The sequence below is a fragment of the Martinezella miluonensis genome, from assembly GCF_900094545.1.
Classification (GTDB): Bacteria; Pseudomonadota; Alphaproteobacteria; order Rhizobiales; family Rhizobiaceae; genus Rhizobium; species Rhizobium miluonense.
Genome location: NZ_FMAH01000006.1, coordinates 111056 through 166508 on the forward strand (window position 1 = coordinate 111056; position 55453 = coordinate 166508).

55 protein-coding genes and 1 tRNA gene are annotated in these 55453 nt (G+C 60.7%); 22 read left to right on the plus strand and 34 right to left on the minus strand.

Translation table 11 applies throughout. The features are described 5' to 3' along the window. Positions 1-196 precede the first annotated feature (196 nt). Entirely contained in the window at positions 197-922 is a 726-nt protein-coding gene (locus GA0061102_RS08515; protein ID WP_092845863.1) for a DUF899 domain-containing protein, read from the minus strand. A 71-nt stretch (positions 923-993) separates the two neighbouring features. Between GA0061102_RS08515 and GA0061102_RS08520 the strand changes: the two genes are divergently transcribed. Beyond that, positions 994-1440, plus strand: coding sequence for a MarR family winged helix-turn-helix transcriptional regulator (locus GA0061102_RS08520; RefSeq protein ID WP_092845865.1), 447 nt, complete (start codon positions 994-996; stop codon positions 1438-1440). Here the strand turns inward: GA0061102_RS08520 and GA0061102_RS08525 are convergent. The 3 genes from GA0061102_RS08525 to GA0061102_RS08535 all read right to left on the minus strand — a co-directional run bounded on the left by GA0061102_RS08525 (position 1427) and on the right by GA0061102_RS08535 (position 3086). Continuing rightward, entirely contained in the window at positions 1427-2197 is a 771-nt protein-coding gene (locus tag GA0061102_RS08525; protein ID WP_092845867.1) for an RES family NAD+ phosphorylase, read from the minus strand. The genes GA0061102_RS08520 and GA0061102_RS08525 overlap by 14 nt on opposite strands. Continuing rightward, on the minus strand, positions 2157-2540 hold the full coding sequence (locus tag GA0061102_RS08530; protein WP_092845869.1) for an MbcA/ParS/Xre antitoxin family protein: 384 nt from the start codon (positions 2538-2540) through the stop codon (positions 2157-2159). Before GA0061102_RS08530 ends, GA0061102_RS08525 begins: the two co-directional genes overlap by 41 nt. A gap of 123 nt (positions 2541-2663) precedes the next feature. Continuing rightward, entirely contained in the window at positions 2664-3086 is a 423-nt protein-coding gene (locus GA0061102_RS08535; protein ID WP_092845871.1) for an organic hydroperoxide resistance protein, read from the minus strand. Positions 3087-3220: 134 nt separating this feature from the next. Between GA0061102_RS08535 and GA0061102_RS08540 the strand changes: the two genes are divergently transcribed. Beyond that, positions 3221-3685, plus strand: coding sequence for a MarR family winged helix-turn-helix transcriptional regulator (locus tag GA0061102_RS08540; RefSeq protein WP_092845873.1), 465 nt, complete (start codon positions 3221-3223; stop codon positions 3683-3685). A gap of 113 nt (positions 3686-3798) precedes the next feature. On the opposite strand, the gene GA0061102_RS08545 is transcribed toward GA0061102_RS08540, so the two are convergent. Together GA0061102_RS08545 and GA0061102_RS08550 are read right to left on the minus strand one after the other, a co-directional pair. After that, a complete protein-coding gene (locus GA0061102_RS08545) occupies positions 3799-4530 on the minus strand; it encodes a L,D-transpeptidase family protein (RefSeq protein WP_092845875.1) in 732 nt (243 codons plus the stop codon). A gap of 162 nt (positions 4531-4692) precedes the next feature. Beyond that, positions 4693-5496, minus strand: a complete 804-nt coding sequence (locus GA0061102_RS08550; protein WP_167667937.1) for a L,D-transpeptidase — start codon at positions 5494-5496, stop codon at positions 4693-4695. A 132-nt stretch (positions 5497-5628) separates the two neighbouring features. Between GA0061102_RS08550 and GA0061102_RS08555 the strand changes: the two genes are divergently transcribed. Next, positions 5629-5814: a hypothetical protein gene (locus GA0061102_RS08555; protein WP_092845877.1), complete on the plus strand. Its 186-nt coding sequence runs from the start codon at positions 5629-5631 to the stop codon at positions 5812-5814. A 35-nt stretch (positions 5815-5849) separates the two neighbouring features. Here GA0061102_RS08555 and GA0061102_RS08560 read toward each other — a convergent pair whose 3' ends face one another. The 4 genes from GA0061102_RS08560 to GA0061102_RS08575 form a co-directional block, all read right to left on the minus strand. Then, positions 5850-6830 carry an alpha/beta hydrolase family protein gene (locus tag GA0061102_RS08560; RefSeq protein WP_092845880.1) on the minus strand — a complete coding sequence of 327 codons (981 nt, stop codon included), beginning with the start codon at positions 6828-6830 and terminating at the stop codon, positions 5850-5852. A gap of 87 nt (positions 6831-6917) precedes the next feature. Then, positions 6918-8555: a cisplatin damage response ATP-dependent DNA ligase gene (locus GA0061102_RS08565; RefSeq protein WP_092845882.1), complete on the minus strand. Its 1638-nt coding sequence runs from the start codon at positions 8553-8555 to the stop codon at positions 6918-6920. Next, entirely contained in the window at positions 8555-9565 is a 1011-nt protein-coding gene (locus GA0061102_RS08570; RefSeq protein ID WP_092845884.1) for a ligase-associated DNA damage response exonuclease, read from the minus strand. Before GA0061102_RS08570 ends, GA0061102_RS08565 begins: the two co-directional genes overlap by 1 nt. A gap of 29 nt (positions 9566-9594) precedes the next feature. After that, a complete protein-coding gene (locus tag GA0061102_RS08575) occupies positions 9595-10365 on the minus strand; it encodes a carbon-nitrogen hydrolase family protein (protein ID WP_092845886.1) in 771 nt (256 codons plus the stop codon). Positions 10366-10583: 218 nt separating this feature from the next. Between GA0061102_RS08575 and GA0061102_RS08580 the strand changes: the two genes are divergently transcribed. Next, the gene (locus tag GA0061102_RS08580; RefSeq protein ID WP_092845888.1) at positions 10584-11954 is read left to right on the plus strand and encodes a TIGR03808 family TAT-translocated repetitive protein; all 1371 of its coding nucleotides are present in this window, start codon (positions 10584-10586) and stop codon (positions 11952-11954) included. On the opposite strand, the gene GA0061102_RS08585 is transcribed toward GA0061102_RS08580, so the two are convergent. The 7 genes from GA0061102_RS08585 to GA0061102_RS08615 all read right to left on the minus strand — a co-directional run bounded on the left by GA0061102_RS08585 (position 11951) and on the right by GA0061102_RS08615 (position 22360). Further along, a complete protein-coding gene (locus GA0061102_RS08585; RefSeq protein WP_092845890.1) occupies positions 11951-12739 on the minus strand; it encodes a crotonase/enoyl-CoA hydratase family protein in 789 nt (262 codons plus the stop codon). The genes GA0061102_RS08580 and GA0061102_RS08585 overlap by 4 nt on opposite strands. Further along, the gene (locus GA0061102_RS08590) at positions 12736-13605 is read right to left on the minus strand and encodes a hydroxymethylglutaryl-CoA lyase (protein ID WP_092845892.1); all 870 of its coding nucleotides are present in this window, start codon (positions 13603-13605) and stop codon (positions 12736-12738) included. The genes GA0061102_RS08585 and GA0061102_RS08590 overlap by 4 nt, the downstream gene beginning before the upstream one ends. Beyond that, positions 13602-15590 (minus strand): acetyl/propionyl/methylcrotonyl-CoA carboxylase subunit alpha, encoded by a 1989-nt coding sequence (locus GA0061102_RS08595; RefSeq protein WP_092845894.1) that lies wholly within the window; start codon positions 15588-15590, stop codon positions 13602-13604. Before GA0061102_RS08595 ends, GA0061102_RS08590 begins: the two co-directional genes overlap by 4 nt. Before the next feature lie 9 nt (positions 15591-15599). Beyond that, the gene (locus GA0061102_RS08600; protein ID WP_092845896.1) at positions 15600-15983 is read right to left on the minus strand and encodes a RidA family protein; all 384 of its coding nucleotides are present in this window, start codon (positions 15981-15983) and stop codon (positions 15600-15602) included. 10 nt (positions 15984-15993) lie between these two features. Next, positions 15994-17601: a carboxyl transferase domain-containing protein gene (locus tag GA0061102_RS08605; RefSeq protein WP_092845898.1), complete on the minus strand. Its 1608-nt coding sequence runs from the start codon at positions 17599-17601 to the stop codon at positions 15994-15996. A 35-nt stretch (positions 17602-17636) separates the two neighbouring features. Next, positions 17637-18800 carry an isovaleryl-CoA dehydrogenase gene (locus GA0061102_RS08610; protein ID WP_092845900.1) on the minus strand — a complete coding sequence of 388 codons (1164 nt, stop codon included), beginning with the start codon at positions 18798-18800 and terminating at the stop codon, positions 17637-17639. A gap of 86 nt (positions 18801-18886) precedes the next feature. After that, complete coding sequence (locus GA0061102_RS08615; RefSeq protein ID WP_092845902.1) at positions 18887-22360, minus strand: indolepyruvate ferredoxin oxidoreductase family protein; 3474 nt, start codon at positions 22358-22360, stop codon at positions 18887-18889. A gap of 304 nt (positions 22361-22664) precedes the next feature. On the opposite strand from GA0061102_RS08615, the gene GA0061102_RS08620 reads away from it, so the two are divergent. Beyond that, positions 22665-23324: a glutathione S-transferase family protein gene (locus GA0061102_RS08620; protein WP_092845904.1), complete on the plus strand. Its 660-nt coding sequence runs from the start codon at positions 22665-22667 to the stop codon at positions 23322-23324. Between the two features lie 6 nt (positions 23325-23330). Here the strand turns inward: GA0061102_RS08620 and GA0061102_RS08625 are convergent, their stop codons facing one another. Then, positions 23331-24227, minus strand: coding sequence for a LysR substrate-binding domain-containing protein (locus tag GA0061102_RS08625; RefSeq protein WP_092845906.1), 897 nt, complete (start codon positions 24225-24227; stop codon positions 23331-23333). A 150-nt stretch (positions 24228-24377) separates the two neighbouring features. Here GA0061102_RS08625 and GA0061102_RS08630 point away from each other — a divergent pair, with 150 nt between their 5' ends. Both GA0061102_RS08630 and GA0061102_RS08635 read left to right on the plus strand, forming a co-directional pair. Further along, positions 24378-24563 (plus strand): hypothetical protein, encoded by a 186-nt coding sequence (locus GA0061102_RS08630; protein ID WP_092845908.1) that lies wholly within the window; start codon positions 24378-24380, stop codon positions 24561-24563. 27 nt (positions 24564-24590) lie between these two features. Beyond that, a complete protein-coding gene (locus tag GA0061102_RS08635) occupies positions 24591-24947 on the plus strand; it encodes an MmcQ/YjbR family DNA-binding protein (protein WP_092845910.1) in 357 nt (118 codons plus the stop codon). A gap of 5 nt (positions 24948-24952) precedes the next feature. On the opposite strand, the gene GA0061102_RS08640 is transcribed toward GA0061102_RS08635, so the two are convergent. Both GA0061102_RS08640 and GA0061102_RS08645 read right to left on the minus strand, forming a co-directional pair. After that, positions 24953-25573 carry a glutathione S-transferase family protein gene (locus tag GA0061102_RS08640; RefSeq protein ID WP_092845912.1) on the minus strand — a complete coding sequence of 207 codons (621 nt, stop codon included), beginning with the start codon at positions 25571-25573 and terminating at the stop codon, positions 24953-24955. 147 nt (positions 25574-25720) lie between these two features. Next, on the minus strand, positions 25721-26077 hold the full coding sequence (locus tag GA0061102_RS08645) for a DUF4406 domain-containing protein (protein ID WP_092845914.1): 357 nt from the start codon (positions 26075-26077) through the stop codon (positions 25721-25723). A gap of 125 nt (positions 26078-26202) precedes the next feature. On the opposite strand from GA0061102_RS08645, the gene GA0061102_RS08650 reads away from it, so the two are divergent. Together GA0061102_RS08650 and GA0061102_RS08655 are read left to right on the plus strand one after the other, a co-directional pair. Then, on the plus strand, positions 26203-26958 hold the full coding sequence (locus tag GA0061102_RS08650) for a DeoR/GlpR family DNA-binding transcription regulator (protein WP_092845916.1): 756 nt from the start codon (positions 26203-26205) through the stop codon (positions 26956-26958). A 167-nt stretch (positions 26959-27125) separates the two neighbouring features. Continuing rightward, complete coding sequence (locus GA0061102_RS08655) at positions 27126-27626, plus strand: DUF2127 domain-containing protein (protein WP_092845918.1); 501 nt, start codon at positions 27126-27128, stop codon at positions 27624-27626. Positions 27627-27629: 3 nt separating this feature from the next. Here GA0061102_RS08655 and GA0061102_RS08660 read toward each other — a convergent pair whose 3' ends face one another. Together GA0061102_RS08660 and GA0061102_RS08665 are read right to left on the minus strand one after the other, a co-directional pair. Further along, complete coding sequence (locus tag GA0061102_RS08660) at positions 27630-28637, minus strand: asparaginase (RefSeq protein ID WP_092845920.1); 1008 nt, start codon at positions 28635-28637, stop codon at positions 27630-27632. A 101-nt stretch (positions 28638-28738) separates the two neighbouring features. Beyond that, positions 28739-29365 (minus strand): helix-turn-helix transcriptional regulator, encoded by a 627-nt coding sequence (locus GA0061102_RS08665; protein ID WP_092845922.1) that lies wholly within the window; start codon positions 29363-29365, stop codon positions 28739-28741. A 101-nt stretch (positions 29366-29466) separates the two neighbouring features. Here GA0061102_RS08665 and GA0061102_RS08670 point away from each other — a divergent pair, with 101 nt between their 5' ends. Further along, positions 29467-30891: an MFS transporter gene (locus GA0061102_RS08670; protein ID WP_092845924.1), complete on the plus strand. Its 1425-nt coding sequence runs from the start codon at positions 29467-29469 to the stop codon at positions 30889-30891. Here GA0061102_RS08670 and GA0061102_RS08675 read toward each other — a convergent pair. From GA0061102_RS08675 to GA0061102_RS08690, 4 genes are all read right to left on the minus strand, one after another. Further along, entirely contained in the window at positions 30872-31870 is a 999-nt protein-coding gene (locus GA0061102_RS08675) for an NAD(P)H-quinone oxidoreductase (protein ID WP_092845926.1), read from the minus strand. The two genes, GA0061102_RS08670 and GA0061102_RS08675, sit on opposite strands and share 20 nt — an antisense overlap. Before the next feature lie 79 nt (positions 31871-31949). Further along, positions 31950-33755 carry a GGDEF domain-containing protein gene (locus GA0061102_RS08680; RefSeq protein ID WP_092845928.1) on the minus strand — a complete coding sequence of 602 codons (1806 nt, stop codon included), beginning with the start codon at positions 33753-33755 and terminating at the stop codon, positions 31950-31952. A gap of 208 nt (positions 33756-33963) precedes the next feature. After that, on the minus strand, positions 33964-34209 hold the full coding sequence (locus GA0061102_RS08685; protein ID WP_092845930.1) for a ribbon-helix-helix domain-containing protein: 246 nt from the start codon (positions 34207-34209) through the stop codon (positions 33964-33966). Between the two features lie 225 nt (positions 34210-34434). Next, on the minus strand, positions 34435-34983 hold the full coding sequence (locus GA0061102_RS08690) for an HdeD family acid-resistance protein (RefSeq protein ID WP_092845932.1): 549 nt from the start codon (positions 34981-34983) through the stop codon (positions 34435-34437). 152 nt (positions 34984-35135) lie between these two features. On the opposite strand from GA0061102_RS08690, the gene betI reads away from it, so the two are divergent. The 5 genes from betI to GA0061102_RS08715 all read left to right on the plus strand — a co-directional run bounded on the left by betI (position 35136) and on the right by GA0061102_RS08715 (position 41245). Then, the gene (gene betI / locus GA0061102_RS08695; RefSeq protein ID WP_092845934.1) at positions 35136-35723 is read left to right on the plus strand and encodes a transcriptional regulator BetI; all 588 of its coding nucleotides are present in this window, start codon (positions 35136-35138) and stop codon (positions 35721-35723) included. Positions 35724-35728: 5 nt separating this feature from the next. Beyond that, positions 35729-36370, plus strand: a complete 642-nt coding sequence (locus GA0061102_RS08700; RefSeq protein WP_092845936.1) for a glutathione S-transferase family protein — start codon at positions 35729-35731, stop codon at positions 36368-36370. Next, positions 36370-37833, plus strand: a complete 1464-nt coding sequence (gene betB, locus GA0061102_RS08705) for a betaine-aldehyde dehydrogenase (RefSeq protein WP_092846023.1) — start codon at positions 36370-36372, stop codon at positions 37831-37833. The genes GA0061102_RS08700 and betB overlap by 1 nt, the downstream gene beginning before the upstream one ends. Positions 37834-38052: 219 nt before the next feature. Then, positions 38053-39702 (plus strand): choline dehydrogenase, encoded by a 1650-nt coding sequence (gene betA, locus GA0061102_RS08710; protein WP_092845938.1) that lies wholly within the window; start codon positions 38053-38055, stop codon positions 39700-39702. 181 nt (positions 39703-39883) lie between these two features. After that, positions 39884-41245, plus strand: a complete 1362-nt coding sequence (locus tag GA0061102_RS08715; protein WP_092845940.1) for a chloride channel protein — start codon at positions 39884-39886, stop codon at positions 41243-41245. Between the two features lie 2 nt (positions 41246-41247). Here the strand turns inward: GA0061102_RS08715 and GA0061102_RS08720 are convergent, their stop codons facing one another. Then, positions 41248-41694, minus strand: coding sequence for an RrF2 family transcriptional regulator (locus GA0061102_RS08720; protein ID WP_092845942.1), 447 nt, complete (start codon positions 41692-41694; stop codon positions 41248-41250). Positions 41695-42181: 487 nt separating this feature from the next. Between GA0061102_RS08720 and GA0061102_RS08725 the strand changes: the two genes are divergently transcribed. The 3 genes from GA0061102_RS08725 (at position 42182) to cysN (ending at position 45491) form a co-directional block, all read left to right on the plus strand. Beyond that, positions 42182-42919 (plus strand): phosphoadenylyl-sulfate reductase, encoded by a 738-nt coding sequence (locus tag GA0061102_RS08725; protein WP_092845944.1) that lies wholly within the window; start codon positions 42182-42184, stop codon positions 42917-42919. Positions 42920-43045: 126 nt separating this feature from the next. Next, entirely contained in the window at positions 43046-43999 is a 954-nt protein-coding gene (gene cysD / locus GA0061102_RS08730) for a sulfate adenylyltransferase subunit CysD (protein ID WP_092845946.1), read from the plus strand. Between the two features lies 1 nt (position 44000). Further along, entirely contained in the window at positions 44001-45491 is a 1491-nt protein-coding gene (gene cysN, locus GA0061102_RS08735) for a sulfate adenylyltransferase subunit CysN (RefSeq protein WP_092845948.1), read from the plus strand. Between the two features lie 136 nt (positions 45492-45627). Here cysN and GA0061102_RS08740 read toward each other — a convergent pair whose 3' ends face one another. Further along, a complete protein-coding gene (locus GA0061102_RS08740) occupies positions 45628-46551 on the minus strand; it encodes a LysR family transcriptional regulator (RefSeq protein WP_092845950.1) in 924 nt (307 codons plus the stop codon). Positions 46552-46733: 182 nt separating this feature from the next. Between GA0061102_RS08740 and GA0061102_RS08745 the strand changes: the two genes are divergently transcribed. The 4 genes from GA0061102_RS08745 to GA0061102_RS08760 all read left to right on the plus strand — a co-directional run bounded on the left by GA0061102_RS08745 (position 46734) and on the right by GA0061102_RS08760 (position 51866). Further along, positions 46734-48296 (plus strand): MFS transporter, encoded by a 1563-nt coding sequence (locus tag GA0061102_RS08745; protein WP_092845952.1) that lies wholly within the window; start codon positions 46734-46736, stop codon positions 48294-48296. A gap of 241 nt (positions 48297-48537) precedes the next feature. After that, positions 48538-48879: a hypothetical protein gene (locus tag GA0061102_RS08750; protein WP_092845954.1), complete on the plus strand. Its 342-nt coding sequence runs from the start codon at positions 48538-48540 to the stop codon at positions 48877-48879. A gap of 427 nt (positions 48880-49306) precedes the next feature. Beyond that, a complete protein-coding gene (locus tag GA0061102_RS08755; protein WP_092845956.1) occupies positions 49307-50368 on the plus strand; it encodes a porin in 1062 nt (353 codons plus the stop codon). A 412-nt stretch (positions 50369-50780) separates the two neighbouring features. Further along, a complete protein-coding gene (locus tag GA0061102_RS08760; protein WP_167667935.1) occupies positions 50781-51866 on the plus strand; it encodes a 3-deoxy-7-phosphoheptulonate synthase in 1086 nt (361 codons plus the stop codon). Positions 51867-51895: 29 nt separating this feature from the next. Here GA0061102_RS08760 and GA0061102_RS34030 read toward each other — a convergent pair whose 3' ends face one another. The 6 genes from GA0061102_RS34030 to GA0061102_RS08790 form a co-directional block, all read right to left on the minus strand. Beyond that, complete coding sequence (locus GA0061102_RS34030; protein ID WP_092845958.1) at positions 51896-52324, minus strand: DUF6314 family protein; 429 nt, start codon at positions 52322-52324, stop codon at positions 51896-51898. Between the two features lie 87 nt (positions 52325-52411). Next, complete coding sequence (gene msrA, locus GA0061102_RS08770) at positions 52412-52939, minus strand: peptide-methionine (S)-S-oxide reductase MsrA (protein WP_092845960.1); 528 nt, start codon at positions 52937-52939, stop codon at positions 52412-52414. Continuing rightward, complete coding sequence (gene msrB, locus GA0061102_RS08775) at positions 52936-53385, minus strand: peptide-methionine (R)-S-oxide reductase MsrB (RefSeq protein ID WP_092845962.1); 450 nt, start codon at positions 53383-53385, stop codon at positions 52936-52938. Before msrB ends, msrA begins: the two co-directional genes overlap by 4 nt. A 147-nt stretch (positions 53386-53532) precedes the next feature. After that, positions 53533-54060, minus strand: a complete 528-nt coding sequence (locus GA0061102_RS08780) for a GAF domain-containing protein (RefSeq protein WP_092845964.1) — start codon at positions 54058-54060, stop codon at positions 53533-53535. 43 nt (positions 54061-54103) lie between these two features. Continuing rightward, positions 54104-54877: a pentapeptide repeat-containing protein gene (locus GA0061102_RS08785; protein ID WP_092845966.1), complete on the minus strand. Its 774-nt coding sequence runs from the start codon at positions 54875-54877 to the stop codon at positions 54104-54106. Positions 54878-55268: 391 nt separating this feature from the next. Further along, a tRNA-Pro gene (locus tag GA0061102_RS08790) sits at positions 55269-55345 on the minus strand. Positions 55346-55453: the final 108 nt, after the last annotated feature.

The window sequence follows — 55453 nt, forward strand, 5'->3', positions numbered from 1 at the left end:
TTGTTGCACTGTCCGTCTCGTCCCGAGCCGGCTTTCGGCGCGAGCGCATCATGGCCAATGAAAGTGACGGCCAAACGATGGTCGATCGATTGATCCGTCCGTCTCCGGCAAACACGCGCTAGGTACTATCTAGGCAGCAAGGGCAATGTTTCGACCCCCACCCCCTACAGCTTGAACCAAGCCACCTCATTATACCTCAATGGCAGCAGGAATGTGCCTGCTGCGTATCCTCATATTCGTCGTGGCGACGAACAAAATTCATCGTGCTGCTTTCGTTGCGTCCCTTGGGGGCTCGATCGAGGATCATCAGCGTGCCGATCAATTCCTCGGGGCCGCGGGCATAGCTCGAATAAGTGTGGAAGAGATTGCCAGCTTCGTCCTTGTAGAAGGCGCTGAGACCGGGAAGCTCATCATACCCTTCGGCCGAATCCATAGGCGTGAAGTTGTAGAAAACGGTCTCGCCGGCAAGCTGCTCCTTCGAGAAGGAGACATGATAATCGAAATTGAAGTCGTTGGCGTAGGACGACACCCAGGGGAAACCCCAGCCCATGCGTTTCTTGTAGGCTTCCACCTTCTCCAGCGGCGCGCGGGAAACGGCAACCAGGGTAACGTCGTGGTGATTGAGGTGCGGCAGCGCCCCATCGAAATGATCGGCAAGGAACGAACAGCCGGTGCATCCGGCATCCCAATCCGGGCCGAGCATAAAATGATAGATGATCAGCTGGCTGCGGCCACCGAAGAGATCCGCAAGCGTCCTCTTGCCGTCCGGCGTGTCGAAAACATAGTCTTTATCGACCTTTACCCAGGGCAAGGCCAAGCGTTCCGCATTGACGCGATCGCGAAGATGCGTTGCCTCTTTTTCGCTGGCAAGCAGTTGGCGGCGGGCCTCCAGCCACACCTCCCTGGAAACGACCTGGTTCATTGTCAGCGCCCTCCTCCGGCGTTTTCATCCCCAAATCTTGACAAATACATTGATATCAATATTAATGAATCATGTCAAACGCAGTCGAAATCCCCTTTGAAACCACGCTGTTAGTGCGCGACACATGCCTTTGCCTGCACGTGCAGCGAGCGGCACGCGCCTTGGCCCGCCGCTTTGATGAGGCGCTGCGGCCCTTCGGGCTCACCAACGGCCAATTCTCTCTGATGATGTCGTTGAACAGGCCGGCGCCGGCATCCATGGGGTCGATCACGGCACTCCTGGCAATAGATCAGACGACGCTGACGGCGGCGTTGAAGCCGCTGGAACGGCGGGGATGGGTTAGCATCATGCCCAATCCGAAAGATCGGCGCGCGCGCCTGCTCAGCCTCACGCCATCGGGAAAGGCAGCGCTTGCCGCCGCCGTACCGATCTGGAAGACGACACATGCGGTACTCGAGGAACGGCTGCCCGACGGCGATGGCAACCGCCTGCGCAGCGATCTTGCTACTCTGCTCTGAACTGCCGTTCCGACAGCCGGGGATCGCCGTCGAAATCCAGCCTTTCGAAACCGATCCGGCGCCGGGGAAATTCGCATAGCGCCTGGACACCGACGCGTGACAGCCGGATGCGCCATGTCTGGCGCTCCACAGGTTCGCGCGCCGAGAAGGCTTTAGCCGTGAGCAGTGCGATATTCCTGCCACCCTGAGGATCGCGGACGGAGCGATAGAGGATTGCCTCGATGCCGCCTGTCCGCGCCGCCTCCGCAAGTGACTGGCAGGCTTCATAATTGACGGGATCCGCCCAGTGCTGCCGATCGCGATCCAAAGGAGACGCGGTCAGATCGATCGCCGCATTCGTGGTGATCGCCGCGGCAAAGGCGGTGTATTCAGCGGCATTGGCGGGCAACGGCGTGTCAGGGGAATCGCGGAAGAAAAGCAGCCTGTAGAAGCTCATCTCCGCCAAGGCCGTCTCCACCTGCTCCGAGGCGTAGAAAACGCCGAGCGTGCGACCTGCACGACGGAAGCGGGAACCATGGGGATAGATCGCTCCGTAGCGAAAGGGTGTGGCAAGCAGATAGTCGAGCCCGGCACATTCCGGCGGCAGGACCGGCTTACTTTCCTCCAGGATGCTTTCAAGGAGAGCCTGTTCCTCCAGCGTATCCACAAGCTTCAGCGTCGAAACCTGATGCTGCGATTCCACCAGTCGCCAATATTGGCCGGAAATGGCCCTCGCCTCAGATGAGAGCGCGGCGGGCGTCCAGATAGGCAATGACATCGGTCAAACCGGAAATCGAGGTGATCTTGTCGATGGGTGCTGCGCCGAAGGCGATATTGCCGTTGCGCAGCCATTGGCGCGCCACAGCCTCATCGCCGCCAACGATGGCATCGAGCGAACGGAAGAGACGAACGAGAAGCACGGCCAGCTCGAACGGCTTGCTTTCGCGCTCGAGCAGATGATCCTGCCGCTTCATGCGCGAAATGGTTGCTTCCGATACACCGATGACGGCCGCAAGTATGCGGGCGTTCAATCCCAACCGCTCGGCGGCATTGACAACGGCCTTGGTGATGACGAGCGCTTCGCCGGGCCTCGCATGATCTATTACCTGGGCATTTATCATGACTACTTCCTTTCCCAAGAAAAGATATAGCACTTTTCTTGCAAAAGAAAAGGAGCGGCCGATGAAACCTGCCGCTCCTTTTCAATATATCCGGCCTTAGATTGGCAGGCCGTTCATTCCGGCTCAGACAACCGCGAATGCCACTTCGGTCGAGGTGCGCATGGCGTGGCTATAGGGGCACACGATATGCGCAGCGGCGGCGAGCTTTTCGGCCTCGGCTTTGTCCATGCCGGGGATGTGAACAGCCAGGGACACTTCGATGCCGAAGCCGGTACCGTCTGCGCGCGGGCCGATGCCGACAGTCGCCGTGACCTTTGCGTCTTCCGGAATCTTGACCTTCTGCTGGCCTGCGACAAATTTCAGAGCACCCAGGAAGCAGGCGGAATAGCCGGCCGCGAAGAGCTGCTCCGGATTGGTGCCGGTGGCGCCATCGCCGCCGAGTTCCTTCGGCACGGTCAAGGTGACGTCAAGGACGCCATTTTCGGAAACTGCATGGCCGGCGCGGCCACCGGTGGCGGAAGCTTTGGTCGTATAGAGAATAGGCATGTCATGTCTCCTTCGGTTTGGATGGTGATCATATCACAGCACGATTTAATCGTGCGCAATATGTATTTTTTGCAATTTGATTTTGCAAGGTGAATTTGTGACAATGGCTCCAACAAGAAAATGGCGGAGCAGCAATGACGGACAAGGCAGATGGGCGCACCATGATCCCGGATGAGGAAACGCGGCTTGAAAGGCAGCTTTGCTTTGCCGTTTACAGCGCCGCGCATGCTTTCAACCGCGCCTACAAACCAATCCTCGATCGCGTCGGCCTCACCTATCCGCAATATCTCGTGATGCTCGTGCTGTGGGAAAAGGGCAGTCTTTCGGTCAAGATCATCGGCGAAAAGCTGGATCTCGATTCCGGGACGCTGTCGCCTCTTTTGAAGCGATTGGAGCAGGCCGGACTGATCGGCCGTGCACGCGACCCGAGGGACGAGCGTCAGGTGATCGTTTCGTTGACGGAGAAGGGTACCGACATGCAATGCCAGGTCGGCAGCATTATGGATGCCATCGGCCAAGCCACCGGCTGCGACATGACCGAGATAGCCCATTTGCGCAACCAGTTGCAGCGGTTGAAGGCCAATCTGGCCGCCGAGTGAAACCAAGCCTGAGCGCCCTGCTCGGTGCGTCGACGCGGTCAGCAAAAATAAGTCAGCAAAAATAAAAAGGGCGCCACATCCGGGCGCCCTGCTACTTCTTCGGTGATGCGCTCCTACGACGTCACCAGGATCGGCGCACGCTCCGGCACGCGATCGTAGAGATCGATGACATCCTGATTCAGCAGGCGGACGCAGCCGGAAGAAACGGCCTTGCCGATGGAACGCCAGTCCGGATTGCCGTGCAGGCGGTAAAGCGAGTCCTGCTTGTCCTCGAAAATATATAGAGCGCGCGCGCCAAGCGGGTTCTTCAGGCCCGGTTCCATGCCGCCATTGGCGATGGAGAACTTGACGAGTTCCGGCTGACGGGCAACCATTTCATCCGGCGGGTTCCAGCGCGGCCACTTCTTGCGCCACTGGATAACGCCACGGCCCTGCCAGGCAAAGCCCTCGCGACCGACGCCGATGCCATAGCGCATGGCGGTGCCGCCCTGCTCGGTGACGTAAAGCATGCGCTGCGTCGTGTTGACCACCACCGTACCCGGCGCTTCGCCCGTCGGATCAACGACGCGCTGACGATAGAAGCGCTGGTCGATCTGCTGATAGGGAACTGCCGGAACATGGAAGCCGCCATCATCGAGCGGCGCGTAGATTACCGCCGGATCCGGCTGTTCGCCATCATAGCTGGAGAACCAGGTCCGGAAGGGTCTGGGCGAACCGGAATATTGCACCGGGCTGACGACAGTACCGTTGTCGACAGCAGAAGCACAGCCGGCGAGCGTCGAGACAGCACCGATGCCGGCAAGGGCAAGGAAATTACGTCGGGATAGAGATGAAGGAAGGCTCATGTCGACAGCATAGTTCCTGTTGAAGAGGAAGCGAGAACCCGCAACACATAAGCTGATTCGGCTCCCCGAGAGGTTTGCAGAGACAGAGACAAAACTAAAGAGCGCAGTTGAACCCGGCTATCGCTCTTATGCAACATCACGAAAATTTGTGGTAAAATATCCCTACAAAACGACGATTTCCGTCCTCACAGGCACTCGGCTGTACAGATCCATCACGTCCTGGTTGAGCATGCGCACACAACCGGACGAAGCCGCTCTGCCGATCGACTGCCAATCCGGCGTGCCGTGGACGCGATAAAGCGTATCCTTGCCGTTTTGAAAGATGTAGAGCGCGCGGGCGCCGAGTGGATTGGTCGGCCCCGGATTCATGCCACCGCGCTCGGCCGACAATGGCTTCATCTGCGGTTCGCGAGCGACCATTTCCGCCGGCGGCGTCCAGCGCGGCCATTTCTGCTTCCATTGGATCACGCCCCTACCATGCCAGGCATAGCCGGCCGCGCCGAGACCGACGCCATAGCGCATGGCCTTGCCGCCCGGCTCGATGAAATAGAGAAAGTGCTCCCTGGTATCGACGATGATGGTGCCGGGCCGTTCATTGGTCTTGTAATCCACTTCCTGGCGCAGGAAGCGCGGATCGATGCGCTTGTAGGGGATGGCCGGCAGCGTGAAGTCGTCTTCGCTCTTCTGCGCATACATGGCCTGATGCACCGGATTGAAGGTCGGCAAGCCATAGGTCTGATGGAACTGGGTGCGGAAGAGATCACGCGATTTCGGCACGGGCTGCACCGGCAGACGCTGCACCCTCTGCGGATCGATACCTTCCGGGCGATAGAAGATCGGCGAGGTTTCCTGCACGAACCGATCCGGATCGGTCGCACCGGTATCGGGAATGATGCTGCAGGCGGACAAGGTCGCCAAAGCGGCAGCGGCAAGCAGGTGGCGGGAAACGGGCAGCAGATCGGCCATCATCGGAAACCAGTTGGAACACATGTCGGGTCGGCGACATGATGACCGGCGCGGCTGGAGCGAGGCTGGCGTCGATGGCGAAGATATTGCTCTGATTGACCAAACACCTGTTTTCCGTCGCGAAATTTGACCTTGCGAGCCAGAGGATGGCATGATTATCGCTCGCATCGACCAGGGCAGTTCGGTCGTGCCTATTATCACAAGACATGGCTGAAGCGGGCGGAGCGGGCACTGAAGGGCAAACATTTCCAGGAAAGGCTGGTACCGCGAACCAACGACGGCATTGCCTTCAAGCCGCTTTATGAGCGGCGGCACTGATCGATGAGATGGCGTAGCCGCCAGTCTGACGCCGACTAGACCGCCACGCTCTGGAAGAACCGGATGCTATCCTCGATCTCGCCCGGCAGGGCTGAATTATGGCTGCCTGCCACTGTCGCCACGTCCATCTTCACGCCGGCGGCGGTCGCCCGCTTGGCGAGCAGGGCGATGCGCGAGTCGAAATGAGCCTCCTCGGTGCCGTGAAACAGCTTCATCGGGCATCGGAAGCTATGTGCATAGCAAAGCGGCGAGCGCATCTGGAATTCGCGCGGGTTCCTGGTGTTGAAGCGGATATCCTGCGGATAGCGTCGGAAGAACGCATAGGCGTCTGGATTACCTGATATCGGTGCGGCTGCACGGAACCGCTTGGTCGACATGGCGGTCAGCATGGCCAGCGTGCCCCCGATGCTATGTCCGGCCAGGAACATGCGATGCGGATCGACGCCGGGCAGATGCCTCAGCCGGTTGGACGCCGCCAGAACATCGGCCACCTCATCATAGAAACCGGAGAAATTGCCCTTCTGGCCGTTTTCACCCCGCATCGAGGGGATCATCACGACATAACCAGCTTCGACATAGGGCTTCATCAACTGCCAATGACCCTGGCCGATGGCGTTGCCGCCGTGCAGGAAGATCACGGCCGGTTTCGGCGTGCGTCCGCGCGTGTATTTAGAAACCCAGGCGACCAGCTCCAGTTCGCCGCCAAGACCGCTGCGATAGAAAAGCTGATCGGCGGTGGGTGGCGTCACGAGCGGCTCGTAGATATCGGGAGCAGGCCCCTTGCTCACCAAGTCTGTCCGAAACAGTCGGCGCTCCTTGCTATAATTGCCCGACAGAAGCGGCGGCGCATCCTCGGCCTTTTCCGCAGCGGCGGCATTCTTGCTATCGGCGGGCTTGCCGCCGGACGTGCTGTCATCGGCCGATCTGCCGATGTTCGGCGCAAAAAGCGTAACGGCCAGACCAACAAGGACGCCGCGGCGATTGGCACGAAATGTGTTGTCGTCAGACGTGGTCATAGGCTCTGTCCAAATATCCCGGCGGCTCGAATCTGCACAGGTTGCAAGGCGAGGCCAACTCACATTGTGGTGAGGAATCGCCCTTCGCTATTCATCAACAACAGGAGCCTTCGCGTCAATCAGCGCGATCAAGCTTTCCAGCCGATCCGCCTCGTAAGGAGGCTTGTCGGGCCGAAGCCGGGCGATGCGGGGAAAACGCATAGCGACCCCGGATTTATGGCGGCTGGAGCGGTTGATACCCTCGAAGGCGACTTCAAGAACGAAGCCGAAATCGCGGTCGGCGCGCACCGCCCGCACGGGACCGAAACGATCGACCGTATTGTCGCGCACGAATTTGTCGAGCACCTCCAGCTCGGCATCGGTGAAGCCGAAATAGGCCTTGCCGACGGGCACGAGTTGTTCACCCTCCGGCGTCGTCGCCCATACGCCGAAGGTGAAATCGGAATAATAGCTGGATCGCTTGCCATGACCGCGCTGCGCATACATCAGCACCGCGTCGACATTGTAGGGATCGCGCTTCCACTTGAACCAGGGGCCTTTGGCCCGGCCGGCAAGATAGGCACTGTCCCTGCGCTTGATCATGACGCCTTCGATCACCGGATCGGGCGGCGATGAGCGCAGCCTGTCCAGTTCCTCCCATGAGGAGAAATCGACGAGCGGTGAGAGATCGAAGCGGTCGTGAGGCGCGGCCTCGACAATCTCCGTCAGCCGCTCGCGCCGATCGAGGAAGCCGCGTGCGCGCACATCCTTCGCACCATCGAACAGAAGATCGTAGGCGCGGATGAAGGCAGGGAATTCCTCCAGCATCTTTGCCGTCACGGTCTTGCGGTTGAGGCGCTGCTGCAGATCGGAAAAGCTGCGCGTCGGGCTGTTGGAGCGGACCGTGCCGCCGATCAGCAGCTCGCCATCCATGACGCCCTCGAAGCTCATCGCATCGACGATGTCGGGAAAGGCGCCGGAGATATCATCGCCCGAACGGGAATAGAGCTTGCTTGTGGCGCCGGAGCGCGAAAGCTGGACACGGATGCCATCCCACTTCCATTCGGCGGCAAAATCCGTTGGGTCGAGCCCATCGAGATCGCCTGGTTCGACGGGATTGGCGAGCATGACGGAATGGAAGATCGCCGGCGTCGCCAATATCGGCCGCTCGCCCTTCCCTTCCAGCCAGCGGAAAAGGCTTTCATAGGGCGGCTGCAGGCCATGCCACAGCGTTTCGATTTCGGTCACGTCCTTGTCGCTGAGCTCAGCCAGCGCCTGTTTGGCGAGGCGGGCCGAGACGCCGATGCGCATGGCGCCGGTCGCAAGCTTCAGGAAGGCGAAACGGCCCGACGTATCCAGCCGGTCCAGCAGATCGCGGACGAAGCTGCGCACCTCGGTACGACCCAGGGCATTCATGCGGCGTACGACCTCGCCAAGCTTCGGCTGTTCGCCGGGAGGGCGCTCGATGTCGCTTTCCTTGTCCCAGACCAGCGAGATCGTTTCGGCAAGATCGCCGACATAATCATAGGAATAACGGAACAGCACCTCGTCCATGCGTTCAAGGACTAGCTCACGCAGCATGGGCGGTTTGACGTTGCGCACCTCGAGCGTGCCGGCGATGGCGGCCAGGCCATAGCCGCGGTCTGGATCCGGCGTATCGCGAAAATAGTCGGTCAGCAGCTTCAGCTTGCCGTTGCGGCTCGGCGTCAGCACCAGGCGGTCGAGAAGGTCGGCAAAGGCTTTCATCAATCGCCCTCGTCTTCATAGCCGATGAGATGCAGCGGCTTGGCGGTGACACCCTGCAGCTCGCACCAGCGCACCAGCGCCTCTTCGCGCCCGTGGGTGACCCAGACCTCGCCCGGCTTCAAATCGGATATCGTCTCGGTCAGTTCCGGCCAGTCGCAATGGTCGGATATGACCAGCGGCAGCTCGACACCAAGCTGCTTGGCGCGCTGGCGCACCATCATCCAGCCGGAGGCGAAAGCCGGCAGCGGATCGTGGAACCGTCTCGCCCAGCGATCCTGGAAAGCGGAGGGCGGACCGACGACGACGGCGCCGTGGAAGATCGATTGATCCCGGCTTTCGATCGTGGCCGGCAGCAACTCGCCGAGCGCGATACCCTGGCTGACATAGTAATCACACAGCGTTTGCAGCGCGCCATGAATATAGATCGGCTTGTCATAGCCGGCATCGCGCAAGAGACGGATGACGCGCTGCGCCTTGCCGAGCGCATAGGCGCCGATCAGATGCGTTCGTTCCGGAAACTGGCGAAGCGAGGCCAAGAGCTTGCGTGTCTCGGCCATGGGATCGGGATGGTGGAACACTGGCAGACCAAACGTGGCCTCGGTGATGAAGACATCGCAGGGAACAGGGACGTAGGCTGCACAGGTCGGGTCCGGCCGGCGCTTGTAATCGCCGGAAACGACGATGCGCAGCCCATCCTTCTCCACCGCGATCTGCGCCGAGCCGAGCACATGGCCCGCGGGGTGGAACTGCACCTTGACGCCGTTGATCGTCACCACCTCGCCAAAGGCCGCCGCCTGTTCCGACCCTGCAAAGCCATCGCCATAGCGGATGCGCATGATGTCGAGCGTCTGGCGCGTGGCGAGCACATGGGTGTGGCCGGAGCGGGCGTGGTCGGAATGGCCATGCGTGACGAGCGCCCGCTCGACCGGGCGCACGGGATCGATATAGAAGCCGCCGATCGGACAGAACAATCCTTCAGGCGCGGGATAAAGCAGCTGGTCAGGTCTCATGACTTATGAGGATAGCGTGATTTGCACGATTAGGTAGCGATACGACCCGCTTTTTGAGCGAATCCGCGTTCGGGTTGTCGATCAGGCAGATCGAAGACAAGGACATCTTCGCTATGCGGCTTCGCCTTGGCCACGACGACACCGTTCGGATCGACGATCGCGCTGCTGCCATAGCTCACCCAGCCGTCATCGTTGCTGCCAACCACATCCGATGCCATCACCCAGCATCCCGTGTGCTTGGCGCATATTTGCAGGCTCGATATGCCTGGCTTGTGCCAGAGTTCAGCCTTGTGGGGCCGGAGCATCAGATTGATGGGATTGCAGATGAGGCCGACGCCCTTTCGGGCCAGACGCCTTGAGGTATAGGGATATCTCAGATCGGCGCAGATATTGATGCCGAAGCGCCAATGCCCTTCCTCCCAGACGGGAAAATCCTTTCCGGGCGTACGGCCCATTTCGAGCGGATGAGCCTTGGCATAGACCCCGACTATCCGGCCTGCCTTGGCGACCAAGGCACTATTGTAGAGCGCATCGTTTCTCCTCTCGAAAAAACCGATGATCGCGGTCGTCTTCCCGGAGGCGAAGCGGCCGACAAGGGCGTTCAACCTGATATCGCCGAGAGAAAGCGCGCGGCTCTTGGCTGTGGCCTTGTTATAGCTATGCCCCTGCAGGTAACATTCGGGAAAAAGGGCGAGATCGATGCCCTGCACTTCGGCCCAGGCCAGATCGCGCGCCAAGACCTCGGCCGTCTGCTCGACGGCGTCGAAAAGTGCCAGACGTTGAAAAGCCGCGATCCGCATGCGTCAGAACTAGCATAGGTGGTGAGTCGCCTCTAGCACCAACCGACTGGACTATGATCGCCGTCCGCGCCGGATTGGTTAAGGAAAGATGACAGCTATCGCTCGTCCGGTGGCGCCAAATGTCTGCGAGCCGTAGCCTGAGATTCCAGGCGTGCCAAAACGAGACAGATTTGGCTGGCACGATTTCTGCTTGGCCAATGTCGTTTCGGGAGTTCGTAATGATCCAGCGCCGTGCCTTCCTCGCTTCTCTGGCTGCTTCGGCCACCGCCGGCCTATTTGCGCCTGGCATCTTCGCTGCGCCGCTTGCCAGAAGCAACGGTGCCGAGCTGCGCGGGTCGATCGACGCTATCGCCTATAAGGCGACGCCGGGCACCAGCGACTTCAAAAGCGGCAAGCTGCAGGCGATGATCGACAATGCCGCGCGCAGCAACGTGCCGCTGTTCCTGCCGCCCGGCAATTACACCGTGTCCAACCTGACGCTGCCGGATAATACCCGCATCAGCGGCGTACCGGGCGCCACGCGCCTTATCTATGGCGGCGACGGCTATCTGATGAATGCGGACAAGGCCAAGCGCATCGAGCTTTCCGGGCTCGTTCTCGATGGTGGCAATCGATGGCTGGCCGACTATGTGGGAGCCCTCCTGCAATTTGCAGGCGTCGGCGATGTGCGGATCGACGATTGCGAGATTGCCGGCAGCCGCAAGCACGCCATGCAACTCGAACGCTGCGGCGGCCGGATCGAACGCAGCCGGATCTCCGGAGCTGCCGAGGCCGGCATCTACTCCGTCCAATCCACCGGATTGCAGGTGACAGGCAACAGCATCGAGGATTGCGGCAATGGCGGCGTCCTCATCCATCGCTGGGACAAGGCGGAGGACGGCAGCAACGTCACCGACAACCGCATAGCCCGCATCCGCGCCAATGGCGGCGGCACCGGCCAGAACGGCAACGGCATCAATGTCTTCCGCGCCGACGGCGTGCAGGTCTCCGGCAATCGCATCACCGATTGCGCCTTCACCGCAATTCGCGCCAATTCGGCATCGAATGTGCAGATCTCGGGCAACCAGTGCCTGCGTTCCGGCGAGACGGCGATCTATTGCGAATTCGAATTCGAAGGCGCTGTCATCAACAACAACCTGATCGATGTCGCCACAAACGGCATTGCCGTCACCAATTTCGACAAGGGTGGTCGGCTTGCCACGGTCACCGGCAACATCATCCGCAATCTGTCTATGACAGCCCCCTATGCCCAGGACGGTGGGTTCGGCATCGGCATATCAGCCGAAGCCGATACGCTGATTTCCGACAACGTCATCGAGAACGCGCCGCTCTGCGGCCTGAAACTCGGCTGGGGGCCTTACCTTCGCAATGTGGTCGCCACCGGCAACATCGTCAGACATGCCGGCATCGGCTGCGTCGTGTCGGTGGCGGATGGCGCCGGCTCGGCCGTCATTTCAAGCAATCTCTTCCAGGAGATGGAGAAAGGCGCGATTGTCGGCTTTCGCTGGGACAAGCCCGCCTCCGGCGATCTCTCCGCCGGAAGCTCGCAATTTCCGCAATTGACCGTCGCGAACAACAGAGTGGTTTAAGCCCGCCGCCAGTTCGGCTGACGCTTTTCGAAGAAGGCGGTAATGCCTTCTTTCGCCTCCTCGGTTTCCCAGGCATCGGCCAACTGTTCGACGACGTCGTCGATCATGCCATCGGTGATCGGCCGGCCGACCGAGCGGGCCAGCGCCTTGGCACGCGCCGCAGCCTGTGGAGATGCCGAAAGGAAATGGCGGATTTCGGCCTCGACGGCTTCATCCAGCGCTTCCTCGGCAACAACCCGGGACAGCAGGCCAGCGGCGTGCGCCTGCCAGGCATCGATGATCTTGCCGGAAAGGAAGAGCGGGCGGGCATTCGCCTCGCCGATACGGGCGACCACATAGGGGCTGATCGTAGCGGGAATGATGCCGAGGCGTACCTCCGTCAGGCCGAAACGGGCCGTCGACGCGGCGATGACCATATCGCAGACACTGAGGACGCCTATGCCGCCGCCGAACGCATTGCCTTGGACCCGGGCAATGAGGGGCTTTGGCAATTCGTTCAACGCCTTGAACAACATGGCGAGCCTGCGCGCCTCGACCATGCGCCCGGCACGCGTTGCATCAAACTGCGCACGCATCCAGCCGAGATCGCCGCCCGCACAAAAGCTTGTTCCCTCACCCGTGAGCACGACGACACGGACCGTCTTGTCATTGCCGAGATCGCGGACCGCTGTTGTCAAGGCATCGATCATCTCGGCCGAGAGGGCATTGTGCTTTTCCGGGCGCGCCAGCGTGAGACGGGCAACGCCGCGTTCATCGGTGGCGATATGGATCGTCGGCGACATCATGAGGCACTCCTGAGGCTACGGGCGAAGGCGGCGGCGCGGGCAAGCTTTTCCTCGTCGAGGCCGGTCTCGTAGCCATGCGCCGTCAAATAATCGTGGACTGCGACTGTATCGACATTGCCCTTTGCGCCGGGAGCGAAAGGGCAGCCGCCGAGGCCGCCAGCGGCGGCATCGAACACGCGCAAGCCGCGATCGAGAGCGACGGCAATGTTGTCGAGCGCTTGGCCTGACGTGTCATGAAAATGCCCGGCAAGTGCTGAGACGGGGAGTTCGCCCAGAACTGCAGCGAGCATCTGGTCGACCGCCTCGGGCGTGCCCTTGCCGATCGTGTCGCCAAGGCTGATCTCGTAGCAGCCGAGAGCTCGCAGCTGCCAGGCAACGTTCGCGGCACTCTCCGGCGGCACGGCGCCTTCATAGGGGCATTCGACGACGCAGCTGACATAGCCGCGCAACGGGACGCCGCGATCGCGGCTCGCGGCCGCCACCGGTCGGAACCGCTCGATGCTCTCGGCGATCGAGCAATTGATGTTGCGCATCGAGAATGTTTCGGAAGCCGACGCAAAGATCGCCACTTCATCGGCGCCGGCCGCAAGTGCCGCTTCGAAGCCCTGCATGTTGGGCGCCAGCGCCGCATAGCGCACGCCCGGCCTGCGTTCTATGCCGGCCATGACGGCGGCGGCATCGGCAAGCTGCGGCACCCATTTCGGGCTGACGAAGCTGGTGACTTCGATGCGGGCGAAGCCGCTGTCGGAGAGCAGATTGACCAGCTCGATCTTGCGCGCGGTATCAATCGGCTGCTTTTCGTTCTGCAGGCCATCACGCGGGGCCATCTCGACGATGGTGACCTGCTTGGAGCGTTCATCACTCATGCAGCATCCTCCGGGCGGAGCGCCAGAAGCACGGCGCTCTCGCTGGTCTGGTCTCCTTCGCCGACGTTCAGGCTCTCCACGATGCCATCGCGCATCGCCGTCAGCGTCAGCTCCATCTTCATGGCCTCCATGACGATCAGTGCCTGCCCCTTCGCCACCGCATCGCCCTCGCGAACGCGGACGATCTTGACGAGGCCGGGCATCGGGGCGATCAGCCTGTCACCGCCGGCGGCCGCCTCTTCTCCGCCATCGAGCGGATCGTGACGATGGAAGTAGTGCGTATGCCCATCCATGAACAGCGTCGTGCCATTCGATGCTTCGAAGATGGTGACGCTCGACTGACGGCCATCAATCTCTACGCGACGAGCCCCGTCTTCTGCCGGCAAAAGCCGCACCGGAATGGTACGATCCTCAAGCGCGACGCTGAAAAGCGCCCTTCCCTTCGCGGCTACGCGGCAATGTATGTGCCCACCGCCGAAATGCAGCGTGACGGGGCGGCTCAATTCGCCCCAAAGCTGCCAGGCGCCGAGCGAAAGCCAGGGATTGCTTGCATCGGGCCGAGCGAAACCGCCAGCCTCGACGATCGCAGCGATGGCCAGCGCCGCATCGTTAGGCTGTTGCGCCGAGGTCAGCGCCTCCACATCCCGGTCGATCAGTCCTGTATCCGGATGGCCGGCGGCAAAATCCGGCCGGCGGCTGAGACGGATGAGGAAATCGAGATTGGTGGTGGTCCCGGCAACCTGTATCTGCTCCAGGCCTTGCGTGAGCTTGGCAAGAGCGGCCTGGCGATCCGATGCATGCACCGTCAGCTTGGCGATCAGTGGATCGTAATGCGGGGTGATGGTATCGCCCTCGCGGACGCCGGCATCGATGCGGACGTCGCCCTCGGGAAAGCGCAGATGCGAGAGCGTGCCGGTTGCCGGCAGGAAGCCGCGCGACGGGTCTTCGGCATAGATACGCGCCTCGAAGGCCCAGCCATTTATAGTAAGCTCACCTTGAGTCTTCGGCAGAGGCTCGCCGCTCGCAACGCGCAATTGCCACTCGACAAGATCGACGCCGGCGATCGCCTCGGTGACGGGGTGTTCGACCTGCAGCCGCGTATTCATCTCCATGAAGAAGAAGCGATCCGGCGACAGGCCATCGGAAACATCGGCGATGAATTCGACGGTGCCGGCGCCGCGATAATCGATTGCACGAGCGGCGCGAACTGCCGCCTCGCCCATGGCGCTACGCATCTCCTGCGTCATGCCGGGTGCCGGCGCCTCCTCGATCACCTTTTGGTGCCGGCGCTGCAGCGAGCAATCGCGCTCGAAAAGATGCACGGCATTGCCTCGGGAATCCCCAAAGACCTGGATCTCGATGTGGCGCGGCTTGATCAGATATTTCTCGATCAACACGGCGTCGTCGCCGAAGGCGGATTTCGCCTCGCGCTTCGCCGCTTCCAGCGAGGCACCGAAATCCTCCGTCCGGTCGACGCGGCGCATGCCTTTGCCGCCGCCACCCGCCCGCGCCTTGATGAGAACGGGAAAGCCGATGCCATCAGCCTGTTCGGCAAGAAAGCCGGGCTCCTGCCCATCGCCGTGATAACCGGGAACGACAGGCACGCCGGCCCGCTCCATCAGTGCTTTGGCCGCATCCTTGAGCCCCATGGCCCGGATCGAAGCCGGCGACGGACCGATGAAGACCAGACCTGCAGCCTCGACCGCCTCGGCGAAATCGGCGTTTTCCGAGAGAAAACCGTAGCCGGGATGGATGGCTTCGGCGCCCGTCCGCTCAGCAGCCGCAATGATCTTTTCCTTCGAAAGATAGCTGTCGCTCGCCGCCGCCGGACCGATATGAACGGCCTCGTCGGCCAGCGCCACATGCAAGGCATCCCTGTCGGCGTCGGAATAGACGGCGACGGTGCGGATGCCCAGGCTCCTTGCTGTACGGACGACCCGGCAGGCGATTTCGCCGCGATTGGCGATCAATATCTTCGAGAACATCGGCAGACCCTATTGCGCGGCAATGACTTCGACTTCGAGCAGCCAGGCGGTATCGAAAATGCCGGCGATCACTACCGTCATGGCCGGCGTGAGCGAGCCTAAATATTCGCTGCGGATCTCGCGGTTCACCATCGTGTGGTGACGGTCGGCGAGAAAGGTGGTGACCTTGACGATATCGTCCTTGCTCATACCGGCCGCCTTCAGCTGGGCGTCGATGTTGTGCCAGACCTGACGAGCCTGTGCCTGAAAGCCCTCCGGCAAGGTGTCGTCGACATCGGTCGGAATCTGGCCGCTGACGAACAGCAATCGCTCGAAATTCTCGAGCTTCACGGCCTGTGCGTAGCCGCCGCGCGGCTGCGGCGCATTCTTGGCATTGATGGCATCGCGTTTCATTTCCATCTCCTCACATCCTGAATAGACCGAAGCGCGTGTCTTCGATCGGCGCGTTGAGTGCTGCTGAAAGCGACAGAGCCAGCACGTCGCGGCTCTTGCGCGGATCGATGATGCCATCGTCCCAGAGGCGGGCCGAGGCATAGAGTGGGTGGCTCTGGGTTTCGAACATCTTGAGGGTCGGCGCCTTGAAGGCGGCCTCCTCCTCCTTCGTCCAGGGCTTGCCGGCGCGGGCCAGCGCCTCTCCGCGCACCGTGGCGAGCACGCCCGCCGCCTGCTCCCCACCCATCACCGAGATACGGCTGTTGGGCCATGTCCAGAGGAAGCGCGGTGAATAGGCACGGCCGGCCATGCCGTAGTTGCCCGCACCGAAGGAGCCACCGATCAACATGGTGACCTTCGGAACCTTGGTGGTCGCAACGGCCGTCACCAGCTTCGCACCGTTCTTGGCGATGCCCTCGGTCTCGTATTTCCGGCCGACCATGAAGCCGGTGATGTTTTGCAGGAAGACCAGCGGGATCTTGCGCTGTGAGCAAAGCTCGACGAAATGCGCGCCCTTCAGCGCCGACTCCGAGAAGAGCACGCCGTTATTGGCGATGATGCCGACGGGAATGCCGTGGATATGGGCAAAGCCGCAGACCAGCGTTGTGCCGTAGCGCGCCTTGAACTCATCGAGGCGGGAGCCGTCCACCATACGGGCGATGACCTCGCGCACGTCATAGGGCGTGCGCAGGTCGGAGGGGACGATGCCCAGAATGTCCTCGGGATCGTAGAGCGGCGCCTCCGGCGTGCGAAGCTCGACACTCTCAGGCTTGCGGCGATTGAGATTGGCGACCGCCTGCCGGGCGAGTGCGAGCGCATGGGCATCGTCGCGGGCGAGATGATCGGCTACGCCGGAGAGGCGCGTATGCACATCGCCGCCGCCGAGATCCTCGGCCGAGACCACTTCCCCTGTCGCCGCCTTGACCAGCGGCGGACCGGCAAGGAAGATCGTCCCCTGCTTCTCGACGATGATGGTTTCGTCCGACATAGCAGGCACATAGGCGCCGCCCGCCGTGCAGGAGCCCATGACGACGGCAATCTGCGGGATGCCGGCCGCCGACATATTGGCCTGATTGTAGAAGATGCGGCCGAAATGATCACGATCCGGAAAGACCTCGTCCTGGTTCGGCAGGTTGGCGCCGCCGGAATCGACGAGATAGATGCACGGAAGATTGTTTTCTGCGGCGATTTCCTGAGCCCGCAGGTGCTTCTTCACCGTGATCGGATAGTAGGTGCCGCCTTTGACCGTGGCATCGTTGCAGACGATCATGCAATCGCGGCCGGAGACACGACCGATGCCGGCGATCAGACCGGCGCCTGGGGCCTCATCGCCGTGCATTCCATGAGCTGCCGTCGCGCCGATCTCCAGAAACGGCGTGGCGGGATCGATCAAGCCGGCAACGCGATCGCGCGGCAACATCTTGCCGCGGCTCACATGCCGCTCGCGCGCCTGCGCTCCGCCGCCTTCCGCCGCCTTCGACGCCGCAGCCTCGGCGACACCGATCGCCTCCAGCAACGCAGCGCGATTGTCGCGGAAGCGATCCGAATGCGTCGATATCTCTGATTTCAGGACGGTCATACGGCCTCACCGGTCGAGTAAGATGGAATTCGAAATCAGGCCGTTTCGCCGAACAACTCGCGGCCGATCAGCATGCGCCGGATTTCGGACGTGCCGGCGCCGATCTCGTAGAGCTTGGCGTCGCGCAGCAGCCGTCCGGCGGGATAATCATTGGTATAGCCATTGCCGCCGAGCGCCTGGATGCATTCGAGCGCCAGCGCCGTCGCCTTCTCGGCGGAGTAGAGAATACAGCCGGCGGCATCCTTGCGGGTCGTCTCGCCGCGATCGCAGGCGGCTGCGACCGCATAGACATAGGCGCGCGCGGCATTCATGGTGACATACATGTCGGCAAGCTTGCCCTGCATGAGCTGGAACTCGCCGATCGACTGGCCGAACTGCTTGCGCTCATGCATGTAGGGCAGCACCACATCCATGCAGGCGGCCATGATGCCGACGGGGCCGCCCGACAGCACAACGCGCTCATAATCGAGACCCGACATCAGCACGCGAACGCCACCATCGACTTGGCCCAGAACATTTTCCTCCGGCACTTCGCAATCGACGAAGATCAGTTCCGACGTGTGGGAGCCGCGCATGCCGAGCTTGTCGAGCTTCTGTCCGACGGAAAACCCCTTGAAGCCTTTTTCGACGAGGAAGGCGGTGATGCCGCGCTGGCCGGCATCCGGGGAGGTCTTTGCATAGACGACGAGGACATCGGCATCGGGACCGTTGGTGATCCACATCTTGCTGCCGTTCAGCACATAGTGATGGCCATGCTTTTCGGCTTGGAGTTTCATGGAGACGACATCGGAGCCGGCGCCCGGTTCCGACATGGCCAAGGCGCCCACATGCTCGCCGGAGATCAGCTTCGGAAGATAGCGCTCCTTCTGCGCCGTCGTGCCGTTACGATGGATCTGGTTGACGCAAAGGTTGGAATGGGCGCCATAGCTCAGGCCGACGGAAGCCGAAGCGCGGCTGATCTCTTCCATGACAACCGTGTGGGCGAGATAGCCGAGGCCGGCGCCGCCAAAGGCCTCATCGACGGTGACCCCGAGCAAGCCGAGATCGCCCATCTCCTTCCAGAGATGCATCGGGAAGCCGTTGTTACGATCGATCTCATCAGCGATCGGCGCGATTCGGTGGTTGGCAAAACGGCGCACCTGCTCGCGCAGTGCCTCGATGTCCTCCCCGAGCGCGAAGTTCAATCCCCCTGCAAACATCCGGCTTCTCCTCCCGACCGTCGCAAACGTCCGATCCTTGTGAACGTATATCTCTTTATGCCCGCTTCAAGCGCCTGCCTTAACCGTCATGCGGCATTGGCCGGCACTTGCTGCTTCTCCTGCGGCGTCTCATAGGCCTTCATCTTGTCCGCGATCTTCGCCATGATCTTCCGGACCGCCTCTTCCTTGACCGGGCCGAAGCCTCTTATCTCGTCAAACAACGAGAGGAGGACAAGAGCCTCGGCTTCGTTGTCGTGGCGCAGACCTGCAAGTACACGCCCGGCAATCCCTTCGTATTCGGCAATCAGGCGGCGTTCCGCCCGACGCTCTTCCATATAGCCGAAGGGATCGAAGACGGTGCCGCGCAGCCGCTTCATCGGCGCAAGGGCGCGCAGCAACGGCAGGATCCAGGCGCCGAATTCGCGCTTTTTCGGCCGGCCGTTCGGATCCTTTCCGCCAAGGATCGGCGGAGCTAGATTGAAGGCCAGCTTGAAATCGCCTTCCATCTCCTCCCGCAGTTGTGCCTCGAACGCAGGATCCGTCAGAAGACGGGCGACCTCGTATTCATCCTTATACGCCAGAACCCGCGCATAGGTGACAGCAACGGCAAAAGGCACCTTGTCCGAAAGCCGCTCCCTGATTGCCAAGGCATTGGCATGAGCCACGAAACGGGCATAGCGCTCGGCAAGCGCGCTGTCCTGATAGGCAGTCAGATGTGCCTTGCGATGCTTGATGAGTTCATCGAGGCTCATGCCCGCCAGCGTCTTGCCGGCATCCGGCTCGGCGATCATGGCCTCCACGGCCTGCGGATCATGCGCGAGAAGCCGGCCCCAATGGAAAGCGGAAAGGCTGGCTTTGACCGCGACGCCGTTGAGCTCGATCGCCTTTTCGATCGCCTCCAGCGACAGCGGCAGCAAGCCACGCTGCCAGGCAAAGCCGGTGAGCAGGATGTTGGTCGACATGGCATCACCGGTGACTTCGGTTGCCACGTGGTTGAAATCGAGGAAGACGGATCTGTCGCTGACCGTCTTGGCAATTGCTTGCTGAACCGAGCCGGCCTTGAAATCGAAATCGCGATTACGCACGAAATCGGCAACCGGCATCAGGCCCGTGTTGACGATGGCAGTGGTCCGCATCGATGAACAGAGCGTAATCGCATCCTTGGAGGCGCCCACAACCTCATCCGCTGATAACAGCAGATCAGCACCGCCGTTGACGATGCGCGACGAGGTGACATCAGCCTCATTGTGACCGATGCGCAGATGGCTCATGACGGAGCCGCCCTTCTGGGCGAGGCCGGCCATATCGAGGATCATTGGCACCTTGCCGTCGAGATGCGCGGCCATGCCGAGGATGGCACCGATGGTCAAGATACCAGTGCCGCCGATGCCGGCAATTGCGATGTTCCAGGGCCGCTCGCCGATGGCGGGGATTTCGGGCATCGGCACTTCGATATCCGCATGCTCCAGAGCCTTTCGTTTGCGGCGCTTGCCGCCATGAACGGTCACGAAGGACGGGCAGAAGCCTTTGACGCAGGAGAAATCCTTGTTGCAGCTCGACTGGTTGATCTGGCGCTTGCGGCCGAATTCCGTCTCAAGCGGCTCCACTGAGATGCAATTGGATTGCACCGAGCAATCGCCGCAGCCCTCGCAAACGGCCGAGTTGATGAAGACGCGCTTGGCCGGATCCTCCATCAGCCCACGGCTCCGGCGGCGGCGCTTCTCGGCCGCGCAGGTCTGGACGTAGACGATCGCCGAACAGCCCTCGGTCTCGCGCAGCGTCAGCATCACCTGATCGATATGGTCGCGATGCAGTATCTTGACACCAGGCGCCAGCTCGGCAGCGCGATAGGCGTCGGGATTGTCCGACAACAGGTAGATCGGCTTGACGCCCTCGTCATGCAGCTGCTTGGTCACCAGTTGCGGCGTCAAATGGCCGTCGATCTGCTGGCCACCCGTCATGGCGACGGCATCGTTGTAGAGCAGCTTGTAGGTGACGTTGACCTTCGCGGCGACTGACTGGCGGATGGCGAGAATGCCGGAGTGGAAATAGGTGCCGTCGCCGAGATTGACAAACATGTGCTTTTCGTCGGTATAGCGGGCGATCGCCGTCCACGGCACGCCTTCGCCGCCCATCTGGGTGAAGGTCTCGGTGCTGCGATCCATCCAGGTGACCATATAGTGGCAGCCGATGCCGGCGATGGCGCGGCTGCCTTCTGGAACGCGGGTGGACGTATTGTGCGGACAGCCGGAGCAGAAGAACGGCGTGCGGTTCAGCGGCGCCACATGGCTGCGGCTGATCTGGCCGCGCTCGGCGAGATAGGTAAGCTTGGCCGCGATGCGATCATGCAGGCCCTGATCGAGGTCGAGCTTGACGATGCGCCCGGCGATGGCTCTGGCAACGGCGCCGACGGTCAATGCCGAAGACAGGCTGAGATAGGGTTTGTCGTGCTCGTCGAACTTGCCGACGATGCGCGGGCGGACATCGGCGCGCCAGTTGAACAGCTGCTGCTTGATCTGGTTTTCGATGATCTCGCGCCGCTCTTCGACGACGAGAACTTCGTCCAGCCCTTCCGAGAAATGCCGGACAGCTTCCGGCTCCAGCGGCCAGGGCATACGCACCTTCAGGATACGCAGGCCGATCGCCGCCATTTCCCTCGGGCCGATCTCGAGCTCGCGCAACGCCTGCAGCACATCTTCATAGGCCTTGCCGGAGGAGATGATGCCGAAGCGGGCATTGGGCACGTCATGCGTGACTTCGTCGACGCGATTGGCGCGGGCAAAGGCGATAGCGGCATAGGCCTTGTAGTTTTGCAGGCGATCGTCCTGGATCAGCGGCGGATCGGGCCAGCGCAGATTGAGGCCGCCGGACGGCAATTCGAAATCGGTCGGCAGGACGAACTGCCGCTTTTCGCCCGAGAGATCCACGGCTGCGGTCGTTTCGACCGTGTCGGCAATGAATTTCATGCCGACCCAGCAACCGGAATAGCGCGACATGGCGATGCCGAGCAGGCCATATTCCAGGAATTCGTGGATGGATGAGGGATAGAGAACCGGAATGAGCGCCGACATGAAATCATGGTCGGTCTGATGCGGGATGGTCGAGGATTTGGCAGAATGATCGTCGCCGGCAAAACAGAGGACACCGCCATGCCTCGAAGTGCCGGCCGCATTGCCGTGCTTCAGCACATCGCCGGAGCGATCGACGCCAGGGCCTTTGCCGTACCAGATGCCGAGCACGCCATCCTTGCGGGCGCCTGGCGAAAGGCCGACCTGCTGCGAGCCCCAGACGGCCGTTGCAGCAAGGTCCTCGTTGATCCCAGGCTGGAAGGTGACGTCATGCGCGTCGAGGTAAGTTTGCGCTTTCAAAAGCTGCTGGTCGTAACCGCCAAGTGGTGAGCCGCGGTAACCGGAAATGAAGGCGGCCGTGTTGAGGCCGGCGACGCGGTCCCGCCGCATCTGGGTCATGGGCAGCCGCACCAGCGCCTGCAGGCCTGTCATGAAAACGCGGCCGTCCTCTGCCTTATATTTGTCGTCTAGCGAAACGCCGGTCGCAAGCATCTGCTCTCCTCCCGAGATCGCAGTCACCGATTGCCCATATGCATTTCACCGGATGCCTCCTACCGCATCCGACGAAAGCCGTGATCGAACGGTAACATGCACCGACGCTAATTTCCGAACGAAGGCTAGGCCTCCGCAGCATGATTTGCAAAGATTTCGGCCGGTTGGCAGATGTTTTCGTGCTTACGGAACAAGCGGTACTGCCATCCATCACAAGCTTTCATCGGAGATATCAGCGCCAAGGCCTTTTACTCCCGCAACTCGCCCAATAATGTCGCGCCAACTCGAATCTGGGAGACCTCACATGCTGACGATCTACGGTGTCTATCGCTCGCGCGCCGCGCGCAATTACTGGATGGCTAGGGAGATCGGCATCGAGTTCAAATCCGTGCCGGTCATCCAGGGGAGCCGGCTTGCCAATCCGCTCGCCGCCGATGCGCCTATCAACACGCTGTCGCCGGAATTTCTGGCGGTCAATCCGATGGGCATGATCCCCTGCATCAAGGATGGTGATCTCATGATGCATGAATCGCTTGCCATCAACCTCTACCTCGCCCGCAAATATGGCGGCCCGCTGGCCGGCAAGACGGTCGAAGAGGAAGGGCTGATGTCGATGTGGACCATGTGGGCCGCGACGGAAGTCGAGCCCTACAGCGTCGCGCTTGTGCGCATCTATGACAATGCCCAGGAAAACAGCGAGCCTGGCAAGGCCGGCATCGCAGTCGCCTGCCGCTCGCTGAAAAGGCCGCTCGATGTCTTGGAAAAGCACCTCCAGAATCACGAGCATCTTGTCGGAGGCCGCTTCACCGTCGCCGACCTCAATCTCGCGGAAGTGCTGCGCTACGCCCAGACAGAACAGGAGCTCTTCGACGCCCATCCTGCGGTGAAGACGTGGATCGAGCGCTGCCAGTCGCGCGACGCCTATAGGGCCATGCAGGCAACCCGCGGCAAAGAGCCGGTCTGATAGAGACTATCGGAAGAGACGCATGCTCTCTTCCATTTCTTCGCGGATCCATGCCTTGAAAGCGGTGACCTTTTTCGGCTCCCGCACACCTTCGGCCGCAACGAAATAGTGGCCGAAGCCTGTCCTGGCGCGGATGCCGAAAGGGTCGACGAGGCATTTCTGCTGCAGCGCATAGGCTGCGAGCGTTTGCCAGGCGAGCATGGTTCCTTGGCCGGCCATGGCGGCATCGAGGCAGAGCGACGCGTCGTTGAAGATATGCCGTTCCTCCATACAATGACCTGACAATCCGGCCTCGCGCAGCCAGATCTCCCAACCGAACATCGCATGTCCGTCAATGACTGCGGGGACTTTCAGAAGGTCGGCAGGCTGCCGGAGCGTGGCGGCGATCTGCGGCGTGACGACGGGGAACACTTCCTGCGCCAGCAATAGCTCGGATTTGACATCAGGCCATTGCCCGTTGCCGACCCGAATGCCGATATCGACATCCGACGTCGCCGGATTGATCAGCCGCGTGGTGGCATCGATGCGCAGCCGGATATCCGGATGGCGGATGGCGAAGCGATCGAGCCGGTACACCAGCCAGCGAGCCGCGAAAACCGGCGCAACCGAAATGGTGAGGATATTGTCGTCCCGATGCTGCGCGACCGCCACGGCCGCCGACAACGCCTTGAAACCCTCTTCAAGCCGCGCCAGCACCACGACTCCCGCCTCGGTGACCGCCATGCCCTTGGACGTACGCTCGAACAGCGGCCGGCCCAATTGCGCCTCGGTCTTGATGACCTGCTGGCTGACGGCACCTATCGTCACGCCCAATTCGTCGGCAGCCGCCTGCAGCGACCCTAGTCGTCCGACCGCTTCAATGGCTCGAAGGCCGTTCAAATGTACGCTGTTGAGATTTCTCATATAGAATATCTATATCAGCATCTCGTCATTCTCAATTGCGCACGGCACAAACAAGCGCGATTATTACAGCATGGAATTGAAACCTGCCGCCACCCCACCGGCTGATGCCCTCATGGTTGCATCGATGCGGAAAATCTCAGGAGGCATGTCATGTCTATATTGAAGCTTTTCTTCAATCACTTGCTGGATGAAAATCGCAGGCGGGAAGACGATCCGCTGCAGCACCCCATGCTCGCGGCCATGTCGCTCGAAGAACTCGCCGACCTGCCGCTCATGCCGGAAAATCTCGGCCGGTCTATGGACAAAAGAGCCGTTCAACCGGAAGAATGCGCTTAGGTGAGACCCTACGCCTCTGGAGCGAACATGTCCTCAAACGTCGATATGGATGTCATCGCGGAACGACTGAACAGGCTCGTGGTGCAAGCCCGGTTGCCGGGGGTCGAACCTGGAGCACATTACGGCCTCCCGGCATTCAAGGTTGGCGGCAAGGCGTTCGTGACGGTGAAGAACAACGAGACCGTCGTGCTGTCGCTGCCGATCGACCGCAAGGAACAACTGATGGAAATGGCGCCGGAGATCTATTTCCAGACGGATCACTATGTCGGCTGGCCTTCCCTTCCCCTGCGCATAGGTGCGATCGGAGATGAGGAGCTGGAGCTGCGTTTGATCGAGGCGTGGCGATACCGCGCCCCGAAAAAACTTCTGGCAGCATTTGGCTGAGACGATCAGCCTTCTTCGACGGCAAGCGCCTTCTTGACAGCCGGACGCTCGAGCATGCGCGCATAGTGGGCGCTTACCTTCGCGAACTGGTCGCGATCGACATTGTCTCCCGGCAGCCACTTTGCCATGGTGAAGAGATAGCCGTCAGCGACCGTATACTGATCGCCCATCACCCAGGGCCCCTTCAGCATCTTGTCCTCGATGAGGGCAAAGCTCTCCGTCATGGTCTGCGGCACCTTGGCCTTCATCGTCTCGATGGCAGCGGCATCGTCCGTCCAGCGATAACCACGCCCCTTGTGCGAATGGTTGATGTGCACCGTGGACGATAGATAGCTGTTGAAGGCCTGCATCTGGGCGAACTCGAAGGGATCATCGAGCGGCGCCAGCTTTGCGGCAGGCACGATCTGGGCAACGTAAGCCAGAATCGCAACGTTTTCCGTAATGACGCCCTTGTCGGTCACCAGTGCCGGCACACGGCCCTTGGGGTTGACGGCTAGATAATCCGGCTGGCGCTGATCGCCATTGGCGAGGTTGAGGCGCCGGGGCTCATAGGCGAGACCGGATTCTTCCAGAGCGATGAGACTGGCGAGAGCACAGCTTCCGGGCGCAAAATAGAATGTCAGCATGTTCCGTTCCTCGATTGGATCCGACGGGAAGCTAAAGGCAACCCAGCCAATACGGAAGTGGCCGATGCTGATACCTTCTACAAAAGGTTTTGATCGATCAAGCGGCATGCCCACCCCCACGGGTCGCGAGAATGGGCTGCCGGCGGTTTAGGCGCAGCCGGGTACGTCCTCCAGTCTGTGCCAGACGGGAATACCGCGTTCGCGGGCGATGCGGACATCGTTGTCGGCGCCCTTGGAATCGCCCGGCAATCTCAGAACGCCCTCGCAAAGCTGCAGCAGACGACCGGCCGTCGGATGAAAAATCTCCTCATAGAGATCGTCACCGATGCTCTTGCCGCCGGCGGCATGCCAGACCGGCAAGGCGACCCATTCGCCGATCATCGGCAAGTGCCCGGCCTTGAACAGAGCGTAGGACGGCTCCTCAAGGCACTTCAGGTTCTCGGCCATCTTCTTCGGATCGTCCCCGGTGCCGGAACGATAGGGCCCGGCGATCAAGATCAACATGTCATTTCTCCATTTTTCCTCCTGCTTCCTGCAGGAATTTGCACGAATATGCGTATATTTTCTTGAATGTCGAATCTATTCTGATAGATTCACGAATATTCATGAAATTTCGTGCAGGAACAGACATGCTGACCAGTCAACGCAAGGCCCTTATTCTCGATCGATTGCGCCGCAACGGCCAGGTGATCGCCAAGGCATTGGCCGACGATCTTGAGCTATCCGAAGACACGATCCGCAGGGACCTGCGAGAGATGGCGGCGGAAAAGCTGCTGAAACGGGTGCATGGCGGAGCGCTGCCGCTTGCCCCAGATCTACCGGACTTCTCGGCCCGGCAGGCGGTCTCATCGGAGGAGAAACGCCGGCTCGGCGCCTATGCTGCGAGCATGATCAAGTCGGGCCAGACCGTGTTTCTCGATGGCGGCACCACGAATGCCGAAATCGCCCGCCAGCTCCCGAAGAATCTTGCCGTCACCATCGTCACCCATAGCCCGACGATAACAGGCGAGCTGGAACATCATCCCCTCGCCGAAGTCATCCTGATCGGCGGCAAGCTCTACAAACATTCGATGGTGGCGACAGGTGCTGCGGCCATGGTGGCGATCGCATCCATAAGGGCCGATATCTTCTTTCTAGGGATCACCGCAATTCATCCCGTCCACGGCTTTTCGACCGGCGATTTTGAGGAAGCGGCTATCAAGCGCCATATCGCACAGTGCTCGGCGGAGACCTACGTGCTGGCGACGGCTGAGAAGCTGGATGCGGCCTCCCCATGCCAGATCCTGCCGACCAAGGGCGTTTCCGGCCTGATCGTGCCGTCCGATATTCCCAAAGAAAGCCTGACACCCTACCGGAATGCCGGTGTGCCGATTTTCCTGGCCTGACGCGCACATCGCATCCGGCCCTTGGAAAAGAGATAGTTCGTCAGGATTTGCGCCGCCGTCATCATGATGCGGTCGAAGATTGATCCTATGCCGACCGGACATCGACTTGTCTTGCGGTCATCGCCGATCAAGTCTACCTCAATATCGTGCAGAGGTTACGATCGCCCATGAACGAACGCCGCATTCACCAAATTTTCGAAATCAGCATCCTGTTGAAGGGTGCCCATGCTTTGATCGAGTGCATTGGCGGCCTCATCCTGGCGCTCGTCAGCACCGAATCCATCCTTCGCCTGGTGAACCGGATCGTGCAGCCCGAGCTCCTCAACGATCCCAAGGACTTCGTCGCGATCCACCTGCATGCCTGGGTGCAGGATTTCTCCGTCGGCACCAAGAATTTCTATGCCTACTATCTGCTGAGCCACGGACTGGTGAAGGTGCTGCTCGTCATCGGCCTGCTGAGGGGCAAGATGTGGGCCTATCCGGCATCGCTGGTCGCCTTGGCGCTTTTCATCGTCTACCAGCTTTACCGCTTCACCGACACGCACGGCATCGGGCTCATCATCCTTACCGTCTTCGATCTGTTCGTCATGGTCCTCATCTGGCACGAATACAGGATCGTCCGGCAACATGTGCCGGCACGACAAGTCAGACATCGGATCCAGGAGTAGAGCTTATGCCGTCAAGGCCGAGGCCGGTCTGATATCGCCGACATGGATGCCGTTCCAGTTCTTGAAGGACTTGTTGGCCATCGCCATCAGCCCCGCATGAACCACGCCATCCTTCTCGAAGAAGCGAGCGAGCGTCGCCGCAACCATGACCTCTGCTGCACGGCCGGTGCCATCATCGCATTTGATCGCGATGGCAATGCCCTGCTCCGGGATCGAAGCGCAGAACACGCCTTCGGCACCGGTCTTGGCGAAGATGCGGCCAGGAGCGACCTGCATCAGCTTGGTGCAGGCGCGGTCGGTGCCGGCCACGTAGAACGGCTCGGCCATACAGGCTTCGAACAGCCGGCGCGATGCCTTGGCGCGCAGCGGCTCGAGACCGACGCCGGTCGCCATCTTGGCAAAGCCATGCGCCAGTCCCTTGAGCGGGACCGCATAGGTCGGAATCGAGCAGCCGTCCGTGCCGCAATTGTCATGCGCGAGAACGGCGCCGGTCAGGCTCTGCATCGTTTCGCGGATCTGCTGCTGCAGCGGGTGATCGTAACCGACATAGCCCTTGGGATCGATGTCCTGATGGCAGCAGGCGCAGACGAAGCCGGCGTGCTTGCCGGAGCAATTGTTGTGCAGCGCCGTCGGCTTGTCGATCGTGCGTGCCTGGTGGATGAGGGTCTTCTGATCGGAAGACCAATGGGCGCCGCATTCGAGCGTGCCGACATCGCGATCGGCGCGCGCCAGCATGGAGGCTGCGAGCGCGACATGCTCGTCTTCGCCATTATGGGAGGCACAGGCGAGCGCCAGTTCCTTGTTGCCAAAGCCATAGGCGTCTGCGGCGCCGCTTTCGACCAGAGGCAGGGCCTGCATCGCTTTGCAGGCGGAACGCGGAAACACGCCCCTGTCGATATCGCCGACCGAGAAGACCACCTTTCCATCGCCATCGACCGCAACGATGGAACCGCGATGGCGGCTCTCGACCAGATTGCCACGGGTGACTTCGACGCAGACGGGATTGGACATGACGGAATGCTGCCTTTGATTTGCGGGATGGGCAGTGATAGCCGCTGCGCCGGGGATTGCCAATCGTCGATGACGCCCGTCAGCATCAAAAAGCGCGCCACTCAGGCGGCCGGCCTGATCCGATAGGCACACCGCCTCGCACCGAGCAGGATATGCTCTTCCCGCTCCACTTGCGCACCGAGCACCATGCGGAAGGTTTCCAGCTCGGAGCGGCAGAAGCCGGCGCAGGCGCAGGCGGCTGCGCAGATGGGACAATGATTCTCGACCAGCATGAGCGAGCCGTCATCATCCTGCCAGTGATCGGCCATGTAACCTTCCTGCGTGCGAATGGCGGCGAGGCTCGCGACGCGTGAGGCGAGGTCAGCCGTGAGATCTATTTCGCTGCGGTAGCGTCGAAGCGTTTCGGTTTCGCGGGCGGAGATGACCGTATCGACGGCGCTCTGCCCCAGCTGGCTGACCATGGTCGCAAGCAGCGTCGCTGTGAGATCCGCGTGGCCATCCGGAAATTGCCGGTTGCCGCCCGCCGTCAGGTGCCAGAGCCGCCGTGGCCGGCCTCTGCCCGTTGCAGTCTCCGTCACTGGCTCGACCAATCCCTCCTCCGCCATCTTCGTCAGTTGCTGGCGCGCCGCCTCGGACGATATGCCGAGCGCATCGCCGACGGCCGCAGCGAGCTGCGGTCCATCCGTTTTCAACAGGATCAGAATTCTGTTGGCAGGTGATTGGCGCATTTTTCCAAGTTATCTCTTGTTTTAATCCGGTAGCCGTGTAATTTTCCAAATTATAACTTGGAAAATAATCAACCGCTAGGGAAAATACCGAGGATCGTCCGATGTCCAGCATCGAAAACACCGCTCCCCTCAAATCAGCCTCCATCTTCACGCTGTTCTCGCCAAGGCTTCTGCCTGCGACGCTGATGCTTGGCGGCGGCGTCGCGCTTTATGCCGTTGAATCCTACATCACTGCCACGATCGCCCCCTCGATCGTCCGGGATATCGGCGGCCTCGAATTGTTCTCCTGGATGACGACCCTCTTCGTCGCCGCCGGCGTCCTCGGATCGATCACGGTCGCGACCCGACCGAAGGGCATGGGCCTGCGTGCCGTCTATATCGCCGCAGCGCTCACCTTCGGCATCGGCAGCCTGGTTTGCGCCATCGCGCCGACCATGCCGGTGCTGCTCATGGGCCGCGCCGTACAGGGCTACGGCTCGGGCATGCTGTCCGGTCTTGCCTATGCCTTTATTCGCTTCATTTATCCTGAGCCCCTCTGGCGCAGGGCTTCCACGCTCTACGCTGCCATCTGGGGTGTGGCGACGGTGCTCGGACCGACGCTCGGCGGCCTCTTTGCCGCCGGAGGCGCCTGGCGAGAGGCCTTCATCATCCTCGTACCACTGGCCGTCTTGATGGCGCTCTCGGCTCGCTGGCTGCTGCCCGATGTCGCGGATGATCGGATCGACACCAGAACACCGCTGGTCCAGATCATACTTCTGCTTGCCGCAGTCCTGTTCGTCAGCATTGCCGGCACGATCGAGCACGGACCGTACAAGGTCGTGCTGATCACCGTGTCGATCATACTCGTGGCAATGATGGTCATGACCGAACGCAAGAGCGAGGTACGGCTCCTCCCCTACGGCGCCGTCGTGCTCGGCAATCCAATCTCGCGGCTCTATCTGACAATATTCACGCTGATGCTGGTGCTGACGAGCGACATCTACATTCCGTATTTCCTGCAGACGCTGCACGGCGTCACACCATTGATCTCGGGCTATCTCGTCGCATTGGTGGCACTTGGCTGGACCATCGCTGCTTTCTTCAGCGCATCGTTTTCGGGCAAGCGGGCGGCAATCGCCATCATAGCCGGCTGCATTCTGGAAACCGCGGCCACAGCATCGCTGATCCCACTTCTGGCGACAGCAACGCCCTTCTCCAGGCTCGCAGAATTCGCGCCGGCTGTTATCGCCATGTTCCTGATGGGCTTCGGTGTCGGCCTCGGCTGGGCGCATCTCGTGACAAGGATCATCGGCATCGCCAGAAGAACCGAGCAGGACAAGGCCTCGGCCGCCATCTCGATGACCCAATCGCTGGGCGGCGCGTTCGGCGCAGCGGTCGCCGGCGTCATCGTCAATGGCGCGGGCCTGACCCATCCGGGCGGCGTTGCCGGCGGCCTCTCGGCCGCAAGCTGGCTCTATGCGCTGATGGCCGTCCCAGGATTGGTCGCCATCGCCCTCTCCTTCACGATCAGGCCAGCTTCAGCATGATCTTGCCGATGTGGTCGCTGGTTTCCATCAAGCGGTGCGCCGCGATCACATCGTCAAAGGCGAATACCTTGTGAATGACGGGGGCAACCGTGCCCTCGTCGAGCAGCGGCCAGACCTGGGAAAGCAGGTCGTCGCGGATCGCGCGCTTTTCCTCCGCCGTGCGCGGGCGCATGGTCGAGCCGGTTACCGTCAGGCGCTTGACCATGATCGGCTGCAGATTGACCTTGTCCGCCACCGCACCTCCGAGGAAAGCGATGATCGAAAGGCAGCCGTCGCGGGCGAGCGACGCGAGGTTCTTCTCCAGATAGGCCGCGCCGATCATGTCGAGAATGATATCGACGCCATGTTCCGTCTCCGCCTTGATGACCTCGGCGAAATCCTCCTGCCTGTAATTGATGGCCCGCTTTGCGCCGAGCTTCTCGCACGCCTCGCATTTTTCCTTCGAACCTGCAGTCGTATAGACCGTCGCACCGAAAGCGCGGGCAAGCTGGATCGCCGTCGTCCCGATGCCGCTGGAGCCGCCGTGGATCAGCACGCTTTCCCCCTCGGTGAGACCCGCCATCTGGAAGAGATTGGCCCATACGGTGAAGAAGGTCTCGGGAACGGCTGCTGCGCGCACGGCATCATAACCATTCGGGAAGCGGAGTGCCTGGCCGGCCGGCAACACGCAATATTCGGCATAGCCGCCGCCATTTGCGAGGCCGCAGACCTTGTTGCCGATCGCAAACTCCGTCACGCCGGGCGCAACGTCCACGACCTCCCCGGCAACTTCCAGACCCAGTATCGGGCTTGCATCCTTCGGCGGCGGATAAGTGCCCTGACGCTGCGCCACATCCGGCCGGTTGACACCGGCGGCCTCGACTCGAACCAAGATCTCGCCCGGCTTCAGGACCGGTAGAGATTTGCGGCCGATGGTCATGACCTCAGGCCCGCCAAAGGACGGCAAATCCACAAAACGCATTTCAGACGGCAAGGGCATGGCGCAATCTCCTCTCCCAGCAAAGCAGTGGAAATAGTTTAGCGCAGCGCGCTTGAAAAGATGGCTCGGCGGAAAGGCGTCAATTCGTCTCGGCCAGACCGAGGAATGCGACGCCGGCAGCACTTTCCTTTGCCTTCGTCTTGATGCCGGCAATGGAGGTGCTGACGCGGTTGATATTGTCGATCACCAGTCCCTCGGGCAGTTGCAGGATGCCGATCGAGCAGCGCATCAGCGGGAATTCGGCTTCGGCGCCGCTGCGATCGTGACCGCGAATACGGCCGGCAGCACGATCCTCGGCCGAATAAAGATCAAGAACATCCGCATGAAAATCGGCAAGCAGCCGGTCCAGAACCTCGCGAAGCTCGCCCGTACTCCAGCCGCTGACGCCGATGAAGAAATCGTCGCCGCCGACATGGCCGAGGAAATTGCGCTCGGCAAAGAAATAGCGGCGCATCAGCGCCGCAAACAGTGAAATGGCATGATCGCCGAGATGGAAGCCATAGGCATCGTTGAACGGCTTGAAATTATCGAAATCGCAATAGCAGAAGTGCCTGACTTCATCACCATCGCGGCCGGTGCTCTGCATAAAATCGTGGATCGCCCTGTTGCCGGGGAGCCCGGTCAGCGGGTTCTGGTCCTGGGCGATCTTCAGTTGCTTCTCGTTGATGACCTTGATCAGCGAGGCAGCGGAAACGATACCGGCATAATGCGTGCCTTCGGTGACGATCAGGCAATCGCTGCTTTCCATATTGGCGAAGATCGCCATCAGCGTATCGGCGTCGGAATCAAGACCGACGATCGGCGCCATCTCGACGAAATGCGAGATCGACCGCTCATAGACCTTGTTCTTCAGAAGGTCGCGGCCGAAGGGCTGATAGATGTATTCCTTGAGCTGGTACTCGTGGATGATGCCGCGCGGCTCGTCATTGGCGTTGACCACGGGGAAATAGGCGCGGCGCGGATTGCGGCGGAAGAGCTCGAAGACGCTGTCGATGCTATCGCTTTCGCGGATGGTCGGCAGCACCTCGATCTGCTTGCGGATGAGGATCTCGTCAAGCGACTGGCTGTTTCGTACCGTCTTGCCGAGATCCTGGAGATGCGGAAAGCTCTGCTTCAACTCGTTGACCAGCACCGTCGGACGCGCAATGAACCAGCCCTGGACGAGATCAACGCCAAATTCGCGGCAGGTCAAGAACTCCGCCTCGGTCTCGATGCCTTCGGCGATGACGCGTGTGCCGAGAACATGGGCGATGTTGACCAGATTTCTGAGAATGTGCCGTTTGCGGGCGCTGCGGTCGATATCGACGATGAAGTGCCGGTCGATCTTGAGGTAGTCGACGGGATAATCGGACAGCAGCTTCATTTCGCCATGGCCGACGCCGAAATCGTCGATCGCCAGCTTGAAACCGGCGTTCCGCATTCTTGCGACCAGACCGGAGAACGCGGGCACGCTGGTATTGTCGAAGCGCTCGGAGAATTCGAAGCAGACGGAGGAAGGCGCCATGCCCGCCTTTTTCATATGCTGCAGCAGGCTATCGACCAGTACACCACCCTGCGGGATCAACCGCACATCCAGATTGAGGAAAAGCGTGGCCGAGACGGCATTGGGAAGCGTGGCAAATTTTGCCAGCGCGCGGCTGGTGACCATCTGCTCCAGGCCGAGAAGCTGCCCGGTGCGCTCGGCCTCGTCGAGCATGTCGAGCGGGCTGCCGAAGCCGATGCGCTCCTGGCCGCGCATCAAGGATTCATAGCCGAAGACGGCGCCGGTGCCGGCTTCCACGATCGGCTGAAAAGCGTTTTCGATCACGAGTTTGGCAAGGGTGACAATCTGGTCGCTGGCATACCGGCGCAACACGCCGGGCTCGACTGCGGCAGTCAGGGACATGCCAATCTCCGTTGGGATTTTTATCAAATTATTTGAGTAAGGTTTTGGATCTACTGCATTTTCAACCCAAGATGCGCCATAAAGCGTCAACGAAACCTTTCCGGTATGTGAAAGTTTCGTGAATGGTAAAGCAATATTAACCATTGATCCGGTCCGAAAACAGGGCACGCCGAGATAGGCCATGGCCGGAACTGACTGATTTTCCGGCCTAATTGTGCGAGTGCTGCTCCGCCTCATAGTCGGCGAACATATCGGCAACGCAGCGACCGCCGTTGGCCGTCTCATCATTGGCCGCTTGTGGCACATCGCAAACATCGCTGCGCCTGCGCGCCGCATCCCACATACGCAGGGCTTCCCGCACGACTTCACTGCTCGAGGCATAGGTGCCGGTGTCGACTGCGGCGCGAATGCCGGCGGCCTGAAGCGGAGAGATGGAAACCGTTACCATCGGCATGATATTCCTCCCTTGACGTTATCAAGCGGAATTCTCGCTGGAGACGCATTTCGCTGCCGTCGGCGGTGCCTTCGAGGCATGTCCTTCAGACATGCGTGCTCCAGAGCTAGCACCGTCGCTACATCCATTCGGCGACGCTCCGCCCACAAGGCAGAGCGATAAGGGTAGCGCCGCTCACGCTTCTTGTCAAAAAGTAGTAGTCCGTTATCCGTTGTGCTAGAACAGTTAGCGCTTGAGGACGAGACCGAAAGCAACCAGCGTCCAGCCCTGGAAAATCAGATCGAATGCCAGAAAAAGCCCGAGAATCCAAAGGCTGTTGACCGGCCAGCCGAGCATGATGGCGATGCCGGCAATGGCAGTCGCAACACCACTGATGACGATCCAGATCCAGCCGCGCTCGGGCTTCACTTTGCGCCCGACCCAGACGCGGAACGTGCCGGCGATAATCAGCGCGACGGCGAGGAACAGCGTCAGCGCCGCGGAGGCCAATAGCGGATTGGCAAAGGCGAGGATGCCGGCAAGCGTATAGAGCACACCGCTAAGCACCCAGAAGAGGATGTGCTCCCAACCCCTCACCTGAAAGGCGTGGGCCAAATGCACGATGCCGCCGATCAGCATCAGCAAGCCGACATAATAGACCGATGCCACCGTGGCGATGAACAGATTGCCGAGCGCAATGCAGCCGCAAACTAGCAGCAGGACGCCGAGGCCAACAAACCAACCCCATTTGTCGCGCATCGCAGATGAGGGAACTTCATCAAGCATATCAACCATGACCGCACCTCCTCCTGAGTGGAAGTATGACACAGAAATACAACTCGGAAAGAGGTTGCGGATTTTTCGCCGACGTCTGCAAGGCACGCAATTTTTTATTGATTGATTAGTCAATCAAAAATAAGCTCAGCTTCAACCTCAAGGATTGATGCATGCCCAAAGTCGGAATGGAACCGGTGCGCCGCAAGGCGCTAGTGGATGCAGCGATGCGCGTGATCGGCGATCACGGCTCGCTGACCGTCACCATGTCCGAAATCGCCAAGCAGGCCGGCGTTTCCCCCGCTCTTGCTCATCACTATTTTGGTAGCAAGGAACAGCTGCTGATCGAGACCGTCCGTGTCCATCTACAGCGGCTGCGCGACAGTGTGGTGACGGCGCTTAGGGCCGCGACGACACCGCGCGACAAGCTCTCAGCGGTTATCCGCGTCAGTTTCCAGGCAGATCAGTTCGCGCCGGAGACGATTGCCGCCTGGCTCGCCTTCTATGCGGAAGCCCAACGCTCGGAAGAGACACGCCGCTTTCTCGTCATCTATGCACGCCGGCTGCATTCGAATCTGGTGGCCAATCTCAAAGCATTGTGCTCGGCCGGCGACGCCGAGCGGATCGCTGAGGGTGCGGCCGCGATGATCGACGGGCTCTATATTCGCCAGGGCCTTAGATCCGCGCCGATCAGCACCGAGGCGTCGATCGCGCTGACCGAGAATTATCTCACGACCAACCTCAACGCGTTGAAAGGCTGAAGACCATGTTGACCGTCTGGGGCCGCAAATCGTCATCCAATGTACAGGCGCTGATGTGGTGCATCGGCGAGCTCGGCCTTGCCTATGAGCGCATCGATGCGGGATTTAAATATGGCGTCAACGACACGCCTGAATTCCTGGCGATGAATCCGAACGGCACTGTTCCGGTGCTGCGCGAGGACGATGGCGAGCCATTGTGGGAAACTGGCGCCATCCTGCGCTACCTCACCACGCAATATGGCGACGATGCCTTCTGGCCGAAGGATGCGCGGCGTCGCGCCCAGATCGACAAATGGACGGAATGGGCCAAGATCAACATTGCCATGAACTTCACCGGCCCGGTGTTCTGGCGCGCGGTGCGAACGGCCCCTGCTCTGCGCGACGAGAAGGCAATTATCGCGGCTATCGCCGCGCTCGGGACGAAGCTTGACATCGCCGAGTCGCAGTTCGGACGGCATCGTTTCCTTGCCGGCGATAATCTGACGCTCGCCGACATACAATTCGGGCACGTTCTCTATCGCTATTTCGAGATCGACATCCAGCGCCCTGCCCATCCGCGGCTGGAGCGCTACTACGAAAACCTGACCGAGCGACCTGCTTTTCAAGAGCATGTCATGGTCTCCTATGAAGAATTGAGGGTTCTATGATGCGCGCACAACCGAAAGCCTCGCATTTCATCGACGGAGAATATGTCGAGGACACCGACGGCACCGTTATCGAAAGCATCTATCCGGCAACCGGCGAGGTGATCGCCCGCCTGCACGCGGCAACGCCCGCTATCGTCGAAAGGGCGATCGCCAGCGCCAAGCGGGCGCAGCCGGAATGGGCTGCCATGAGCCCGACGGCACGCGGCCGCATCCTGAAGCGCGCCGCCGACATCATGCGGGAGCGTAACCGCGAGCTTTCCGAGCTGGAGACGCTGGATACGGGCAAGCCGATCCAGGAAACCATCGTCGCCGACCCGACCTCAGGCGCCGACAGCTTCGAATTCTTCGGCGGCATCGCGGCGGCCGGCCTCAACGGCTCCTACATTCCGCTCGGCGGCGATTTCGCCTATACCAAGCGCGTGCCGCTCGGCGTCTGCGTCGGCATCGGCGCATGGAACTACCCGCAGCAGATCGCCTGCTGGAAGGGCGCCCCTGCGCTTGTCGCCGGCAACGCCATGGTGTTCAAGCCGTCGGAGAACACCCCGCTCGGCGCGTTGAAGATCGCCGAAATCCTCATCGAGGCAGGCCTGCCGAAGGGCCTCTACAACGTCATTCAGGGCGATCGCGAAACCGGACCGCTGCTTATCAACCATCCGGATGTGGCGAAGGTATCGTTGACCGGCTCCGTGCCGACGGGCCGCAAGGTGGCAGCTGCGGCTGCGGGCAACCTCAAGCATGTCACCATGGAACTCGGCGGAAAGTCGCCGCTGATCGTCTTTGACGATGCCGATATCGACAGCGCCATCGGCGGTGCCATGCTCGGCAATTTCTATTCGACGGGCCAGGTCTGCTCGAACGGCACGCGCGTCTTCGTCAACAGCAAGATCAAGTCCGAATTCCTGAAGCGCTTGAAGGCTCGCACCGACGCCATGCTCATCGGCGATCCGATGGATGAGGCAACGCAGATCGGCCCGATGGTCTCCTGGGCGCAGCGCGAGAAGGTGCTCGCCTACATCGAAAAGGGCAAGGCCGAGGGCGCGACGCTGCTGACCGGCGGCGGCATCCCGAACAATGTCTCCGGCGAAGGCTATTACATTCAGCCGACCGTGTTTGCCGACGTCACCGACGACATGACGATTGCCCGCGAAGAAATCTTCGGGCCTGTCATGTGCGTTCTCGATTTCGATGACGAGGCCGAGGTGATCGCCCGGGCCAACGCCACCGAATTCGGCCTTTCCGGCGGCGTCTTCACCGCCGACCTGACCCGCGCCCACCGCGTCGTCGACCAGCTCGAGGCCGGTACGCTCTGGATCAACACCTACAATCTCGCCCCGGTGGAAATTCCCTTCGGCGGCTCCAAGCAATCCGGCTTCGGCCGCGAGAATTCGCTGGCGGCACTGGAGCATTATTCGGAACTAAAGACCGTATACGTCGGCATGGGGCCGGTACAGGCGCCGTATTGAACAAAGCCCTTCGCCCCGTGAAACGGGGAGAAGGTGGGTTGGAGGAATCGAACGGAGTGAGATTGCGACAAGCCGGATGAGGGGCTGCTTCAGATACGCCGCATCCCGTTGCCCCGCCCCTCACCCTAGCCCTCTCCCCGCTCATGCGGGGCGAGGGAACGATCAGAGCCAGCCATTATCCTGCAGCTCAAGAAGAACGTCCGAAAGAAGGCAATAGTCATGCAAGCAGATTTCGTCATCGTCGGCTCGGGTTCGGCCGGCTCCGCCATGGCCTATCGCCTGTCGGAGGACGGCAAGCATTCGGTTATCGTTCTGGAATTCGGCGGCAGCGACTTCGGCCCCTTCATCCAGATGCCGGCAGCGCTTGCCTGGCCGATGAGCATGGACCGCTATAATTGGGGCTATCTCTCCGAACCCGAACCGCAGCTTAACAATCGTCGCATCACCGCCCCGCGCGGCAAGGTGATCGGCGGTTCCTCCTCGATCAACGGCATGGTCTATGTGCGTGGACATGCCGAGGATTTCAATCGCTGGGAGGAGCTCGGCGCCCAAGGCTGGGCCTACGCCGACGTGCTGCCCTATTTCAAGCGGATGGAGCATTCGCATGGCGGCGAAGACGGCTGGCGCGGCAAGGATGGCCCGCTGCACGTGCGTCGCGGCGACGCCCGCAACCCGCTCTTCCACGCCTTCATCGAAGCCGGCAAGCAGGCCGGCTTCGAGGCGACGGAGGATTATAACGGCAGCAAGCAGGAAGGCTTCGGCCTGATGGAGCAGACGACCTGGATGGGCCGGCGCTGGTCTGCGGCGACAGCCTATCTCAAGCCCGCCCTCAAGCGGCCGAATGTCGAGCTCATTCGTTGCTTTGCCCGCAAAGTCGTCATCGAAAACGGCCGCGCGACCGGCGTCGAAGTCGAGCGAGACGGCAAGATCGAGATCATCAAGGCAAACTGCGAGGTGATCGTCTCCGCCTCCTCGTTCAACTCACCGAAGCTGCTGATGCTCTCCGGCATCGGTCCTGGGCAACATCTGCGCGACATGGGGATCGAGGTGAAGCTCGACCGTCCGGGCGTCGGCGCCAATCTGCAGGATCACATGGAATTCTATTTCCAGCAGACCAGCCTGAAGCCGGTGTCGCTCTATTCCTGGCTGCCCTGGTACATGCAGGGGATCGCCGGCGCGCAATGGCTGTTCTTCAAGAAGGGGCTCGGCACATCGAACCAGTTTGAAGCCTGTGCCTTCCTGCGCTCGGCGCCGGGCGTCAAGCAGCCCGACATCCAGTATCACTTCCTGCCGGTCGCCATCAGCTATGATGGCAAGGCAGCGGCCAAGAGCCACGGTTTCCAGGCGCATGTCGGCTACAATCTGTCGAAATCACGCGGCGACGTGACGCTGCGCTCCTCCGACCCGATGGCCGATCCGGTGATCCGCTTCAACTATATGAGCCACCCAGAGGACTGGGAGAAGTTCCGCCATTGCGTGCGCCTCACCCGCGAGATCTTCGGGCAAAAGGCCTTCGACGGCTATCGCGGCGCGGAAATCCAGCCTGGGTCGAACGTCCAGACCGACGAGCAGATCGACGCCTTCCTGCGCGAGCATCTGGAAAGCGCCTATCACCCCTGCGGCACCTGCAAGATGGGCTCAAAGGACGATCCGATGGCGGTGGTCGATCCCGATACCCGCGTCATCGGCATCGATGGCCTGCGCGTTGCCGACAGTTCGATCTTCCCGCATGTGACCTATGGCAATCTGAACGGCCCTTCGATCATGACCGGCGAAAAGGCAGCCGACCATATCCTCGGCAAGCCAAGGCTGGCCCGCTCGAACCAGGAACCGTGGATCAATCCGCGGTGGGAGACGAGTGATCGATAAAGCTCGACATAGCTCATCATGCATCGAAGGTTGACGCCGGCAAACAGTCGGCGCAAAGAGACGACCGTCAGCAAAGTGAAGCTCCGTAAGACAGTGTTACTATCTTAAAACGCCGTTTTTAAGCAGATTGCTCGATCAGAGTTCGAAAGACCCGTCTATAAATCCGTCGGTCACCGGTCATATGCCCCCGATCTATCGCAAGTCCAAGCTGCTCCGCCGTTCCCGCGTCATCTGGGGTTCGTTCAATCTATGGCGGCCGCGATTGGTGTTCTGGACGGGGGCTCTGGCGATCGGCGTGATCAGCGTCGGCTTTGCCAAGCTTGCGGACCTGGCGCAGCGGGCCTTTGCGGGCGTTACCCACTCCGGCGGGTGGATGTGGCTGCTGCCGCTGCTGTTGACGCCGGTCGGCTTCGTCCTGTCTGCTTATCTTGCCGCGACCCTGTTTCCCAATTCGCAAGGAAGCGGCATTCCGCAGGCGATCGCGGCCCGACATCTGCATCATGACGAGGATCGCACGAAACTGCTGTCGCTGCGGCTCGCTTTCGGCAAGATCGTGCTGACCATACTCGGGCTTCTGAGTGGGGCCTCGATCGGCCGCGAAGGGCCGACGGTGCAGGTCGGCGCCTCCTTCATGTTGGCCGTCGCCCGGTTCGGGGGCATTGCGCAGGCAAAGGGATTGATCCTTGCCGGCTCGGCGGCAGGCATCGCGGCAGCCTTCAACACGCCGCTTGCCGGGATCGTCTTTGCCATCGAGGAAATGAGCCGCACCTATGAATCCCGCGCCAACGGCCTGGTCCTGACGGCCGTCATTCTTTCCGGCCTTGCCGCGCTCGGTCTTTCCGGCAGCTACAACTACTTCGGCACGGCCGATGCAGCGCCCACGATGCTTCGAGATTGGATCGTCATGCTGATCTGCGGCGTCGGCGGCGGCGCGCTCGGTGCCACCTTCAGCGGACTGGCACTCTATGCCGGCATCCGCATCCGCCGCTGGGCGCAGCCGCAACCGCTGAAGCGCATGCTGATCCTGGCCGGCCTTTGCGGCCTTGTCGTGGCTACCATCGGCGTGGTCTCCGGCGGCCAGACCTTCGGCACCGGTTACGAGCAGGCCCGCGGCGCGGTGGAAGGACATGCCCTGCCGCCGCTCTTCTTCGTCGAGAAGCTACTGGCAAGCTTCCTGTCGATGATCTCGGGCATTCCCGGCGGCATTTTTGCGCCATCACTTGCCGTCGGCGCCGGCTTCGGCAGCACGGTCGGCACGCTTGTCGGCAGCGGCGTGGCGCTTGCCGCGATCCTCGGCATGGCAGGCTATTTCGCCGGCGTCGTCCAGGCGCCGATGACCGCCTTCGTTATCATCCTGGAAATGACCGGCGACCATCAGGCCGTCATTCCGATCATGGCGGTGTCGATGATCGGCTATGTGACGTCACGGCTGCTGTCGCGCGAACCCTTGTACCATGGGCTTTCGCGCGTCTTCATCGCAGCGGCCATCCGCGCACGGCGAGCCATGGAGAAAGAAGCCGGAGAGGAGCACGTCGCAAGCTGAAACTAGGCCATCAGCCTCGTCACTTCAGCGCCTTGCGGCTGAGCGATCGCGTCGGCGATCGTGGTAGAGAACAGGACCTTGCGGGTCGCGTCCGCCACCCGGGCAAAGACATGGCGGATTTCGCAGGTCTGCTCACCATCGCAATCGTCGCAGCGACGATAGGCGGTGAGCGAAAGACAGGGAAGCGGCGCCAAAGGCCCATCGATGACCCGCAGGATCTCGCCGAAGGTGATCTCGTTTGCCGGTTTGCGCAGGAGATAACCGCCCTGCTTGCCACGGCGGCTGATGACGATACCTTGATGCTTCAGGTCGAGAAGGATCTGTTCCAGGAACTTCTTCGGGATCTTCTGCTGGGCTGCGATGTCGGAAATCATCATCGGCTCGCCTGCCTCGGATTGGGCCAAGGCAGAGAGCGCCCGCAGCGCATATTTTGCTTTCTGAGTAATCATTTCGAACCGCTTCACACACACATGCGATACGTTCGGCCGATGGATTCGGCCGGTCCGCTCTAGAACTCCTCAACCCTCGTCCCCAGGGCGTTTCGAAGCACTCACACCCATGGCGCAACGCCAAGAAATATCAGCAACCCAAACTTGTTATCATTTTTAGCCGCTATGCCCACAGTTTAGCTCAAAATCCACCGCAGCGCATCTTTTTGGGCATCACTTCCGATTTCCATTTGACAAGCTATGTGTAACTCTACTATTTCTATAGACATTAAAGCAAGCACTTAAACATGACAAGTCGTGTCAAGTGCTTCCGAAGGGCCTTCTGGCGGTGAAGCGCCTTGGTTAACAGCCGAGGCGGTCGCTTTTCCTTATCAGCGCTGCTTCATGGAGATATTTACTCTCCATCCGCTTCCTTTCGAAATCTATTTTTCTGTCCGCCATCCTTGCGAGCTGCGATACTCCGGGCAATATCAGGACAGGATCCCCCATGACTGCCATTACATCAATTGAAGATGCCGCGACGCTCAACAGCCAGCTCGCATCGCTCGATCTTGCCGGCCGTCTGTCTCTCGTCGCCGGCCTTGGCGAGCGCGTCGTCTTCACGACGTCGCTTGGGATAGAGGACCAGGTGATCACGGCGGAGATCGGCAATCACCGCCTGCCGATCGAAGTGGCGACGCTGCAGACCGGCCGTCTCTTTCCGGAAACACTCGCCCTGATCGATGAGACGGAGAGCCAGTACGATATCCGCATCGTCCGTTACGAGCCGGAACAAGCAGATATCGAAGCCTATGCGGCAAAATACGGTCTGAACGGTTTCTACGAAAGCGTCGAAGCCAGGCATGCCTGTTGTGGCGTGCGCAAGCTGAAGCCGCTTGCGCGTGCACTTTCGGGCGCCAGCATCTGGATCACCGGCCTGCGCCGCGGCCAGTCCGCCAATCGTGCCGATACGCCGTTTGCCGAGTTCGATCCCGAGCGCAACCTGTTCAAGATCAACCCGCTGGCCGACTGGGACATCGATGCCATCCGCGCTTATGTCGCCGACAACAGCGTTCCGGTGAACCCGCTGCATGCACGCGGCTATCCGTCGATTGGCTGCGAGCCATGCACCCGCGCCATCAAGCCGGGCGAGCCCGAGCGTGCCGGCCGCTGGTGGTGGGAAAACGACGAAAAGCGCGAATGTGGCTTGCATGTTCACGAAGAAGGCACGGCCGCAGCCCAATGATATACCCGCCGGTTCCCGGCATCGATTCGAAGCGCGTCCCCTACGCCGCCGATCAACTGGAAGCCAACGCATCCATTCTTTCCGGCCAACCTTCGGTCGGGACATTTGAAAGTTCTGGAGTGATAAATGCCCGATAGCCGTCCGGATACGGAAATCTCCAATCCGCAAAGCACCAAGCCACCGCTCGATCCGCATCTGAAGGCGCTTGAAAACGAGTCCATCCATATCTTCCGCGAGGTAGCGGCCGAATTTGAGCGTCCCGTCATGCTCTATTCGATCGGCAAGGATTCCTCTGTCCTGCTGCATCTGGCACGCAAGGCCTTCTATCCCGGCCGCGTCCCCTTCCCGCTCTTGCATGTGAACACCGGCTGGAAATTCGCCGAGATGATCACCTTCCGCGACGAGATCGTGAAGAAGTACGATCTCGACCTGATCGAGCACATCAATCCGCGCGGCAAGGCGGAGAACATTACGCCCTTCACCCATGGCTCGGCGCGCTATACCGACATCATGAAGACTGAGGCGCTGCGCCAGGCACTCGATGCCGGCCAGTTCGATGCCGCTTTCGGCGGCGCCCGCCGCGACGAGGAAGCCTCGCGCGCCAAGGAGCGCATCTACTCTTTCCGCACGCCGGACCATCGCTGGGATCCACGCAATCAGCGCCCGGAACTCTGGAACGTTTATAACGGCCAGATCCGCAAAGGCGAAAGCGTTCGCGTCTTCCCGCTCTCCAATTGGACCGAGGTCGATATCTGGCGCTACATCCAGGCCGAAAATATTCCGATCGTGCCGCTCTATTTCGCCGCAAGGCGCCCGATCGTCGAGCGCGACGGCATGATGATCATGGCGGCCGACCCGCGGCTCGAACTGCTGCCGGATGAGGTCAAGCGCGAGGAGCTCATCCGCTTCCGCACGCTCGGCTGCTTCCCGCTGACCGGCGCAATCCGCTCCACCGCCACAACCCTTGAAGACGTTATTGCAGAGCTGGAAATCGCCACGGTTTCCGAACGGCAGGGCCGCGCCATCGACCGCGACCAGTCCGGCTCCATGGAAAAGAAGAAGCGCGAAGGATATTTCTGAGATGACCGTAAACGCAAACGTCGTCACCTTGCCCGCTGTTGGGCCTGCCGTCGAGCCTGCCAAGGCACTTCGCGACTCGCGCCCCCTTCGCCTGATCACCTGCGGTAGCGTCGATGACGGCAAGTCTACGCTGATTGGTCGTCTTCTCTGGGATACCAAAGCAGTCAAGGAAGACCAGGCCGCAACCCTTCAGCGCGATTCCACCGGCAAGCAGAACGATCTCGGCCTGCCCGACTTCGCACTGCTGCTCGACGGACTGCAGGCCGAGCGCGAACAGGGCATCACCATCGATGTCGCCTATCGCTATTTCTCGACCGACAAGCGCTCTTTCATCGTCGCCGACACGCCCGGCCACGAGCAATATACCCGCAACATGGCAACCGGCGCTTCCACCGCCGATCTCGCCGTGCTTTTGATCGATGCGCGTATGGGCATCCTCGAACAAACCCGCCGGCATGCGACGATTGCATCGCTGCTCGGCATCAAGCAGTTCGTGCTGGCCATCAACAAGATCGACCTGACGAATTACGACCGTGCCGGCTTCGAGAAGATCGCCAACGAATTCCGCGAATTCGCTCTCTCGCTCGGCGTCAAGCAGATCACGGCCATCCCGATGTCGGCGCTGAAGGGAGAAAATGTCGTCTATTCCGGCCAGGCGGTCATGCCCTGGTATAACGGTCCGACGCTGGTCGAAGCGCTGGAACTGGCCACCGTCCGCTCGGCACAGACGGTTGGCTTCCGCCTTTCGGTGCAGCGCGTCTCCCGCCCAGGCGAAAGCTTCCGCGGCTATCAGGGCACGGTTGCCGGCGGCTCGGTGAAGCCGGGAGACAGCGTCATGATCCTGCCGTCGGGCATGGTCGCCAATGTCTCGAAGATCGTCACTTTCGATCTGGTGCGCAACGCGGCTGTTGCCGGCGATGCCATCACGCTCGTTCTCGATCGCCAGGTGGACGTGTCCCGTGGCGACATGATCGTCGCCATCGACAACCAGCCGCAATCCGGTCTCTCCTTCGATGCCCAGATCGTCGCACTGCAGCCGGAAGGGATCGAACCCGGCAAGCGCTACTGGCTGAAGAGCGGCAGCCGCCGCCAGCGCGTCCAAGTGCAGCCGATCGCTCAGCTCGAACTCAAAACCGGCGCTTGGGCACCGGCGCAGACGCTCTGGATGAATGCCATCGGCAAAGTCCGCCTGACTTTCGACGAAGCCGCCATCTTCGATCCCTATGAGCAGAACCGTTCGACTGGCTCGTTCATTCTGATCGACCCCGAAAGCAACAATACGGTTGCCGGCGGTATGATCACCGGCAAGCGCTCCGACCGCGGCGGCATCCATAAGGACGGCCAGCGGGTTCTCCTGTCCCTGCCGGCCGACCTCGCCGAGCAGATCATGGCAAGCGAACTCTTCGCCAGCCGCCGCGATGAAACGGAAGTGCGCCGTGTTACCGCGGCGCAAGCAGCCGAGATCTGGGCGAACGCAGCCAGCGACATTTGATCGTGGCTTAATACCGAGTGACAACGAGGCCGACCAAGGTCGGCCTCGCCCCCGGAATGGCGGGGCGGCTGCGATCCGCGTTTGCTGGCAATCTCAAGCCAGAATTCTCAAACTGAAACCGGCCAGCCGGTCTTTTTTATGCCACGGATGCCCCCGGCAAAGCTTCGCAGCTTTTTGCAAAGAGCCGCTCTCCAAGAAAATCGACAAATACGCGGACCTTGGGCGACAGATGCCGGCTTGATGGCCAAAGCATATGGAAGTGGCCGGGTTCATCGATGAAGTCGTCGAGAACGGTTTGCAGCTTTCCTTCGGCAAGCGAACTGCGCACGAGGAAATCCGGCATGCATCCGATCCCGAGCCCGGCGACGGTGGCGCCGCGCACGGCCTCCATATTGTTGCAGGAAAAGGCGGTGCGCATGCGCAGCTCCGGCTCCGCTTCCGGCAGGCTTAGCGGCCATTCCTGCAGCTTGCCGCTATTGGGAAACCGGAACCGTACCGCGGAATGCTCGTTGAGCGCACGCGGGCAATCGGGAATACCGTGGCGTTCGAGATAGCAGGGAGCTGCGCAAAGCAGCATCTGGAATGGCCGCAGGGTGCGCGACATCAACCGCGAATCCGGCAGATCGCCGCTACGGATCGCGACATCGACCCCTTCCTCGATCATATCGACGATGCGGTCGTTGAAATCGATATCGAGTTCGACCTCGGGATAGCGCTCCACGAACTCCGGCACCACGGGCAACAGGAAATGATAGCTGACGATGGGCACGCTGACGCGTAGCCGCCCGCGCGGCACCGCCACTGCCTGAGCGAGCGAGGCCTGGGCATCGTCGAGATCGTCGAGCACGCGTCGGCAGCGCTCGTGAAAGAGGCGTCCTTCCTCCGTCAGCCGGATGCTGCGGGTGGAGCGCTGCAACAGCCGAACGCCGAGCTGGCGCTCCAGATTGCTGACTGCCTTGCCCACCGCAGAGGCCGAAAGACCGAGCACACGACCGGCGGCTGCGAAACTGCCGAGATCCGCCGTCCGGACGAAAGCATGCAGGCCACTCAAGCGATCCATGGGTTACTCCATTCGAGCGTTTTCTTCCGGTATATATGGAGCAATAGCCTCATTATCATAAGATTACAGCAAAACTATCTTGCTGGGGTCCCTCAAAGCCCGTGGGCCGCAGCGCTCGGCTCGCATCCACTCCCAGGAACGCCCACGGTTCTCCTTGCTCGAACCCAACGGAAAACCCGACGATGACCTCGCCCAAGACAAAGGTCGCAAGTCCGACCGAAAAATTCTTTGTTCTCATCGCAGTCTGCTGCGCGGCGGCAGCGATGCCGCTGACATTCACAGGCCCGGCCGTTGCGCTGCCGGCCATCAGCCGATCGCTTGGTGGCAGTCCAATCGCTCTCAACTGGGTGACCAATGCCTTCATGTTGACCTTCGGCAGCAGCCTAATGGCCGCCGGCGCGCTTGCCGACAGCTTCGGACGTCGGCGCATCTTCCTGACCGGCGTCGGCTGCTTCGCATTGTTCTCCGCCGGACTGGCTTTCGCCGGCGATATCGTCTTGTTCGACATATTAAGGGCACTGCAAGGTCTTGGCGCCGCCGCCGCCTTCTCAGGCGGCATGGCGTCGCTCGCCCAGGAGTTCGACGGCACTGCGCGCATGCGGGCTTTCAGCATCGTCGGCTCCAGCTTTGGCGTCGGCCTCGCCTTCGGGCCGATCGCATCCGGCCTGATGATCGACGCCTTCGGCTGGCCGTCGATCTTCCTGCTCGTCGTGGCTCTGGCGCTCCTCTCCCTTGGCCTGGCTGCCTATTTCCTGCGCGAATCCCGCGACCCTGACGCAACCGGGCTCGACTGGCCGGGAGCGCTGAGCTTCACACTTGCGCTGACGCTCTTCACCTATGGCGTGCTGCGTGCACCGGAGACCGGCTGGAGCGATCTGCTGGTCATCGCGCTGCTGGCCGGCGCTGCGTTGCTGTTCCTCGCCTTCGGCATCATCGAACGCTCGGTGAAAAGGCCGATGCTGGATCTTACCTTGTTTCGCTATCCGCGCTTCGTCGGCGTGCAGCTGCTCGCGGCGGCGCCCGCCTACGCCTTCGTGGTGCTGCTGATCCTGCTGCCCGTGCGCTTTGTCGGCATTGAGGGTATGAGCGAGATTGCTGCCGGGCGGATGATGATCGCTCTTTCGGCGCCCCTTCTCATCCTGCCGGTTATTGCCGGTCTTCTGACCCGCTGGTTCAGCGCAGCAACGATCTGCGGCGGTGGTCTTCTCATTTCAGCGGCAGGTCTCTTCTGGCTCAGCCATTTCGCCGCCGGTTCGGCACCGCAGGCATTGATCGGTCCGCTCTTGATGATCGGCATCGGCATCAGCCTGCCCTGGGGCCTGATGGATGGCCTGGCCGTCAGCGTCGTTCCGAAAGAGCGGGCCGGTATGGCAACGGGCATCTTCAGCACCACGCGCGTTGCCGGCGAAGGCGTTGCCCTTGCCGTCGTCAGCGCCATCCTCTCCGCCTTCATCCAGTCAAAACTCGGGGCACCGGCCGGCGAGCAGGCTTCGGCCGCCGCGCAACGGCTCGTCACTGGCGACCTTGCTGCCGCCGCATCAAATGTGCCGGCGATCGGTCATGACGCGCTGATCCACGGTTACGGCGATGCTTTCAGCGCGCTGCTCTGGCTCCTGACCGCGATCACGACCATCACCGCAATCGTGGTTTTCTCCTTCCTCGGCCGGGGAGCATCGAACGATATGGCGGAGGACGCTGCCCCATTGTTGCCGGAAGAAGAAGAGCTCCGCATATCGAAAGCCTAAGCAATTTCATGGGCCGGTTGGGACAACAATTCCGACCGGCCCATGGAGCGTCCCGACACGACAAGGCGGCAATTCGAAGGCTGAAAAGCGCCGAAAGCGCACTCGCGGCGCAACATAATGTTTCGCAACCACATAAAATGTGCGCGCCCCAACGCGATGCGCCTCCCTCTTCGCAACGGTGCGAGGCTGGCGTTTGGGCGCGCCGCTGCTATATCAAATCCCCATGATATCAGACCGGTTTTTGAAGATTATCGCATGGACTTATATCGCGGCGCTCGTTGCCGTGACCTTTGCGCATCTCAATTGGCAGGCCGCGCTTGGTAATCCTTTCGACATTTTCCGCGCCGGGGCGCTTTGCCTTGCAGGCATGCTTGCCCGCCTCGCCTATCCGCAATCCCCATCCTTCACCTGCCTGCTGATGATCGGCAGCGTGCTGGTACTCTGCTTTTCGCATTTCCTGGCAAACGGCAATTACGGCTCGACGCTCGACATCGTCGTCGGCATGATCAGCGGGTTGTGGGGCATCATGCTCGGCTCGGTGTTGAGCAAGCTGCTAAGCTCGGCCTCCAAGCGAACGGCATAGCATCGGAAAACGCGTTATTCGTTACGGGACACCCTCGCCACTTTAGAGGGTTTGCTAGATCCGTTTGAATGGATCGCGCCAATCGCCTCATCTTTTAGCGATCACTCAATTATATCCGGCACGTTTTTAAGCTCCGAATTCGATTATTTCGTTTTCCCAAATGACTATTACGTCACCAATATTATGCAATACTTACTATCTACGTTTGTATCTGTGGCATTCGCGCAACTAAATTTTTTAAATGACGGAAAAACCGTTCTGAGAAAAATATATCATATAACTTTACAGGAATTCGTCTTTAATAACGACCAGAAGCGGGTGGGGCCCGTTTCTCCCGAGTCGGGGTATTTAAACAGGGATAGGGTTAAGGCACGTCGGTTTTTCGGCGCGGTTGCCTGTGCCCAATCTATTATGGATTGGAGTTTTCATGAACATCAAGAGCCTTCTTCTCGGCTCCGCTGCTGCTCTCGCAGTAGTTTCCGGCGCTCAGGCAGCTGATGCCATCGTCGCCGCTGAGCCGGAACCGCTCGAATACGTCCGCATCTGCGACGCATACGGCGCTGGTTACTTCTTCATCCCGGGCACGGAAACCTGCCTCAAGATCGGCGGCATGGTCCGTACCGAAGGCAAGTGGTTCAACGCTTATGCCCCGGACACCCATTTCGGCACGCTGTGGCACACCCGCGCTCAGTTGAGCATCGACACCGCTTCCGACACCGAGTACGGCCCGCTGAAGACCAACACCCTTATGCGTTGGGATTGGCAGGACGGCGGCTCGACCTCCACGAAGATGGTCGCTGCCTACATCAGCCTCGGCGGCTTCACCGTCGGCAAGCTCGACTCGCAGTATAACTCCTACATGGGTTACGCTGGCAACGTCATCAACGACGACGTCGTCTATGACGGCCCGTACGAACTCAACCAGTTGACCTACAACTACGATGCCGGCAACGGCTTCACGGCTGTTATCTCGGTTGAAGACAGCAACTCGGGCACGGGCGCTACCGGCGTCAACGGCGAAGACAGTTCCAACCACTACGCTCCTGACGTTGTCGCCGGTGCTGGCTACAAGGCCGGCAACTTCGGCTTCAAGGTCGTTGGCGGTTATGACTCCATCGTCGAAGAAGGCGCAGTCAAGGCTCGCGTCGATGCCGACTTCGGCGTCTTCAAGGCCTTCTTGATGGGCGGCTGGAACACCAACGGCGACAAGCTGAACAAGTACGCAAGCGCCAACGGTTCCGGCGCCGCCTCCAACATCGGCTGGGGCGACTGGGCTGCTTGGGGCGGCGTAACCGTTCCGATCAACGAAAAGCTGCAGGCTAACGCTCAGGTTGCCTACACCGACTCGAAGATCTTCGCGGCAACCGCAAACCTCCGTTGGAACCCGGTCAAGAGCCTTCTGGTTCAGCCGGAAGTATCCTACACCAACTGGGACTCCATCAATCAGGACCAGTGGGCCGGTATCCTGCGCTTCCAGCGCAGCTTCTAAGACCTCTTTCCCGAGGATCTGATCTGACTTGACCCCTGATCGGATGGGGACTGGTCCGGCTTCCAGCGAAGTCGGACCGGTCCTTCCGAGAGGAGGTTTGTCGTTTCATCCAGCGCCACTGCGATGGCTTGCGATCGTGGCCGGAACCGCAGCCAATGAGCCCGTGCTTCAACTGCCAAGCGATCGACGGCGGTACCGTCTGAACACTCGTATTTCTCCCCCTTCAACGGCATCGACATCCAGCATTTTTTGTCGTAGAGACAGCTCATGTCGAACAACTATGCATATGCCTCGCGATTTTATTCGTACCGCTGCTCTCAGCGGAGGCGGGCCTGTGCGTAGTTAGAAGAGACACGACAGCAAAGACCCGAACAGCCGCTAGTCTACCTGGCGGCTTTTTTGTCGCCACGGTATGACCCTCAAAGGAACCGATACCGTGCTGAATTCCACTGATGACCTGCGCATTGTCGAGATCACGGCGCTGACGCCGCCCTCTCGGATCATAGACGAAATCCCCCGTGACGAGGCTGTCACGGCGACCGTCACACAGGCGCGCAATGCCGTTCACAATATCCTGCACGACGAGGACGACCGGCTGATCGCCGTCATCGGCCCCTGCTCCATCCATGATCCAGCTGCGGCCCATGAATATGCGGCACTACTCAAAGAGCAGCGGGACCGCTTCGCCGACGATCTCGAAATCATCATGCGCGTCTATTTTGAGAAGCCACGCACGACCGTCGGCTGGAAGGGCCTGATCAACGATCCGCATCTCGACGGCAGCTACCGCATCGAGGAAGGTCTGCGCATCGCCCGCAAGCTGCTGTTCGACGTCAACGAGATCGGCCTGCCGGCCGGCTGCGAATATCTCGATACGATCACGCCGCAATATATTTCCGATCTGGTCAGCTGGGGTGCGATCGGCGCGAGGACGACCGAGAGCCAGGTGCACCGGCAGCTGGCATCGGGCCTATCCTGCCCCGTCGGCTTCAAGAACGGCACGAATGGTGACGTGCGCATCGCACTCGATGCCATCGTCGCGGCATCACAGCCGCATCACTTCCCGGCCGTGACCAAGGAAGGCCTTGCCGCAATCGCGTCGACCCGCGGCAATGAGGACTGCCACATCATCCTGCGTGGCGGCAAGCAGCCCAATTATGATGCTGCGAGCGTCCAGGCGACGGCGGAACAATCGCTCAAAGTCGGGCTCGAGCCGCGGATCATCATCGATGCCAGCCATGCCAATAGCAGCAAGAATCCGGAAAACCAGCCGCTCGTCGTCACCTCCGTCGCGGAGCAGGTCTCAGCAGGCGACCGGCGGATCAAAGGCATGATGATGGAAAGCAATCTGGTTGCGGGCCGTCAGGACCTCGTGCCCGGCAAACCGCTGGTCTATGGCCAAAGCATTACCGACGGCTGCATTGACTGGCCGACCTCCGTCCGTACGCTGGAGGATCTGGCAAAAGCGGTGCAGGCACGGCGACGACTGGCGCGATAAATCGGCCCGCCGTCAGCGGACGGGCGGAGTTATGCACGTCGATAGTGCGCGAGGCTCAGATAATGCTTCCTGGGCCCGCGCACGTGCCACATCTCAGCCCATGCATTGGGGCTACGAAAGAAGAGACGGCCCCGGTAGAAATCGGGACCGCAAAGATGGGTGACACGCTGCGACGCGCCTTCGCCGATGCGGATGAACTCCGAAAGATTGGGGAAACGCACGGCGAGATCGTCATCTGCGTCATCAAGCCGATAGGTACGGCTGCTTCTCAGCGTCACGTTATCGCTTCGGGTGTCGCCGTGCTCTTCGAACTGGACAGGCGTCACAGACGCCTGTCCCTCGAATGTGATCAGGGAGCGATTGAAGCGATCGATGATCCGCCGCCTCACCTCCCATGTGCCGAGAAAGAGTTTCAGCTGGCTAGACAATTTCCGCTTCTCTTCGAATCGCGAAAACACTTTATCTTCTTGTTTCTTTACGCATTCCGGACGGAAAACCGCTGTGCACTTTTCCTGGAAATGCTCTAAAGCCGGCCGATCCCTCCATCAGGACGCTGCGCGCTGCGCGGTATCAGCCTGCCGGCGCGGCAGCTTCCAGCCGGGCCGGGCGAAATGGCACGTATAGCCGTTCGGATAGCGCTCCAGGTAATCCTGGTGTTCCGGTTCTGCTTCCCAGAAATCGCTGACCGGCGCAACCTCGGTGACGACTTTGCCGGGCCACAGGCCGGAGGCGTCGACATCGGCGATCGTATCCAGCGCAACCTGCTTCTGCTCGTCGCTACTGTAGAAGATCGCCGAGCGGTAGCTCAGGCCGACATCATTGCCCTGGCGATTAGCTGTGGACGGATCATGGATCTGGAAGAAGAATTCCAGCAGGTCGCGATAGCTGATCTTCTGTGGATCGAAAATGATCTCGATCGCCTCGGCATGGGTGCCGTGGTTGCGATAGGTGGCATTGCGGACGTCGCCGCCGCTATAGCCGACGCGCGTCGAGATGACGCCGTTATAACGGCGGATGAGATCCTGCATGCCCCAGAAGCAACCGCCGGCGAGAACTGCACGTTCCGTTGTCATCTTACATCCTCCACTTGATCGATATAGGCACCATAGCCCTCTGCTTCCATGCGGTCACGCGGCACGAAGCGAAGGGAGGCTGAATTGATGCAATAGCGCAGGCCGCCGCGATCGATCGGCCCATCCGGGAAAACATGACCCAGATGGCTGTCCCCATTTGCCGAGCGCACTTCGACGCGCATCATGCCGTGCGACAGGTCGGTCAGCTCGCTGACATTGGCGGGTTCGATCGGCTTGGTGAAGCTCGGCCAGCCGCAGCCGGAATCGAATTTATCCGCAGAAGCAAAAAGCGGCTCGCCCGAGACGATATCGACATAGATGCCCGACTGCTTGTTGTAGAGATACTCGCCGGAGCCCGGACGTTCCGTGCCGCTCTGCTGCGTCACGCGATATTGCTCGGGGGTAAGCTTGGCGATGGCCTCTGTCGTCTTGCTGTATTTGCCCATTGTTGTTCTCCTTGCCCATCCGCACGCATTTCGAGCTTGGCCGGGTCCTGCTTTAGGATGGGAGAGGGCCGAATAAAGCTCGATCAGCGCTAAGGGAGTGATTGCAGAGCCGAATATAGGCATCGCCAACGCGATTTGCCATATCGATCACGCGTGCGTGACGCCCTGCCCCGCAGCTCGACCGTCCGCTTCGCAAGCACTGACATAAATTGCCGCAAGCGCCTCGATGCCGGCCTGATCGTCACCATCGAAACGACCGGTAATGGGGCTGTCGAGATCGATCACGCCCAACACCCGGCCATCGCTGAAGAGCGGCACCACGAGTTCCGACCGCGAGGCGGCATCGCAGGCGATATGACCCGGAAAGGCATGCACATCCTCGACGAGGATCGAGCGCGCCTTCTCTACTGCCGTTCCGCAGACGCCGCGGCCGACGGCAATGCGCACGCAAGCCGGCTTGCCCTGGAACGGGCCCAGCACCAGTTCGTCGCTCGTGCGCAGGAAATAGAAGCCTGCCCAATTGAGATCCGGCAGCATCTGGAAGATCAGCGCCGATGTATTGGCAGCATTGGCGATCGGATCTTCCTCGCCCGCAAGCAAGGCCTGCAGCTGAAGCGCAAGCTCGCGATAGAATTCAGGCTTGCCGTCGTTCTGGATCGTCTTCTCTGCAAACATCGCATAACGCCTTCTCTAAGGATCTCTTCCCTCGGCAGCCGTATCAGTCCTTGTCATCCGGGTCATCCGGTGAGCATGGCCAGGCGGCGGGCGCCGTCAGCCACAATGGCAATTTGGTGGCATTGTCCCCACAGGCCAGGTTGAGCTGCGCCTGCTGCAGACCTGTCGCATTCGAGAGGTCCAGCCCCTCGATGCGGGTCAGATACAGGAAGGCGCCGCTGAAGGAGACCGGCCCCTGGATCACAGCGCCGCTCAGCGTCGCGCGCGAGAGGTTTGCGAAGGAGAAATTCACGCCTGACAGCACCGCCTTGTTGAAATCGGCGCGGCCGAGCTCGGCCTTCTGAAAATCCGCATTGGCAAGTTGCGCGCCGCCGAATTCAGCCCGCTGCAACTCGGCATTGGCAAAGGAGGCATCATTGACAGACGCATTGCTGAAATCGGAACGGTAGGCCTCGATCTTCTTGAAGTTTGCGCCATCGGCATGAGCATTCTTCAACCAGGCGCGCACCAGTGTCGCCTTTTCGAGATTGGCCGACGTCAGGTTGGTTTCGCTTAGATCCGTGCTGTCGAAATGGACGCCGGCAAGATTGGCGCCATGCAGATCGCTGTTCTGCAGCATGATGTTGGTCTTGCTGCACTTGCTCCAATCGAGACCCGGCGCTGCGACGTTGCCGCAATCGGCAGCATGTAGAGCATTGCCGCTGGAAGCCAGAAGAAATGCGGCACTTAAGGCCGATACGCCAAGGCCCGTCGCAATCCCCAGCCTGCGCCCGACGATAGCGCGAGACCACAGGCCATAGCGTTGCGGCCGACGCATGCGCCCTTCCCCGGCCGTTTCGGCCACTCCTACAGCAAGACTCATACCATCCCTCCGCTACAGCGCCCGCAAATCATCCCAAGCCTGAGTCGGATGCACGCGCCCTCCCTTTGTATATGGTGCTTCGCACGACAAAAAGAGCCGGTTTTGCAAAAGCGTGCCTGAAAGACGAACGGATGCTAACGGCGAGGAAACAAGAGGACAGTCATTGGCCTTCGGACCATCCCGCAAGCGTGGGCGGTATTCCCCGCCATTGCAGAGCACCTACCGGCCATGCGGGCAACCAAGCAGCCGCGACAGCGAACGGATCTGGTTCACCCGATCCTGCGACCGGGATTGGAGAGAATATCTCTATGGGGGATTTTTCGGGAAAAAGATCAGTATTTTAAGCTGGTCGGAGTGGAGTGATTCGAACACTCGACCCCCACGTCCCGAACGTGGTGCGCTACCAGACTGCGCTACACTCCGTGACCAGCGGCGCTTCTATAGACCAGCCATTTTTGATGCACAAGCACCAATTTCAAAAAAAGCGTTTGATTTTTGACGAAAAGATTACAACCGCATCTGCCTAGAAAA

Bases quoted from the DNA above. Each gene is read 5' to 3' on its own strand.
- GA0061102_RS08515 (WP_092845863.1), bottom strand. From the start codon at position 922: ATGAACCAGGTCGTTTCCAGGGAGGTGTGGCTGGAGGCCCGCCGCCAA.
- GA0061102_RS08520 (WP_092845865.1), top strand. From the start codon at position 994: ATGTCAAACGCAGTCGAAATCCCCTTTGAAACCACGCTGTTAGTGCGC.
- GA0061102_RS08525 (WP_092845867.1), bottom strand. From the start codon at position 2,197: ATGTCATTGCCTATCTGGACGCCCGCCGCGCTCTCATCTGAGGCGAGG.
- GA0061102_RS08530 (WP_092845869.1), bottom strand. From the start codon at position 2,540: ATGATAAATGCCCAGGTAATAGATCATGCGAGGCCCGGCGAAGCGCTC.
- GA0061102_RS08535 (WP_092845871.1), bottom strand. From the start codon at position 3,086: ATGCCTATTCTCTATACGACCAAAGCTTCCGCCACCGGTGGCCGCGCC.
- GA0061102_RS08540 (WP_092845873.1), top strand. From the start codon at position 3,221: ATGACGGACAAGGCAGATGGGCGCACCATGATCCCGGATGAGGAAACG.
- GA0061102_RS08545 (WP_092845875.1), bottom strand. From the start codon at position 4,530: ATGAGCCTTCCTTCATCTCTATCCCGACGTAATTTCCTTGCCCTTGCC.
- GA0061102_RS08550 (WP_167667937.1), bottom strand. From the start codon at position 5,496: ATGGCCGATCTGCTGCCCGTTTCCCGCCACCTGCTTGCCGCTGCCGCT.
- GA0061102_RS08560 (WP_092845880.1), bottom strand. From the start codon at position 6,830: ATGACCACGTCTGACGACAACACATTTCGTGCCAATCGCCGCGGCGTC.
- GA0061102_RS08565 (WP_092845882.1), bottom strand. From the start codon at position 8,555: ATGAAAGCCTTTGCCGACCTTCTCGACCGCCTGGTGCTGACGCCGAGC.
- GA0061102_RS08570 (WP_092845884.1), bottom strand. From the start codon at position 9,565: ATGAGACCTGACCAGCTGCTTTATCCCGCGCCTGAAGGATTGTTCTGT.
- GA0061102_RS08575 (WP_092845886.1), bottom strand. From the start codon at position 10,365: ATGCGGATCGCGGCTTTTCAACGTCTGGCACTTTTCGACGCCGTCGAG.
- GA0061102_RS08580 (WP_092845888.1), top strand. From the start codon at position 10,584: ATGATCCAGCGCCGTGCCTTCCTCGCTTCTCTGGCTGCTTCGGCCACC.
- GA0061102_RS08585 (WP_092845890.1), bottom strand. From the start codon at position 12,739: ATGATGTCGCCGACGATCCATATCGCCACCGATGAACGCGGCGTTGCC.
- GA0061102_RS08590 (WP_092845892.1), bottom strand. From the start codon at position 13,605: ATGAGTGATGAACGCTCCAAGCAGGTCACCATCGTCGAGATGGCCCCG.
- GA0061102_RS08595 (WP_092845894.1), bottom strand. From the start codon at position 15,590: ATGTTCTCGAAGATATTGATCGCCAATCGCGGCGAAATCGCCTGCCGG.
- GA0061102_RS08600 (WP_092845896.1), bottom strand. From the start codon at position 15,983: ATGAAACGCGATGCCATCAATGCCAAGAATGCGCCGCAGCCGCGCGGC.
- GA0061102_RS08605 (WP_092845898.1), bottom strand. From the start codon at position 17,601: ATGACCGTCCTGAAATCAGAGATATCGACGCATTCGGATCGCTTCCGC.
- GA0061102_RS08610 (WP_092845900.1), bottom strand. From the start codon at position 18,800: ATGTTTGCAGGGGGATTGAACTTCGCGCTCGGGGAGGACATCGAGGCA.
- GA0061102_RS08615 (WP_092845902.1), bottom strand. From the start codon at position 22,360: ATGCTTGCGACCGGCGTTTCGCTAGACGACAAATATAAGGCAGAGGAC.
- GA0061102_RS08620 (WP_092845904.1), top strand. From the start codon at position 22,665: ATGCTGACGATCTACGGTGTCTATCGCTCGCGCGCCGCGCGCAATTAC.
- GA0061102_RS08625 (WP_092845906.1), bottom strand. From the start codon at position 24,227: ATGAGAAATCTCAACAGCGTACATTTGAACGGCCTTCGAGCCATTGAA.
- GA0061102_RS08630 (WP_092845908.1), top strand. From the start codon at position 24,378: ATGTCTATATTGAAGCTTTTCTTCAATCACTTGCTGGATGAAAATCGC.
- GA0061102_RS08635 (WP_092845910.1), top strand. From the start codon at position 24,591: ATGTCCTCAAACGTCGATATGGATGTCATCGCGGAACGACTGAACAGG.
- GA0061102_RS08640 (WP_092845912.1), bottom strand. From the start codon at position 25,573: ATGCTGACATTCTATTTTGCGCCCGGAAGCTGTGCTCTCGCCAGTCTC.
- GA0061102_RS08645 (WP_092845914.1), bottom strand. From the start codon at position 26,077: ATGTTGATCTTGATCGCCGGGCCCTATCGTTCCGGCACCGGGGACGAT.
- GA0061102_RS08650 (WP_092845916.1), top strand. From the start codon at position 26,203: ATGCTGACCAGTCAACGCAAGGCCCTTATTCTCGATCGATTGCGCCGC.
- GA0061102_RS08655 (WP_092845918.1), top strand. From the start codon at position 27,126: ATGAACGAACGCCGCATTCACCAAATTTTCGAAATCAGCATCCTGTTG.
- GA0061102_RS08660 (WP_092845920.1), bottom strand. From the start codon at position 28,637: ATGTCCAATCCCGTCTGCGTCGAAGTCACCCGTGGCAATCTGGTCGAG.
- GA0061102_RS08665 (WP_092845922.1), bottom strand. From the start codon at position 29,365: ATGCGCCAATCACCTGCCAACAGAATTCTGATCCTGTTGAAAACGGAT.
- GA0061102_RS08670 (WP_092845924.1), top strand. From the start codon at position 29,467: ATGTCCAGCATCGAAAACACCGCTCCCCTCAAATCAGCCTCCATCTTC.
- GA0061102_RS08675 (WP_092845926.1), bottom strand. From the start codon at position 31,870: ATGCCCTTGCCGTCTGAAATGCGTTTTGTGGATTTGCCGTCCTTTGGC.
- GA0061102_RS08680 (WP_092845928.1), bottom strand. From the start codon at position 33,755: ATGTCCCTGACTGCCGCAGTCGAGCCCGGCGTGTTGCGCCGGTATGCC.
- GA0061102_RS08685 (WP_092845930.1), bottom strand. From the start codon at position 34,209: ATGCCGATGGTAACGGTTTCCATCTCTCCGCTTCAGGCCGCCGGCATT.
- GA0061102_RS08690 (WP_092845932.1), bottom strand. From the start codon at position 34,983: ATGGTTGATATGCTTGATGAAGTTCCCTCATCTGCGATGCGCGACAAA.
- betI (WP_092845934.1), top strand. From the start codon at position 35,136: ATGCCCAAAGTCGGAATGGAACCGGTGCGCCGCAAGGCGCTAGTGGAT.
- GA0061102_RS08700 (WP_092845936.1), top strand. From the start codon at position 35,729: ATGTTGACCGTCTGGGGCCGCAAATCGTCATCCAATGTACAGGCGCTG.
- betB (WP_092846023.1), top strand. From the start codon at position 36,370: ATGCGCGCACAACCGAAAGCCTCGCATTTCATCGACGGAGAATATGTC.
- betA (WP_092845938.1), top strand. From the start codon at position 38,053: ATGCAAGCAGATTTCGTCATCGTCGGCTCGGGTTCGGCCGGCTCCGCC.
- GA0061102_RS08715 (WP_092845940.1), top strand. From the start codon at position 39,884: ATGCCCCCGATCTATCGCAAGTCCAAGCTGCTCCGCCGTTCCCGCGTC.
- GA0061102_RS08720 (WP_092845942.1), bottom strand. From the start codon at position 41,694: ATGATTACTCAGAAAGCAAAATATGCGCTGCGGGCGCTCTCTGCCTTG.
- GA0061102_RS08725 (WP_092845944.1), top strand. From the start codon at position 42,182: ATGACTGCCATTACATCAATTGAAGATGCCGCGACGCTCAACAGCCAG.
- cysD (WP_092845946.1), top strand. From the start codon at position 43,046: ATGCCCGATAGCCGTCCGGATACGGAAATCTCCAATCCGCAAAGCACC.
- cysN (WP_092845948.1), top strand. From the start codon at position 44,001: ATGACCGTAAACGCAAACGTCGTCACCTTGCCCGCTGTTGGGCCTGCC.
- GA0061102_RS08740 (WP_092845950.1), bottom strand. From the start codon at position 46,551: ATGGATCGCTTGAGTGGCCTGCATGCTTTCGTCCGGACGGCGGATCTC.
- GA0061102_RS08745 (WP_092845952.1), top strand. From the start codon at position 46,734: ATGACCTCGCCCAAGACAAAGGTCGCAAGTCCGACCGAAAAATTCTTT.
- GA0061102_RS08755 (WP_092845956.1), top strand. From the start codon at position 49,307: ATGAACATCAAGAGCCTTCTTCTCGGCTCCGCTGCTGCTCTCGCAGTA.
- GA0061102_RS08760 (WP_167667935.1), top strand. From the start codon at position 50,781: ATGACCCTCAAAGGAACCGATACCGTGCTGAATTCCACTGATGACCTG.
- msrA (WP_092845960.1), bottom strand. From the start codon at position 52,939: ATGACAACGGAACGTGCAGTTCTCGCCGGCGGTTGCTTCTGGGGCATG.
- msrB (WP_092845962.1), bottom strand. From the start codon at position 53,385: ATGGGCAAATACAGCAAGACGACAGAGGCCATCGCCAAGCTTACCCCC.
- GA0061102_RS08780 (WP_092845964.1), bottom strand. From the start codon at position 54,060: ATGTTTGCAGAGAAGACGATCCAGAACGACGGCAAGCCTGAATTCTAT.
- GA0061102_RS08785 (WP_092845966.1), bottom strand. From the start codon at position 54,877: ATGCGTCGGCCGCAACGCTATGGCCTGTGGTCTCGCGCTATCGTCGGG.